At 61.0% G+C, this 44,189-nt stretch carries 40 protein-coding genes; 22 read left to right on the top strand and 18 right to left on the bottom strand.

Annotated elements, in window-relative coordinates; all coding sequences use genetic code 11:
- Nucleotides 1-669 precede the first annotated feature (669 nt).
- On the top strand, nucleotides 670-1,071 hold the full coding sequence (locus P3T40_RS41680) for a hypothetical protein (protein WP_429273499.1): 402 nt from the start codon (nucleotides 670-672) through the stop codon (nucleotides 1,069-1,071).
- A 337-nt stretch (nucleotides 1,072-1,408) separates the two neighbouring features.
- Here the strand turns inward: P3T40_RS41680 and P3T40_RS41675 are convergent, their stop codons facing one another.
- Nucleotides 1,409-2,299, bottom strand: coding sequence for a LysR substrate-binding domain-containing protein (locus tag P3T40_RS41675; protein ID WP_429273498.1), 891 nt, complete (start codon nucleotides 2,297-2,299; stop codon nucleotides 1,409-1,411).
- A 138-nt stretch (nucleotides 2,300-2,437) separates the two neighbouring features.
- Between P3T40_RS41675 and P3T40_RS41670 the strand changes: the two genes are divergently transcribed.
- From P3T40_RS41670 to P3T40_RS41660, 3 genes are read left to right on the top strand one after another with little or no spacing between them, the layout of a single operon-like run.
- Nucleotides 2,438-3,181 (top strand): SDR family oxidoreductase, encoded by a 744-nt coding sequence (locus P3T40_RS41670; protein ID WP_429273497.1) that lies wholly within the window; start codon nucleotides 2,438-2,440, stop codon nucleotides 3,179-3,181.
- A 48-nt stretch (nucleotides 3,182-3,229) separates the two neighbouring features.
- On the top strand, nucleotides 3,230-4,123 hold the full coding sequence (locus P3T40_RS41665; protein WP_429273496.1) for an SDR family oxidoreductase: 894 nt from the start codon (nucleotides 3,230-3,232) through the stop codon (nucleotides 4,121-4,123).
- Complete coding sequence (locus P3T40_RS41660; protein ID WP_429273495.1) at nucleotides 4,123-4,656, top strand: hypothetical protein; 534 nt, start codon at nucleotides 4,123-4,125, stop codon at nucleotides 4,654-4,656. Before P3T40_RS41665 ends, P3T40_RS41660 begins: the two co-directional genes overlap by 1 nt.
- Nucleotides 4,657-4,661: 5 nt before the next feature.
- On the opposite strand, the gene P3T40_RS41655 is transcribed toward P3T40_RS41660, so the two are convergent.
- Both P3T40_RS41655 and P3T40_RS41650 read right to left on the bottom strand, forming a co-directional pair.
- Complete coding sequence (locus P3T40_RS41655) at nucleotides 4,662-5,576, bottom strand: response regulator (RefSeq protein ID WP_429273494.1); 915 nt, start codon at nucleotides 5,574-5,576, stop codon at nucleotides 4,662-4,664.
- Complete coding sequence (locus P3T40_RS41650) at nucleotides 5,563-9,045, bottom strand: ATP-binding protein (protein ID WP_429273493.1); 3,483 nt, start codon at nucleotides 9,043-9,045, stop codon at nucleotides 5,563-5,565. The genes P3T40_RS41655 and P3T40_RS41650 overlap by 14 nt, the downstream gene beginning before the upstream one ends.
- A gap of 590 nt (nucleotides 9,046-9,635) precedes the next feature.
- On the opposite strand from P3T40_RS41650, the gene urtA reads away from it, so the two are divergent.
- From urtA to P3T40_RS41595, 11 genes are all read left to right on the top strand, one after another.
- Nucleotides 9,636-10,937 (top strand): urea ABC transporter substrate-binding protein, encoded by a 1,302-nt coding sequence (gene urtA / locus P3T40_RS41645; protein WP_429273492.1) that lies wholly within the window; start codon nucleotides 9,636-9,638, stop codon nucleotides 10,935-10,937.
- 122 nt (nucleotides 10,938-11,059) lie between these two features.
- Nucleotides 11,060-11,977 (top strand): urea ABC transporter permease subunit UrtB, encoded by a 918-nt coding sequence (gene urtB, locus P3T40_RS41640; RefSeq protein WP_429273491.1) that lies wholly within the window; start codon nucleotides 11,060-11,062, stop codon nucleotides 11,975-11,977.
- 23 nt (nucleotides 11,978-12,000) lie between these two features.
- Nucleotides 12,001-13,146 (top strand): urea ABC transporter permease subunit UrtC, encoded by a 1,146-nt coding sequence (gene urtC / locus P3T40_RS41635; RefSeq protein WP_429273490.1) that lies wholly within the window; start codon nucleotides 12,001-12,003, stop codon nucleotides 13,144-13,146.
- Nucleotides 13,147-13,176: 30 nt separating this feature from the next.
- Nucleotides 13,177-13,920 carry an urea ABC transporter ATP-binding protein UrtD gene (urtD, locus tag P3T40_RS41630; RefSeq protein WP_429273489.1) on the top strand — a complete coding sequence of 248 codons (744 nt, stop codon included), beginning with the start codon at nucleotides 13,177-13,179 and terminating at the stop codon, nucleotides 13,918-13,920.
- A gap of 54 nt (nucleotides 13,921-13,974) precedes the next feature.
- Nucleotides 13,975-14,664: an urea ABC transporter ATP-binding subunit UrtE gene (urtE, locus tag P3T40_RS41625; RefSeq protein WP_179742044.1), complete on the top strand. Its 690-nt coding sequence runs from the start codon at nucleotides 13,975-13,977 to the stop codon at nucleotides 14,662-14,664.
- Between the two features lie 67 nt (nucleotides 14,665-14,731).
- On the top strand, nucleotides 14,732-14,986 hold the full coding sequence (locus tag P3T40_RS41620; RefSeq protein ID WP_429273500.1) for a hypothetical protein: 255 nt from the start codon (nucleotides 14,732-14,734) through the stop codon (nucleotides 14,984-14,986).
- Between the two features lie 53 nt (nucleotides 14,987-15,039).
- Entirely contained in the window at nucleotides 15,040-16,218 is a 1,179-nt protein-coding gene (fmdA, locus tag P3T40_RS41615) for a formamidase (RefSeq protein WP_429273488.1), read from the top strand.
- Between the two features lie 102 nt (nucleotides 16,219-16,320).
- Nucleotides 16,321-16,614: an FmdB family zinc ribbon protein gene (locus P3T40_RS41610; RefSeq protein WP_429273487.1), complete on the top strand. Its 294-nt coding sequence runs from the start codon at nucleotides 16,321-16,323 to the stop codon at nucleotides 16,612-16,614.
- A gap of 145 nt (nucleotides 16,615-16,759) precedes the next feature.
- Nucleotides 16,760-17,797: an aliphatic amidase gene (locus P3T40_RS41605; RefSeq protein ID WP_429273486.1), complete on the top strand. Its 1,038-nt coding sequence runs from the start codon at nucleotides 16,760-16,762 to the stop codon at nucleotides 17,795-17,797.
- An 83-nt stretch (nucleotides 17,798-17,880) separates the two neighbouring features.
- The gene (locus P3T40_RS41600) at nucleotides 17,881-18,681 is read left to right on the top strand and encodes a CbbQ/NirQ/NorQ/GpvN family protein (RefSeq protein WP_429273485.1); all 801 of its coding nucleotides are present in this window, start codon (nucleotides 17,881-17,883) and stop codon (nucleotides 18,679-18,681) included.
- Nucleotides 18,682-18,684: 3 nt separating this feature from the next.
- Nucleotides 18,685-20,742, top strand: a complete 2,058-nt coding sequence (locus tag P3T40_RS41595) for a nitric oxide reductase activation protein NorD (RefSeq protein ID WP_429273484.1) — start codon at nucleotides 18,685-18,687, stop codon at nucleotides 20,740-20,742.
- 61 nt (nucleotides 20,743-20,803) lie between these two features.
- Here the strand turns inward: P3T40_RS41595 and argE are convergent, their stop codons facing one another.
- From argE to P3T40_RS41560, 7 genes are read right to left on the bottom strand one after another with little or no spacing between them, the layout of a single operon-like run.
- On the bottom strand, nucleotides 20,804-21,946 hold the full coding sequence (gene argE / locus P3T40_RS41590; protein WP_429273483.1) for an acetylornithine deacetylase: 1,143 nt from the start codon (nucleotides 21,944-21,946) through the stop codon (nucleotides 20,804-20,806).
- A 16-nt stretch (nucleotides 21,947-21,962) separates the two neighbouring features.
- Nucleotides 21,963-22,370 carry a RidA family protein gene (locus P3T40_RS41585; protein WP_429273482.1) on the bottom strand — a complete coding sequence of 136 codons (408 nt, stop codon included), beginning with the start codon at nucleotides 22,368-22,370 and terminating at the stop codon, nucleotides 21,963-21,965.
- 26 nt (nucleotides 22,371-22,396) lie between these two features.
- A complete protein-coding gene (locus tag P3T40_RS41580) occupies nucleotides 22,397-23,125 on the bottom strand; it encodes an amino acid ABC transporter ATP-binding protein (RefSeq protein ID WP_429273481.1) in 729 nt (242 codons plus the stop codon).
- Between the two features lie 19 nt (nucleotides 23,126-23,144).
- Nucleotides 23,145-24,113 carry an agmatinase gene (locus P3T40_RS41575; RefSeq protein WP_429273480.1) on the bottom strand — a complete coding sequence of 323 codons (969 nt, stop codon included), beginning with the start codon at nucleotides 24,111-24,113 and terminating at the stop codon, nucleotides 23,145-23,147.
- A 51-nt stretch (nucleotides 24,114-24,164) separates the two neighbouring features.
- Entirely contained in the window at nucleotides 24,165-24,827 is a 663-nt protein-coding gene (locus P3T40_RS41570; RefSeq protein ID WP_429273479.1) for an amino acid ABC transporter permease, read from the bottom strand.
- Nucleotides 24,817-25,500 carry an amino acid ABC transporter permease gene (locus P3T40_RS41565; protein ID WP_429273478.1) on the bottom strand — a complete coding sequence of 228 codons (684 nt, stop codon included), beginning with the start codon at nucleotides 25,498-25,500 and terminating at the stop codon, nucleotides 24,817-24,819. Before P3T40_RS41565 ends, P3T40_RS41570 begins: the two co-directional genes overlap by 11 nt.
- Before the next feature lie 13 nt (nucleotides 25,501-25,513).
- Complete coding sequence (locus tag P3T40_RS41560) at nucleotides 25,514-26,362, bottom strand: transporter substrate-binding domain-containing protein (RefSeq protein WP_429273477.1); 849 nt, start codon at nucleotides 26,360-26,362, stop codon at nucleotides 25,514-25,516.
- Nucleotides 26,363-26,487: 125 nt separating this feature from the next.
- On the opposite strand from P3T40_RS41560, the gene P3T40_RS41555 reads away from it, so the two are divergent.
- A complete protein-coding gene (locus P3T40_RS41555) occupies nucleotides 26,488-27,372 on the top strand; it encodes a LysR family transcriptional regulator (protein ID WP_429273476.1) in 885 nt (294 codons plus the stop codon).
- A 124-nt stretch (nucleotides 27,373-27,496) separates the two neighbouring features.
- Here the strand turns inward: P3T40_RS41555 and P3T40_RS41550 are convergent, their stop codons facing one another.
- From P3T40_RS41550 to P3T40_RS41535, 4 genes are read right to left on the bottom strand one after another with little or no spacing between them, the layout of a single operon-like run.
- The gene (locus P3T40_RS41550) at nucleotides 27,497-28,543 is read right to left on the bottom strand and encodes a LysR family transcriptional regulator (protein WP_429273475.1); all 1,047 of its coding nucleotides are present in this window, start codon (nucleotides 28,541-28,543) and stop codon (nucleotides 27,497-27,499) included.
- A gap of 47 nt (nucleotides 28,544-28,590) precedes the next feature.
- Nucleotides 28,591-30,024 carry an efflux transporter outer membrane subunit gene (locus P3T40_RS41545; protein ID WP_429273474.1) on the bottom strand — a complete coding sequence of 478 codons (1,434 nt, stop codon included), beginning with the start codon at nucleotides 30,022-30,024 and terminating at the stop codon, nucleotides 28,591-28,593.
- Complete coding sequence (locus P3T40_RS41540) at nucleotides 30,021-31,181, bottom strand: efflux RND transporter periplasmic adaptor subunit (RefSeq protein ID WP_429273473.1); 1,161 nt, start codon at nucleotides 31,179-31,181, stop codon at nucleotides 30,021-30,023. The genes P3T40_RS41545 and P3T40_RS41540 overlap by 4 nt, the downstream gene beginning before the upstream one ends.
- Nucleotides 31,174-34,377 carry an efflux RND transporter permease subunit gene (locus P3T40_RS41535; RefSeq protein ID WP_429273472.1) on the bottom strand — a complete coding sequence of 1,068 codons (3,204 nt, stop codon included), beginning with the start codon at nucleotides 34,375-34,377 and terminating at the stop codon, nucleotides 31,174-31,176. The genes P3T40_RS41540 and P3T40_RS41535 overlap by 8 nt, the downstream gene beginning before the upstream one ends.
- 250 nt (nucleotides 34,378-34,627) lie before the next feature.
- Here P3T40_RS41535 and P3T40_RS41530 point away from each other — a divergent pair, with 250 nt between their 5' ends.
- The 5 genes from P3T40_RS41530 (at nucleotide 34,628) to P3T40_RS41510 (ending at nucleotide 38,591) form a co-directional block, all read left to right on the top strand.
- The gene (locus P3T40_RS41530; protein ID WP_429273471.1) at nucleotides 34,628-35,119 is read left to right on the top strand and encodes a winged helix-turn-helix transcriptional regulator; all 492 of its coding nucleotides are present in this window, start codon (nucleotides 34,628-34,630) and stop codon (nucleotides 35,117-35,119) included.
- 189 nt (nucleotides 35,120-35,308) lie between these two features.
- On the top strand, nucleotides 35,309-36,571 hold the full coding sequence (locus P3T40_RS41525; protein WP_429273470.1) for a multidrug effflux MFS transporter: 1,263 nt from the start codon (nucleotides 35,309-35,311) through the stop codon (nucleotides 36,569-36,571).
- A gap of 121 nt (nucleotides 36,572-36,692) precedes the next feature.
- Nucleotides 36,693-37,565, top strand: coding sequence for a cation diffusion facilitator family transporter (locus tag P3T40_RS41520; RefSeq protein WP_429273469.1), 873 nt, complete (start codon nucleotides 36,693-36,695; stop codon nucleotides 37,563-37,565).
- A gap of 222 nt (nucleotides 37,566-37,787) precedes the next feature.
- On the top strand, nucleotides 37,788-37,958 hold the full coding sequence (locus P3T40_RS41515) for a hypothetical protein (protein ID WP_167379456.1): 171 nt from the start codon (nucleotides 37,788-37,790) through the stop codon (nucleotides 37,956-37,958).
- Between the two features lie 156 nt (nucleotides 37,959-38,114).
- Nucleotides 38,115-38,591 (top strand): PRC-barrel domain-containing protein, encoded by a 477-nt coding sequence (locus P3T40_RS41510; RefSeq protein ID WP_429273468.1) that lies wholly within the window; start codon nucleotides 38,115-38,117, stop codon nucleotides 38,589-38,591.
- Nucleotides 38,592-38,693: 102 nt separating this feature from the next.
- On the opposite strand, the gene P3T40_RS41505 is transcribed toward P3T40_RS41510, so the two are convergent.
- On the bottom strand, nucleotides 38,694-39,623 hold the full coding sequence (locus tag P3T40_RS41505; protein WP_429273467.1) for a LysR family transcriptional regulator: 930 nt from the start codon (nucleotides 39,621-39,623) through the stop codon (nucleotides 38,694-38,696).
- Between the two features lie 174 nt (nucleotides 39,624-39,797).
- Between P3T40_RS41505 and P3T40_RS41500 the strand changes: the two genes are divergently transcribed.
- Nucleotides 39,798-40,502, top strand: a complete 705-nt coding sequence (locus P3T40_RS41500; protein WP_429273466.1) for an SDR family NAD(P)-dependent oxidoreductase — start codon at nucleotides 39,798-39,800, stop codon at nucleotides 40,500-40,502.
- A 24-nt stretch (nucleotides 40,503-40,526) separates the two neighbouring features.
- Here the strand turns inward: P3T40_RS41500 and P3T40_RS41495 are convergent, their stop codons facing one another.
- The 3 genes from P3T40_RS41495 to traD form a co-directional block, all read right to left on the bottom strand.
- Nucleotides 40,527-41,639, bottom strand: coding sequence for a patatin-like phospholipase family protein (locus P3T40_RS41495; RefSeq protein WP_429273465.1), 1,113 nt, complete (start codon nucleotides 41,637-41,639; stop codon nucleotides 40,527-40,529).
- A 45-nt stretch (nucleotides 41,640-41,684) separates the two neighbouring features.
- Nucleotides 41,685-43,259, bottom strand: coding sequence for a methyl-accepting chemotaxis protein (locus P3T40_RS41490; protein WP_429273464.1), 1,575 nt, complete (start codon nucleotides 43,257-43,259; stop codon nucleotides 41,685-41,687).
- A 189-nt stretch (nucleotides 43,260-43,448) separates the two neighbouring features.
- Nucleotides 43,449-43,859 carry a conjugal transfer protein TraD gene (gene traD / locus P3T40_RS41485; protein ID WP_429273463.1) on the bottom strand — a complete coding sequence of 137 codons (411 nt, stop codon included), beginning with the start codon at nucleotides 43,857-43,859 and terminating at the stop codon, nucleotides 43,449-43,451.
- Nucleotides 43,860-44,189: the final 330 nt, after the last annotated feature.

Here is a 44,189-nt window from a genome sequence, read left to right as displayed (position 1 = left end):
CTGCCGGCACTGCGGCGCACCGATGATCGTCATCGACATCCTCGCGCGCAGCGCCCCGATCCGCGCACCGCCCATGCGCCGGGATCAGACATGAACCCCACGGTTCCTCGAACCGCCTGTCTAACGTTGGCTTTGCGGCAACGCGGCCCGCGAACGGACGTGTGCGCGCCCGCTTCATCATCCCGAATACACAACTGCACCGCGTCGCTATGGCGTTAGCGCCCGACCGGCTTCCCGCCAGACTGTGTCGCATCCGACATCACTGAGCATCCCGGGCTATCAATCGCCATAGCCGCGAACGCTCCAACCGCATTGTGGCACTCCGCGGTTTCCTCCATCGGGCTTATTCGACGCCTGCCGGCACGCGCCGAGGTACCGTCACGTTCCTGTGGCCGACGGCAGGCATCGAATAACCCTAAACGAACCCTGTCCGATGTCCTGCACGCGTGAACTCCTAGGCCGCGCATCGTGAATTGACGGCGATCCAATGCATGCCGCGACAACCAGTTTGGTTCTAGCGCACTTGGGGCACGCGGGCACAGTGGCCTTTAGTTTCAGGGTTTCAGGCATGCTAGAGTGACTTGCGTGCGGTCCTTATCGCCTGCGTCGTGTTCAATGTCACAACCCGCGGCGCGTTTGCAGGAACCCCCAGCGATTCAGGAAAAGGCAATGAGCGAAATACATGGCTTAAAGCGAGTGCTGTTCGTCGGCCAGGAGCCTGAGACGGTCGACTTCTCGGACCCCGCGTTACCGCCGGGGTTCGACGCCGCGAAGATCCATGCCGGTATCTCGGTCGGCATGCAGCAAATAGAGGCACATGGATGGCGTGCCGATCTCTGCCTGGTAAAACCAGATGAAACCGCGCCCATCGCGCTTGAGCGCCAATTGACAACGTCAACTTACGATTGTGTTGTGATCGGCGGCGGGATACGAATTCCCCCAAAAAGCTTGCTGCTCTTTGAGGTACTCGTCAATACTGCTCACAAATGCGCTCCCAATGCGTCCATCGCGTTCAATACTCGCCCCGAAGACACGGCAGAGGCTGCAGCTCGCTGGCTTAATCGTAAGTGACAGCGCCCTGGCGATCCGCTCAGTAGGCGCGCCTGCAAATCGGAAGAGCAGGTAGATTAGGGGCTGCTTTTCGGAGTCTCTTGATATCGACGGTGGACATCTAGCTCGAACGCTTATGAACGTTCAGAGTTCTTCGGCGCCAGCTTTAGTTTGTTCACTATTTTCACGAGCTCTGGGAGCGACGCGCACGATTGCCGCATGCGAAACGCACGCGTTTTCCCAACCGGCGGACCAAGAGCCTGCGCACATGGCTGGTCAGTTTCAACCTTGGTTTAGCAGAGACTAGTATTCAGGCGTGCCCGTGGGTCACGCGTCCGCGCTCGCCGAGCGCCCGCATTCAGGCTGCCGCTTCGAAGATGTCCCGCAGCCATTGCGCGAATACCCTCACCCGTGACGAAAGCTGACGGTTTTGCGGATACAGCACCGACACGGGCATTGGCGGCGGCGGAAAATCGCCGAGTACAACCTTCAGCGTTCCGGCCGACAATTCGCCCGCCACCCGGTAGCGGGGAACCTGAACCATGCCGAGACCCGCGACCGCGGAGCCCGTGTATAAATCCGCCCCGGTGACCGACACGATCGACGGAAGCTGCATCTCGATCACTTCTCCGTCGACGGTGAATTCCATCGGCAACGCCCGCCCCGAGCCACTTGAGATGTAGTTCACCGCGCGATGGGACTCGAGTGCTTGCAGTGTTGCCGGTTCGCCGAATTGCGCGAGATAGGCGGGACTGGCTACGGTGACCTGGGGCAGCGAAGCGACGCGCCGCCCGACCATCGACGAGTCCTGCAGTGTCCCCGCGCGCAGCACGCAATCGATGCCCTCACGCACCAGGTCGACTAGGCGATCATCCTCGCCGATATGAAGCTCGATGCCGGGATACTGCGCAACAAAATCCGGCAAGGCGGGCATTACAAAGTGCTTCGCCAGCGTCCCCTGCACATTCACGCGCAGCAGTCCCTTCGGGGCGACGTCGTGGAACGAACCCTCCGCTTCCTCCATATCGGCTACGAGGCGCACGCAGCGGCGATAGAACGCTTCACCGTCATGGGTGAGGCGCACCGTGCGGGTGGTGCGCTCCAGTAAGCGCGCGCCGAGCCGCTCCTCCATCCGCTTCATCAGATTGGTAACCGTGGCGCGGGGAATCTGCAGATCGTCGGCCGCACGGGTAAAGCTGCCGCGCTCGGCGATCCGGATAAACACCTGCATCTCCTGGAAACGGTCCATTGGTTCGTTCCGGCCTATTGTTAAAGTAAATGGAATTATGATAGCAGTTTTCCCCTAATTATCTTTGCCGTCGAATGGTCGAATATTTGTTTCACCCACTCACCACCTGAATCACCGATCGATAAGGAGCAGCATTTCATGACCATCACCAAAAACAGCCAGGTCGCCATCGTCACAGGCGCATCGCGCGGAATCGGCGCCGAGGTTGCGCGGCGTCTCGCCAGCGACGGATTCGCTGTCGCCATCAACTACGCGTCGAGCTCGAAAGAAGCCGAGGCGCTGGTCGCCGAACTCTCGGCGCAGGGCGCGAAAGCGATTGCCGTCAAGGCCAATGTCGCGGATGCCGGCGAAGTCCGCGCGATGTTCGAGATCACTGAACAGCAGCTCGGCAAGATCGACGTGCTGGTAAACAACGCTGGCGTGCTGAAAACGGTGCCGCTCGCCGATACGTCCGACGCGCTGTACGACCAGACCTTCGACATCAACGTACGCGGCACTTTCAACACGCTGCGTGAAGCCGCCGCGCGGATGAACGAAGGCGGCCGCATTGTGAACTTCTCGAGCACGACGCTCGCGCTGAACATGCCGGGCTACGCGATCTACAACGCGACCAAGGGCGCTGTCGAGGCATTCACGCACGTCTTCGCGAAGGAACTGCGCGGGCGCCACATCACGGTGAACGCGGTTGCGCCGGGCCCGATCGCGACGTCGCTGTTTCTTGACGGCAAGACGGAAGAGCAGATCAAGACATTCGCAAACATGCCGCCCCTGCAACGCCTCGGTCAGCCCGAAGACATTGCCGCGGTGGTCTCGTTCCTCGTCGGCACCGACGCCGGCTGGGTCAATGGCCAGATTCTGCGTGCGAATGGCGGCGTGGCCTGAAGCGCAAGGCTCCGTTCAACGAACCTGAAAAGAAATCGGAGAAACAACATGAAATCAGTCATCCTGCTCACAGGCGCGGGAACGGGCATCGGCAAGTTGAGCGCGCAGGCGCTGGCCGAGGCGGGGCACATCGTGTACGCGACGATGCGCGACGTCAAAGGGCGCAACAAGGCACGCGCCGACGCGCTGCGCACACTCGCCGAACAAAAGGGCATCCAGCTGCATCCGCTCGAACTGGATATCCTCTCGCAGGAATCCGCTGACGCCGCCGCTGCGACGATCGTTCGTGAACAAGGCCGTATCGACGTCGTCATGCAGAACGCGGGGCACCTAGTCGTCGGTCCGTCGGAGGCGTTCACTCCTGAAGAAATGATGAAGGTGTTCGACACCAATCTGTTCGGTGCGCAGCGCGTCAACCGGGCGGTGCTTCCCTACATGCGTAGTCAGCAGTCCGGGCTCGTACTGTGGATCAGCAGTACGACGACCAAGGGCGGCTTTCCTCCGTTCATGGGTCCGTATGGCGCGGCCAAGGCCGCGTTGGATTCGCTGGCGGTGACGTTGTCATACGAACTGGCGCGCTTCGGCGTGGAGACTTCGATCGTCGTGCCGGGTGCGTTCACGAGCGGCACGGATCACTTCCCGAGTGCCGGCAAGCCTGCAGACGTCGCCACGACCACTCAGTACAGCCGCTACGATGGCGTGATGGATCAGACCGGCGCGCGTCTGACTGAACTCACTCCGCCTGGCGCAGATCCTCAGGCCGTCGCGGATGAGGTGGTGCGGATTGTCGGGCTGGAACAAGGCTCGCGTCCGATGCGCTCGGTGATCGACTTTGTCGGCGACGGCGCGAAGGAAGTGCTGGAAGTGTCGGAGCGCGTGCGCATCGAGTTCGCGAAACGGATCGGCATGGGCGATCTGCTCACGGCCAAAGTGAGCGTGTGATGAACGCCAGGCGCATGGTTCGTAGCGCCTGGCTCGCGTTGCTGATGCTGGCCGCCGGATGCGGCCAGCCGCGGCACGTAGGAGATGAGGGCAACATCATGAAAGCATCGACGACTTACCTGTATCTGCTCAGGAAGACTCCGTTTTTCACGAGCCTGGGCACGCAGCAGTTGCGCTGGACGATTGAGCACTCGCGCGAGTGGGAAGCGCAGGCAGGCACCGTGGTAGCGCAATGCGCGCCTGGACTGCAGGAGCAGGAGGGGGACTTCTGGATTCTGCTTGATGGCCGCTGGCAAGTCGAACATGACGGCGAGGCTTATCCGTCGGGTCACGCGGATCCAGGCAAATGGTTCAGCGCTTCAGAGGCATACGGTGATTGCCGGCTCGTCGTGACGGAGCATAGCTACGTGATGAAGATCACGCGAGCCGACATGGACGATATGTTGTCCCAGGGTTTTCCGTTCGAAACGCATTTGCAGCAGGGACGTGCGTACTACCGGACGATGTTCGCCGCGGCTACGACGAGTCATTAAGCGCCTCACTGCGTGGTGTGCCGGGTCACCACATTCAAAGCCATGCGTGCGGCCGAGGTACGGGTTTCCACACCCAGCTTTTCGAAGACGTGTTCCAGATGCTTATTGGCGGTGCGTGGGCTCATGCCGAGGATATCGGCGATATCGCGATTGGTCTTGCCCAGCGCGACCCAATACAGCACATCGGCTTCACGAGGGGTTAGCCGGAACGCCTGCATCAACGCGGCGGGTCCAGGCGAACCGGCCTTGCACTGGATCAGCAGCAGTTCCTCGCCCTGCGCGCCGCGACGCAGCCGGCTGACGATCAGTTGTTCGCTCGCGGCCAGCAACTCGAACGGCCTGGCCTCGGGAGCCTCGAGCGCGTCACGAAGCCAACTGCACAACGCGGCCGGCAGGCGACCGTGGGCATCGAGCGAGCTGCGCAGCCACGACAGGGCAAGCGGCGTCATCCACAGCACTTCGCCGCCAGGGTCCACGGCGACCACAGCCTGGCCAGCAGCATCCATGGCCGCGCGGGTCTGCACGACCAGGCGCGAATTGCGCAGGTGCGAAGCGATGCGCACCATTACCTCGGCCGGACGAATCGGCTTGGTGATGTAGTCGACCCCGCCAGCCTGGAAGCCCTGCAGAATATGCTCGGTCTCCGTCAGGCCGGTCATGAACACCACCGGAATCGTACGGGTCTGGAGGTCTTCCTTGAGCTGTCGGCAGGTCTCAAAACCATCTATGCCGGGCATCACCGCATCGAGCAGGATCAGATCCGGCGGCAAGCGGCGGGCGCGGTCCAATGCCCCTGCGCCATCGGTTGCGACCAGCACCGTGTAGCCCGATTTGTCTAGCAGGGTATGCAGGATAGAGAGGTTTTCGGGGGCGTCGTCAACAATCAGGACGACATCGCGAAGCGGATCAGGACGTTGCATCGGGGTTCGCCTGCATGGTTCGGTCAAGGTATCGCAAATATTCAGGAAGGTCGAAGCGCTCGACGTGTGTGCGCAAGATTCCCGTGAAAACGCCATAGGACGGCTCCAGCTGCTCGATCTCGCTAAGCTTGTCGAGGATACCGCGCACGTATCCGAGGCTGCCGACCTCGTGCAGGCTGCGCAACAGTTCCGGTTCAGGTAACGCGACTTCGTTTGGCGGAATGGCGCGTGCCGCGTGGGGGGGCGGGTCGGCTGGCGCTATCTGCGCCGCAACAGCTGGTGTTGCCGGCACCCACTGCAGACTCAGGCGCTCGCGGATCAACTCCAGCAGTTCGACAACATTGACAGGCTTGACGAGGAAATCCTCGTTGCGAATGCCCGCTGCGTTTTTCCGGCCCTTGTCGAATGCATTGGCTGAGACCACGATAATCGGTGCATTGCTCAACAGATTCGCGCGAAGCAAGCGCGCGGTTTCCCAACCGTCCAGGTGCGGCATGCCGATATCGAGCAGGATCAGATCGGGTGCGAACGAAGCGACGGCGCGCAGCGCCTCGATTCCGGAAGCGACTTCCTGAACCTCGAAGCCCAGCGGCTCAAGCAGCTTGACGTGCAACTCGCGGTCAACCCGCTCGTTATCTACCACCAGCACACGGCGAGTCGGACCGGCATAGCCGCCGATCGGCAGTTTGGGAACAGCTTGAACCGGCTTCGGGTCGCGCACTTCCGGCAAGAACAGCTGGACGCGAAATGTGCTGCCGCGGCCGGTCTCGCTCGTTACGGTCAGGGTGCCTCCCATCACGTCCGTGAGCATTTTGGCGATGGTCAGGCCTAGTCCCGTGCCGCTTTCCGAGCCGCCAGGGACATTGGCGCCGCGCTCGAACGGCAGGAAGATGCGAGTCAGGTCATCCGCATCAATGCCCACGCCGGAATCGATGATTTCGAAGACGGCCATCTCCCGGCGGTATTGCAAACGCAGCGTGACATCGCCGCGATCGGTGAACTTCACCGCGTTGCCCAGGATATTGATGAGGACCTGGCCCACGCACTTCTTATCGGCACGCACGGCGCAGGGCAAATTGGGCGGCGCCTCGTAATGGAAGGTGATGCCCTTGGCGCGCGCCTGCAAGCTCACCATATCGGCTAACTGCGCGACGAATTCGGGAAAGCGCACTTCCTCGAATTCGAGCGTCATCTTGCCGGTCTCGATCTTGGCGATATCGAGCAGGCCGTCGATCAACGAAACGAGATGCTCCCCGCTGCGGCGAATCACCGCCAGTGCGAGATGGCGGTGCGGAGGAATGGACGTATCCTGTTCGAGCATCTGCGCATAGCCGAGAATGCTGTTGAGCGGTGTACGCAATTCGTGGCTGATGCCGGTGACATAGCGGCTCTTCGCCAAATTGGCTTTTTCGGCTGCCTGCTTTGCACGTTGCAACTGAGCATCGGTGCGTTGGTGGGCGTCGATTTCCTCGAGCAGCAAATGGGTCTGCCGGTTCGATTCCTCTTGCGCAACGCGCCGGCTTTCGGCCGTCAGCACACTCCACCAGCAACCAATCCCGCCGGCGAGCGCCAGCACCGCAAACAGTTTCAGGAATGCCGCACGTAGCAGCACGTCGACGGCCGGTGAGAGTTCGTTGACTAGCACCGACTCCTGCGTATAGATCAAACTGAGAATGGCGGCCAGAATCATGGTCACCAGCACGAACAGCAGCAGGTACTGGCCAATGCGCGTATTGAAACGGGTCGACAGCGCCTTGGGCAAAAGCCAGCGTATCACCGCATTGGTTTGCTCGGATAGGCGTGCGCCCGGCTTACACATGTCATGACAGCGCGCATCCAGTGTGCAGCAAAGAGAGCAGATCGGTCCTTCATACGCCGGGCAATGCGCCATGTCCTCGGTTTCATACTCCTTGTCGCAAATGCAGCAACGAATCGACTGATAGCCTTTTCCCAGCGGAACCCCGACAAACGCGGCCGGCTGACGCGCGATGTAGTATTTGCCGCCGGTCGCCCAGGCGATCGCAGGCGCAGCAATCAGAGCGGTTGCGAGCGCAATGAGCGCCGAGAATGCATGGGCCGTCTCGCCCAGCACGTGAGTAAACGCCAGCACCGACACTGACGAAGCGATCAGCGTCGCGCCGACCCCTACCGGATTGATCGCGTACAAATGAGCGCGCCTGAATTCGATGCCCTCGGGGCTCAGGCCAAGCGGCTTGTTGATCACCAGATCGGCCACGACTGCGCCGACCCAACTGATCGCGATATTCGAATAAAGCCCGAGGACCTGTTCCAGCGCGCGGAAAACCCCAAGCTCCATCAGCATGAACGCAATCAGCACATTGAACACGAGCCACACCACGCGGCCCGGATGACTATGGGTCAGCCGCGCGAAGAAGTTAGACCACGCAAGCGATCCCGCATAGGCGTTGGTCACATTGATCTTGAGTTGCGACAGGATAATGAAGAAGGTAGTGACCAGTAGCGCCATTTCAGGCGAACCGAACACATATTTGTACGCGACGAGGTACATCTGGGTCGGTTCGACCGCGCGGTCGGGCAGCACCTCATGCTGTATTGCGAGGAAGGCGAGGAAAGAGCCGCCTAGCAGCTTGGCCACACCAAGAATGATCCAGCCCGGGCCGGCACTTAGCATGCACAACGTCCAGCGGCGCTTGTTGAGCGCGGTCCGCTCGGGCAGAAAGCGAAGGAAGTCGACCTGTTCTCCGACTTGCGCAATCATGGAAATGAGCACGGTGGTGGCGGCGCCGAACATCAGCAGATCGAAGTGGCCGTCGCTGCCGGCGTTGCCGAGAAAGCTCGGCAATTCACGCAGCAGGCCCGGGTCTTTCCAGATCACGGCCGCATAGGGTAGCAGCAGCAACACGAGCCAGAGCGGCTGGGTGAATGCCTGCAAGCGGCTGATCAATGTAATGCCGTGCGTGACGAGCGGGATGACGATCACCGCGCAGATCAAATAGCTTAGAGAGACGGGGATCTTGAAGTACAACTGCAGCGCGAGCGCCATGATGGCGGCTTCCAGCGCGAAGAAAATGAAAGTAAAGGACGCATAGATCAGCGATGTGATCGTGGAGCCGATATAACCGAACCCGGCGCCCCTGGTCAGCAGATCCATATCGACGCCGAATTTCGCCGCGTAGTAGCTGATCGGAAGGCTCGCCAGAAAAATGATCACGCCGACAAACAGGATCGCCCAGAGCGCATTGGTGAAGCCGTAACTGACGGTAATCGATCCGCCAATTGCTTCCAGGGCGAGGAATGAAATCGCGCCGAACGCAGTATTGGCCACCCGGAACTCGGACCACTTGCGAAATGTGCGTGGTGTGAAACGCAGCGCATAGTCTTCGATGGTTTCGTCGGCGACCCAGGTGTTGTAGTCACGCCGTACCTTGATGATGCGCTGGACGGGTATCGGGTGTGGCTGCGCTGATTCGGGGGAGTGGTTCACCAAAATTATTCGGGATCGGGCTGTGGACGGAACGAAGCGCCCAACAGATGCAAGCAGCATGCCACGTGCTTACGGTCCGCATGAAGCCGGCAAGAGCGTGCAGAAGCCCGCGGCGCTGGATATGCGCTGCGCAGGTGCAGGGTGACGCACGGCGCGCCCCTAATGTGACATTGCCGCACCGGGACAGTGCGATGGCGTTTTGTTCGCCGATATGCCAACGCCGCTGTTCTTTGCTAACGGCGGCTTTTCCCCGTGCCGACTCGCGTGACAACTTCCGCTTATGCGCGTCGAGCATAGCGCCGCCTCCCAGGCCGGCCGATACGTCATTTGACGTAGGACCGCGCACTCTCCACGCAGCGACGCGATTGCAGTTGCCGCAAACCCGCTCGTGCCAGCGCATCGCGGCGCTCGTGCGTTAGCGCCGCGCGTTGGTAAGTCAAATGACGTATATCGACGCGGAATTCGGATACCTATTCTGCACCCGCCGTTCAACGACAAACAAGCCAATGTGTCGACGCCGTGCAGGCTGGCGCGTGCGCTTCGCGTCACACCTGGCTCGTCGGCCAGACCTGAAAACTACGCAGAAAGGGACTTTGAACATGACACAACGCTTCGACGACAACGGCGGCGACCACGCTAACGAGTCATCCGCCCACGCTGCCGAACCTGCCTCTCCGGCTCGCCGCAAAATTGCACTTGGACTCGCTTCGCTGCCGTTTGCGATGATGGCCAAGCCGTCATTCGCCGCCGCTCCGCCGACTTCGCAAGTCAACACGACGGGCAGGGCGGTCACGGATACGACAGTGACGGTTGGTCAGTTGCACTCATCAACCGGCACGATGGCGATCAGCGAGACCGGGTCGATTCGTGCCGAACGTCTCGCGATCGAACAGATCAACGCGATGGGCGGGATCCTCGGACGCCAGATCAAGGTGATCCAGGAAGACGGCGCCAGCGACTGGCCGACGTTTGCGGAGAAGGCGACCAAGCTGCTCGAGAGCGACAAGGTCGCCACGGTGTTCGGCTGCTGGACATCCGCGTCGCGCAAAGCCGTGTTGCCGGTGTTCGAAAAAGACAATGGCCTGCTCTACTACCCGACCTTCTATGAAGGCCTGGAACAGTCGAAGAATGTTTTCTATACCGGCCAGGAAGCAACCCAGCAAGTGCTGGCCAGCCTGAGCTGGTTCGCCAAGGAGAAGAAGGCGAAGACCTTTTATCTGGTCGGCTCCGACTACATCTGGCCGCGCACCTCCAACAAGATCGCCCGCAAGCACATTGAAAACGTGCTTCACGGCGAAGTGGTTGGCGAAGAGTACTACCCGCTTGGCAACACCGAGTTCGGTTCGCTCATCAACAAGATGAAGTTCAAGAAGCCGGATGTGATTTTCGCGGACGTGGTGGGCGGCAGCAACGTGGCGTTCTACAAACAGCTGAAGGCCGCCGGCGTGACAGGCGACAAGCAGCTGTTGCTGACGATCTCGGTGACCGAGGATGAGTTGTTGGGGATCGGCGGCGAGAATTTCCAGGGCTTCTACTCGTGCATGAAGTATTTCCAAAGCCTGGACAACCCCGCCAACAAGAAATTCGTTGCGGCATTCAAGGCCAAATACGGCAATGACGCGGTGATCGGCGACGTGACCCAGGCCGCGTACCTCGGCCCGTGGTTGTGGAAGATGGCCTGCGAGAAAGCCGGCAGCTTCGATGTCGATAAGGTGGTGGCGGCTTCGCCAGGCCTGGAGTTCAAGGACGCGCCGGAAGGCTACGTCAAGGTTCACCAGAATCACCACCTCTGGAGCAACACGTTGATCGGTCAGGGTCAGCGCGATGGTCAATTCAAGGTGGTCTACAAATCGGACCTGATTGAGCCGAATCCGTTTCCGAAGGGCTATCAGTAAAAACCGCGAGAGTCGCACAGGCGGCCGCTATCACGGCCGCCTGTGGGAAATCGCAAGTAGCTACCGCACTTTTCGATGTTCAAGGCAGCCTGCTCGAATGCGGGCCGCGCAGGGGATTAACCATGGCTTGGTTCTCGCAGTTCGGCGCGATCGTCGCGATGCAGGGCTTCAACGGCCTCTCGGTATTCAGCGTCTTGCTGCTGATGGCGCTTGGTCTGGCTATCATTTTTGGCCAGATGGGCGTGATCAATATGGCGCACGGCGAGTTTCTGACGATCGGCGCCTACACCACTTATGTGTTGTCGGTGTTGACGCACAAATATGCACCGGCACTGCAACCTGTCTATTTCTTCGTCGCTATTCTGGTGGCGTTTGCGGTTGCTTTTGCGTTCGGCTACCTGGTGGAATGGCTGCTCATTCGCCACCTCTACCGGCGTCCTCTTGACACGCTGCTGGCGACGTGGGGTTTGTCGCTTGCAATGCAGCAAACCTTCCGCTCGGTGTTCGGCTCCGAAGAAGTCAGTCCGGATCTTCCGCAGTGGCTGATGGGCTCGCTCACGCCCTATCAGGGCCTCGATATTCCGATCAACGGCCTGATGGTGATGGTCGTCACCATTGTGCTCACGGCGGTCCTGCTGCTGTTTTTGTACAAATCGCAGTGGGGCGTGAAAGTGCGGGCCACGACCCAGAACCGGGTCATGGCGGGCGCGGTCGGGATCAACACCGGCAAAGTCGACCGCCTGACCTTTGCGCTTGGATGCGGGATTGCCGGCATAGCGGGCGCGGCGTTTACGACCATCGGCTCGACCGGCCCGACAAGCGGCTCGCTCTATATCGTCGACACCTTCCTGACCGTGGTATTCGGCGGCGCGCAAAGCCTGTTCGGCACGATTGCATCCGCGTTCTCGATCGCTCAGACCCAGTCGACAACGGAGTTCTTTCTGTCCGGCTCGATGGCCAAAGTGCTGACCCTGTCAGCCGTGATCGTCATTCTGATGCTACGCCCGCAGGGCCTCTTCGCAACCAAAGTGCGGCGCTAATTGTTTGATCGCAGGAGAACGCAATGAATTCGGGATCTCTAAAGTGGCTGGGCGGACGCTCCGGTGTGATGGGGTTCATCTGCTTGGGACTTCTAATACTGGTGCTGTTGCCGCTGACGCTGGACATCTTCCGGCTGAACCTGGTGGGCAAATACCTGACCTACGGGTTCGTGGCGATCGGGCTTACGCTGTGCTGGGGATATGGCGGCATCCTTAGTCTGGGGCAGGGCGTGTTTTTCGGTCTGGGCGGATATTGCATGGCGATGTTCCTCAAGCTGGAAGCCTCGGACCCGATCAGTACCAAGATCCAGTCGACCCCGGGTATTCCAGACTTCATGGACTGGAACCAGATCACTCACCTGCCGCTGATGTGGGAGCCCTTCAGGCACATGTGGTTCGCTGTGGCGGCGGTGCTGGTGGTGCCGGCTCTGCTCGCATTCGTCATCGGTCTTGCCATGTTCAAGCGGCGCGTCGGCGACGTGTATTTCGCCATTGTGACCCAGGCGATTGCTGCCATTCTGTCGATCCTGATCATCGGGCAGCAGGGGCTTACTGGTGGCGTAAATGGCATTACCGATCTACGTACGATGCTCGGCTGGGATATCCGCACCACTTCGGCCCACTACATCCTTTACTTCGTCAACGCGGGCCTGCTGTTCCTGTGCATCGCGTTTGGCAAGTTTCTGCTTTCGAGCAAGCTCGGCAAGCTGCTGGTGGCGATGCGCGACAAGGAGGAACGCGTACGTTTCTCGGGCTATGACGTGGCCGCCCTGAAGATATTTGTGTTCTGCGTCGCGGCCGTGTTCTCGGCTATCGGCGGCGCGATGTTCACGCTGCAGGTGGGCTTCATGTCGCCGTCCTTCGTGGGCATTGTCCCGTCCATCGAAATGGTGATCCTCTGTGCAGTAGGCGGCCGTACATCCCTGTTCGGGGCCGTGTACGGCGCCTTGCTGGTGAACTTCGGCGAGTCGTATTTTTCGGAATCGTTCCCGCAGCTCTGGCTGTTCCTGATGGGCGCGCTCTTCATTGGCGTGGTGATGTTCTTCCCGAATGGATTGGCGGGTCTTTATGAAAGTCACGGCAAGAAGCTGCTGGCGCGCTTGCCGGTTGGCGGCTATCTGCGACGTCGCGGGCTGGTCGCGACTTCGGCTTCCGAACCTAAGGCCTGACGCCAATTTACCGCAAAGACAGGGAACATCATGGCTCAAAAAGATTTCGTTTTATCGGTCGAGGACCTGACGGTTTCATTCGATGGCTTCAAGGCGGTGGACGGCCTGAACCTCTATGTGGACCGCAATGAAGTGCGGGTCGTGATCGGTCCGAACGGCGCGGGCAAGACCACCGTGCTCGACCTGATCAGCGGGAAGACGCGCGCCACCGGCGGCAGCATCAAATTCAAAGGGCTGGAGTTGACGAAGATGAGCGAGCACATGATTGTGCGCGTCGGAATAGGCCGCAAGTTCCAGACTCCTTCGATCTACGAAAACCTTACCACGTACGAAAACCTCGAAGTGTCCTTTCCCCGAGGACGCAGCGTGTTCGGTGCCATCGCTTTCCGCCGCACGGCTGATGTCGACGAACGCGTGCGCCAGATTGCGGAGGAAGTATTCCTCACCGAGATGCTGGATCACACCGCCGAGTTGCTTAGCCACGGCCAGAAGCAGTGGCTCGAAATCGGCATGTTGCTGATGCAGGACCCCGAACTGATGCTCCTGGACGAACCGGTTGCGGGCATGAGCGTGTCTGAGCGTGAAAAGACCGCCGAACTGCTGGCGCGAGTGGCAAAAAATCGTTCGGTCGTGGTGATCGAGCACGACATGGAGTTCGTCAAGAACATCGCGCACCGCGTCACTGTATTGCATCAGGGAAAGGTGCTGGCCGAAGGCAGCATGGAAGCGGTGCAGTCCAACCCGAAAGTCATCGAAGTGTATCTCGGGCATTGAAGCTCGATCCTGCAGCGCCAGAACGGCAACTTTGCATATCAAAAGGAACAGCTTATGTTCAACGTTAGCGGACTGGTCTCGGGCTACGGTCAGAGCGAAGTGATCCATCAGCTCGACTTGAGCGCCGCCGCCGGCGAAATCGTCGCAGTGATGGGGCGCAACGGCATGGGTAAGACCACCTTTTTCAAATCGTTGATGGGGATCCTGCCGTGCCGTGCGGGAAAGGTCGAAGTGGCCGGCGTCGACGTCGCAAAACTGCAACCGTTCGAGCGAGTCGCGCATGGGATCGCCTATGTGCCGCAAGGCAGAATGATTTTTTCGACCCTCACCGTGCTCGAAAACATCAAGGCGGGTCTGCCGAACTCGGCGCGCGGCAAGGTGCCAGCGGAGGTATTCGATCTGTTCCCGGTTCTCTACGACATGCGCGATCGCCGCGGCGGCAATCTGTCGGGCGGACAGCAGCAGCAACTCGCCATTGCACGCGCGCTTGTCACCAATCCGAAGGTACTGTTGCTCGATGAGCCTACGGAAGGAATCCAGCCGTCCATCATCAAGGACATTGCCCGCTCCCTCAAAGAGATCCGCACGCTCAAGCAACTCACCATCATCGTTTCCGAGCAGGTGCTCAGTTTCACGATGGACATTGCGGACCGTCTGCTGGTGATCGAGAAGGGTCGCTTCGTTCATGAGAACCGTCGCGACGAAGTCGATATCGCGAAGATCAGCAGTTACCTGTCAGTTTGAAGTCCGAAATTATGCAATGCGACGCGGGCATTTAGCGCGCGCTGCTTACTGGAGAGGAGTGAGCAAGATGATTGGCTACATGTACTACAACCGCTTCGGCCATGCCGGCTTTACCGACCGGCATAAAGGCCGTACCGCTGCGTCGGCGCAGACCTGCCCCGTTTGCCTGCTGCGCGTCGACGCACGCGGCGGCACGTTGCCTGACGGCACCGTGCTGGAAAAATCCGAATGGACTGCCAAGGTCTGCACGCAGATCAAGGATGACACCGTCAACGGCGGCTATCAGGCCGGCTGCACCGCATGTGTTTATCCGGCCGCTTGAGTCGGGACAGTAGGCCGCAGGGCAATTGCAACGTGATACCACGGAGAGAATAGATGCAACATTTCACCATCAAACCTGGCGTGCCGCTTGCCGAGCAAGCCGAACTCGGCCATAACCGCTGGCACCCGGATATTCCGTTTCTGTCGACGGTCAAGCCCGGCGAAGAAATCATCATCGAATCGCTCGATTTTCTCGATGCGCAAATCAAGGACGATGACGGCACCGACGACGTGCGCGACATCGACCTTACCCGTGCGCACCCGCTGACCGGTCCGTTCCATATCGAAGGGGCGGAGCCCGGCGACTTGCTGGTTGTCGATCTGCTCGATATCAAACCGATCACGCCCGTAGGATTTTCCGGTGTATTCGCGAAGAGCAACGGTGGCGGCTTTCTCGGCGACTATTTCCCCGATCCCGCCAAGGCGATTTGGGACCTCAAGGGTTTGTACGCGACCTCGCGCCATATTCCGGGCGTGCGCATCGCCGGGTTGACGCATCCTGGCCTGATGGGCTGTCTGCCGTCCGCCGAATTGCTGGGCGAATGGAATCGGCGCGAGGCGCCGCTGGCGGCGCTAGGTCTTGCCAAACCGCCCGAGCCGTCTACCGCCGTTCTGCGCGGCGTGAGCGGAGCTGCGTTCGACCGGATGGCGAAAGAGGCGGCGCGCACGGTTCCGCCGCGTGAACATGGCGGTAACACCGACATCAAGGACCTTTCCAGCGGCACCAGGATTTTCTTCCCGGTCTACGTCAAAGGCGCGGGGTTCTCGATGGGCGATCTGCATTTTTCTCAAGGCGACGGCGAGATCAGCTTTTGCGGCGCGATTGAAATGGACGGCGCCACCCACGTCGGCTTTGACCTGATCAAAGGCGGCATGGCCAAGTACAACCTGAGCGCGCCGGTCTTCATGCCTAGCCCGGTCAGGCCGCACTACGACCAATGGCTGACCTTTGAAGGCATCAGCGTCGAGAACGGCAAGAACTACTACATGGATGCGACGGTTGCTTACCGCCAGGCTTGCCTGAAGGCAATCGACTATCTGACGCACCATGGATTTACCGGACCGCAGGCATACATGCTGCTCACCGCGGCGCCGGTCGAAGGGCGCATCGGCGGCATTGTCGATATTCCGAATTGCTCGGCCACCGTCTCGTTGCCGCTCGCCATCTTCGAGAAGAATATCGCCCCGACCGGAATGCTCAACGATCGCGCCTTCTGGGGCCACGGGAAGTAACGGGGAGCTCGACGGACCCGAAGCGGCGGGCATAGTCGTCCCGCCGCGACACCCGGCGCATTGCGCGCCGGCCTTTTTGACGATCGAATCGGGATGCTTGCCATGCCTCTTTACGATATGCGTTGTCCCTCATGTGAGGGCATCTTCGAAAAACTGCTCGCCGTATCCAGGCGCGACGATCCCGTCGAGTGTCCCTATTGCGAGCAAAGCGTCGAGCCGGAAACCATGATTACCGCCCGCAACGTGCAGGTCAGCGTCACCGAACAATGGAGGCCGCGCAGCCAGGCCGAACAGTTGACCGGAGCGGGCGTGACAGGGCCCGGGACGCGCGCCGGGGCGGGACGCTCGAGCGTCCTGCATGTCTGCAAAGGCGGCAATTGCAGCCTGTGCGGCTAAGGGCGTAACGGCACGTTTCAGTGCGAAGCCCACATGCAGTTCATCTGCTGTGGGCCTTGTGTTTCCAGGGTGCCGGCCATGGGCGGCACGTGATCGATCGGTACATGGACAGAAGTGATGGGCGAGCTTGCCCGGGAGATGAGGTATGCGACACGGCGATATATCGAGCAGCAACGATTGTTTGGGCGTAGCGGTGGTCAACTACAAGATGCCCAGCCTGCACACGAAGGCAGAGGTTCTCGACAATGCGCGCAAGATCGGCGAGATGCTGGTCGGCATGAAGCGCGGTCTACCGGGCATGGATCTCGTGGTGTTTCCTGAATATTCGACCCACGGCATCATGTACGACGCCAAGGAGATGTACGAAACGGCGTCGACCATTCCCGGCGAAGAGACTGAAATCTTCGCCGCCGCCTGTCGCAAAGCCAACGTATGGGGCATTTTTTCGCTGACGGGCGAGCGCCACGAAGAACACCCGAACAAGGCGCCCTATAACACGCTGATCCTGATGAACAACCACGGCGAGATCGTGCAGAAATATCGCAAGATCATGCCGTGGGTGCCCATCGAAGGCTGGTATCCGGGCGATTGCACCTATGTTTCGGATGGTCCCAAGGGCATGAAGATCAGCCTGATCATCTGCGACGACGGCAATTTCCCGGAGATCTGGCGTGACTGTGCGATGCAGGGCGCGGAATTGATTGTGCGCTGTCAGGGCTATATGTACCCAGCCAAAGAGCAGCAGGTGATGGTGGCCAAGACCATGGCGTGGATGAACAACGTGTATGTCGCGGTGGCCAATGCTACCGGCTTCGACGGCGTTTATTCCTATTTCGGCCATTCGGCAATCGTCGGCTTCGACGGCCGGACGCTTGGCGAGTGCGGCGAGGAGGAGATGGGCATTCAATACGCGGAACTGTCGATCAGTCTGATTCGCGACGCGCGCAAGAACATGCAGTCGCAAAACCACTTGTTCAAGCTGCTGCACCGCGGCTATACGGGAACCATCAATTCGGGCGACGACGTCAAAGGCGTCGCCGCCTGTCCGTATAACTTCTATTCCCGATGGATCAACGACCCGGAAGGAACCCGCAAAACGGTCGAATCGTTTACGCGCAGCACGGTGGGCACACCGGAGTGTCCGATCGAGGGCATTCCCAATCAGGAACCCAGCCACCGCTAAAGCCCGGGCACATGGCGTCGTCGTATGCCATGTGTCTGCAAGATTGTTCTTTGGCGTGCTTTCACGACGCAATACGACTCACCATGTCCATAACGCCTTATCTGCTGACTGAAGAGCCGTACTATCAACCGGTCGATAGCGAAATCGCCGTATACGAATCGGCCTACCGCCTGCGCTTGCCGCTGATGCTCAAAGGCCCGACCGGCTGCGGCAAGACACGTTTCGTCGAGCACATGGCATGGCGCCTGAAGCGTCCTTTGATCACGCTCGCCTGTAACGAGGACATGACCGCGGCCGACCTGGTCGGCCGCTACCTGCTCGGCCCCGAGGGCACCTTCTGGCAAGACGGTCCGCTAACACTGGCCGTGCGCCACGGCGCGATCTGCTACCTCGATGAAGTTGTGGAGATGCGCCAGGATTCAATGGTCGTGATCCATCCTCTCACCGACACGCGGCGCCTGCTGCCGCTCGACAAGAAGGGCGAAGCCGTCCACGCGCATCCGGATTTCCAGTTGGTGGTCTCATACAATCCCGACTATCAAAGCATTTCAAAGGACCTCAAGCAATCGACGAGGCAGCGGTTTTGTTCGCTCGACTTCGATTATCCGCGGGCCGAACACGAAGCGACGATCGTGGCCCATGAAAGCGGCGCACCGCTCGCTTTATGCGAGCAACTGGTCGGCATAGCGGCCTGCTCGCGGGCATTGCGAGGCAGAGGGCTGGACGAAGGTATTTCGACCCGCATGTTGATCCATGCCGCGCGTCTGATCGGCGACGGCCAGCCAGTGCGGTTGGCTTGCCGGGTGGCGCTCAGTCTTCCGCTGACGGACGACCCCGATATGCTCGAAGCGCTCGACGGATTTGTCGAGGCACACTTCGGCTAGACAATGCCGTCAACCCTCGCCAGTCAAGCCGCCGACGCGCCAGCGCGTTGGGACGGCGTAAGCTCCGCGCCCGCTGTTCCGGATCGGTCTGCCGCATTCGATGCGGCGCGTCTTGCACCCTATCGGCAGGCGCTAGGTCGCATGCTGGACGAGGCTTCGCAGGTAGCGCTGATCGAAGTGCTCGGCGAACTCGAGCGGGCCGCGCCTGATTGCGTGCCGCCCGTGCTGGGCCAAATTGAATTCCTGCTGGCAAGGGCCGGGGTTGCCGGCCTCTATGGATGGGCGCTTGCCGGTCTGCGCGCCTATGCCGGCGAGCGTGCCGCGCGGTTGCGCTATTTCACATGCAGCGACGCCCTGTCGGTACAGATTCTGAACTGGGAAGCTGCAGGGCGTCCTGAACAGCCCGCGCCCGCGGCATTGGAAGCTTACCTGTTCGGCCTGAGCGGTCTCACAGTCGCTATCGGTACCCGTCGACAAGGGTTACTGAACGGGCCGCCGGCACGTCCGGTGCTGACGCGCGGAATGCTCGCGTTGCCGGATTCGTACACCTTCCTCGACTGCCCGGATCGAAGCGGCCTGATGCGAGCGGCGAGCGCCCACGCGGTTGCCCATCTGTTGTTCTCACCCGCGGCTCAACCCGCCGCGGCGCGCAAGCCGCTCGCGTTGACGGTGATTTCCTTGCTCGAGGATGCACGGGCCGAAGCGCTGCTGGCGCGCCGCTATCCGGGTGTGGAAATCCTTTGGCGCAGCCTGCATGGCGCGTCTCCGGCCGACGGCCTCGGCTGCGCCGCATTGCTTGCGCGCCTGAGTCGCGCGCTGATCGATCCGCACTACCGGGACGACAACTTCTGGGTGAATAAAGGCCGGCGTCTGTTCGACGCGCAGCGCGCCTGCCTGGAAGATGCCGCTGCGTTCAACAGCATGGGCGCCGTGCTGGCTAACGACCTCGGGCAGATGCGCGTGCAGTTCGACTTGCCCGGCTACGCCGCCGCTCCGGCGTACCGCGATGACCATAGCTATTTGTGGGACTACGGTGAGCAGGCGGCATCCGATCATGCGGCGCTAGAGCAACCCGTCTCGCTGCAATTGCTGCCTGAAGACATATCGGCCGACGCGGCCAGCGGGGATGGTGCGTTGAACCCGCCAGACGCGTCGCCCGCCGAAGCATTGACCTGGGGGGCGCAGCGCAGCGTGAACTACCCGGAATGGGACGAGCGGATCGAAACGTTGCGAGACAACTGGTGCACGCTGTACGAAAAGTCCGGGCGGGAGCCCGGCTCAACGATTGCGCAAATGCGCAGGGCGCGCTTGCGCGGCCTCGCGGGCGGAGGCGAACTCGACCGCTCGGTGCGGCTAAAGCGCCAGCCACAGGGGGAACGCTTCGATCTGGATGCATTGGTCGATGCGATTTCAAGCCGGCGACAAGGCGGCAATATCGATGAGCGTGTATTCGAGAATCCCGGAAGACGCGTGCGTGAAGCGTCGGCATTGTTCCTGCTGGACGTTTCCGCATCGAGTGCGAGTCGGTTAGGTTCGCATTCGGTCAGCGTGCTGGAAACCGAGAAAGCCCTTGCTCTGCACGCAGTCGCGCTGGCCCGGCAGGGCGGCCACCGGGCTGCCATTCACGGTTTTGCCTCCAGCACACGCAAACACGTGCACTATGAACGCTATCTGGATTTCGACATGCCGTTTTGCGAGGTTGCACGCGAACGCCTCGCCAGCGCGACGGCCGCCTGGTCAACCCGCTTTGGCGCGGCAGTGCGCCATGCGACCGCGCTGATCGAGGACCAGCCGGAGGACATCCGCGCCATTCTGATGGTGACGGACGGCGCACCGGCGGACATCGACGTGACACGCGACGCCTATCTGGTCGAAGATGCCCGGGTAGCCGTCCAGCATGCGAGGCGAGCTGGAATCCGCTGCTTCTGCATGGCTTTGGACACGCAGGCCGACTCGTATGTGCGTCGAATTTTCGGAGCGGGGAATTATCTGATCTCGGTGGATCCGGATTTCTTGCAGCTGCGCTTGAAGTCCGTCCTGGCGAAACTGGTCCGCCCCTAAGCGGCGGGTTGCAATTCAAGGCTTGCGTCGACATCGACTGGGCCGAGACGGGCCGTAGGATCTAGACAAGACGCTCGAGAAACGAAACGCACGCATGTAACTCGCTCACGGTGATGTACTCGTCCGCTTTGTGGGCGCGCGTTATAGAACCGGGGCCGCATACGACAGCCGGGATGCCAATCGACTGGAACAGGCCACCCTCTGTACCGAACGAGAGTGTGGTCACACTGCTATCGTCAAGCAAACGGCCGCAAAGCGCCTTGAGTGCGGCCGACGATGCATCGTCGCTGAGGCCCGGGTACTCGACGAGCGGCTGCAACTCGATTGCCGCGTCGGCAGCAACGCGCTTCATCTCCGGCAGCAGCGTACCGCTCGCAAAACGCGTCAGCTCACCGACGATTCGTTCGCCGTCTGCGCCGGGCAATTCCCGGATCTCGAACTCGAACTCGCAGCGATCGGGCACCACGTTGACCGCGACGCCGCCGCCGATCGTGCCGGTCTGCACTGTGGAGAACGGTGGGTCGTAGCGCGCATCGCGGGCGCCGTCGGTTTGCAGCGCGCGGCCGCGGTTGCGTACGAACGCCACGAGGTCGGCAGCATATTCGACCGCATTGACAGCAAGGTGAGGTTGCGCGGAGTGGCCGGCCAGGCCCCTCACGCAGCATCGATACGCGCTTTTGCCTTTGTGCGCCGATGCCAGTCGCATTTCGGTCGGCTCGCCGATAATGCAGCCTGTTGGTCTTGCGACATCCTTCGCCAGTTCATCGAGCAGGCCACGCACGCCGACGCAGCCGATTTCCTCGTCGTAGCTGATCGCGATATGGATAGGTGTGTCGGTCACGTGCTCGACGAAATACGGCACCGTCGCAAGCACGCACGCGATGAAGCCCTTCATGTCAGACGTGCCTCGACCATAGAGATATCCGTCGTCCCGTTCGAGCAGCACGAACGGGTCGGAGCTCCAGGGCTGTCCCTCGACCGGAACGACATCCGAATGTCCCGACAGGCAGATGCCGCCTCGCTCCGCCGGTCCGATCGTCGCGTAGAGATTGGAGCGCTGGCCATCGGCGCTGTAGACCCGGCGTGAGCGCACGCCGTGGCTGGCGAGATAGTCTTCCACGAACGCTATCAGGTCGAGATTCGATTGTCGGCTAATCGATTTGAAGCTGACGAGCTTCGAGAGCAGGTCGACGACGGTTTTCATGGCAGATAAAGATAAGTTATGACTTCACGGCGATCACGTCGATTTCGACGACCCATTCCGGACGTGCGAGTGCCGTCACAGTCAAGCCGGTCGAAACCGCGTGCACACCTTTCAGCCAGCGTCCGACCACACGATAGACGGCCTCGCGATAACGCACGTCGGTGAGATAGATTGTCACCTTGCAGATATCTTCGAGCTTGCTACCGGCTTCTTCCAGCAGCATCTTGACGTTTGCCATTGCCTGTTCCGTCTGCGCAGCGGCATCGCCGATACCGACCGATTCATGCGTATCCAGATTCTGTCCAATCTGGCCGCGCAGAAAAACCATGTTGCCCGCTACGACGGCCTGCGCGAGATCATTGTTGAGCGACTGTTCCGGATAGGTATCCTTGGTGTTGAACGGACGAATACGGGTATGTTCCATGGTGCTGTCTATCTCTGGTTAATTGTTCAATGGGTCAGAATGCGGGAAAGAAACTGGCGCGCCCGTGCGGACTGAGCACCCTCGAAAAACGCCGCAGCCGGAGAGTCCTCGACGATTGCGCCGCCCTCCATAAAAACGATGCGGTCCGCAACCTTGCGCGCGAAGCCCATCTCGTGCGTGACGACCATCATGGTCATGCCGTCACGGGCGAGATCGATCATCACGTCGAGAACTTCGTTGATCATTTCGGGGTCGAGCGCCGAGGTGGGCTCGTCGAACAACATTGCGATGGGATCCATCGAAAGTGCCCGCACGATCGCAACGCGCTGCTGCTGGCCACCCGACAACTTGCCCGGATATTTCTCCGCATGCTCGCGCAGGCCGACGCGTTCGAGCAAACCGAGCGCCTTTGCCACCGCTTCCTCGCGGTCCCTCCCGAGCACCTTGATCTGCGCAAGCGTCAGATTGCCAAGCACGCTCATGTGTGGAAAGAGTTCGAAGTGCTGAAACACCATACCGACGCGCGCACGAAGCGCCGATAAGCGCGTCGTCCGATCTCCGACCGATACACCGTCTACGATGATCTCGCCCGCCTGGAATGGCTCCAGGCCGTTCACACATTTGATCAATGTGCTCTTGCCCGAACCGGACGGCCCGCAAACGACAACGACTTCGCCTTTCGTCACCTGGGTCGTGCAGCCGTCGAGCACCTTGAACGCACCGTAGTGCTTGCTGACCCGCCTGATCTCGATCATGAGTGAGCCTTCGCGATGGTCAGCGCCGGTGGTCAAAATAGCCTGCGCGGATCGCGCTGCCGATCAGGTTCAGGATCAGCCGCCCGGCGGTTACGCACGAGATCTGGTTGAGATCGTCCTTGGCGGGTTGGATTTCGACGATATCCATGCCGACCACGCGCCCTTTGCGCACGAGGCCGTGAATCAGCTTGCGCGCCTGGAGGAAGGTGACGCCGCCCGGCGCGGGACCGGCGACGGCGGGCATCACTGAGGGATCGAGCCCGTCCGCGTCGATCGTCAGGTAGTAGTTTCCGCCGTCGGGAATCCGCTCCAACACCGCATCCATGCCGATATCGTGAAGCTCGTACGCGGTGATGAGCTCCGATCCGTACGCTTTCGCCGCGCGCAGTTCTTCCGGCCGCGCGCTGCCTTGCGCGCGCAAGCCGATCTGGACGATCTTTGTCACGTGCTTCATTTCAGAGGCGCGGCGGATCGGACTCGATAGGCCTTCGCGCACGCCGTTGACTTCGTCGCGCCAGTCCAGGTGGGCATCGACGTGGACGATCGTAATAGGACCGAGCGAATCGAATGCACGCAGCACAGGCGTCGTAATGCCGTGGTCGCCGCCCAGTACAATGGGCAGCGCGCCTGCCGCGAGGATCTTGCGCACGGCCGCCTCGACACGCTCATAGTGGCTGCCTGGCGCCGCGAGATCAGCGATCACATCGCCGCAATCGACGAAGCGGATATCGTCACGCTCTTGCAGCAGAGGGCCGTCGATGTCGAAATCATAGTGGCCGGGCGAACGCACGACGCGGTCGGTCGCCTGACGGATCGCCGTTGGTGCGTTCGTCTGATCATTGGTGAAATCGGCGGCCGAATAGGCGGCGCCATACGGCATGCCGAGCACGGCGATATCGGCTTCGAGGTTGTCGAGGTCCATCGCGAGTTCGGCATAGAGCAGCGTCTTATGTCCGGTCTTCGGTGGCACCGTGAGCGGTTTCGTCATGATTTGGATTCCTGATTACAAAGAGTTGTGGAAAGAATGCCGTACGCCGGTTCATACCCGCCGATAACGGGTCGCATAGCGCTCCGACCATCGGCCAGTCACGTCCAGCAGCACGCTGCACAACCAGTAGAACAGTGCGGTGGTGCCGAGAACTTCGACGTACGCGAACGTATCGGCAGTCAGCAGGTTGCTTTGGTACGTGAGTTCGGCAAGGCTCATCACCGAGAAGATCGACGAATCCTTGAACATCATGATCGTGAGGCTCGTCGTCGCGGGGGCGAGATAGCCGAAGATCTGCGGTAGAACGACTTGCCGCTGCACGTGCCATTCCGATAAGCCGAGTGACCGGGCCGCTTGCAGTTGTCCACGTGGCAGACTGCCGAATGCACCGCGCAGGATCTCGCAGAAATAGCCCCCGGTGTAGAACGCCGTTGCTACGACGCCGATCGCGAACGCAGGCAAATCGATACCGAGTTTCGGGAGGCCGAAGAAGCTCAGGTACACGAGAATCAGGTATGGCACGTTGCGTACGACTTCGACATAGGCGAGCGCAACCACACGCGCGATTCGCCACGCCGACCCATACAGATACGCGGCGACTGTCCCCGTCAGGATGCCGAGCGGGATGCCGAGCACGCAAACCTGTACGGTTACTTTCAGCCCCTGCAGCAAGGGACCAATCGATTGGGCGACGATGGACAGATCAATGGACATTCGGCAATACCTTCGCCACCCGGCGCTCGAGCCCACGCGACGCTGACGAGGCGACGAACAGGATCGCAAAATAGACGACCGCGGTCGCGGAAAAGACCTGCAGGGGCAAATTGGTCTGCAGTGTGGCGTCGCGTGCAACGGTCGCGAGGTCATGGACCGCGATGACCGACATGAGCGACGACGCCTTCAGCAGCATCGTGAATTCGTTGGTCAACGGCGGAATCGAGCGATAGAACAACTGCGGAAAAATGATGTGGCGCCAGGCCTGCGTCGTACGCATGCCGAGGGTGAGCGCGGCTGGTAACTGTCCGCGTCCCAGCGAGTTGAACGAGCCCCGCAGGATCTCGGATACGTAAGCGGCGGTATTCATCGCGAGCGCGAGAATGCCGGCTTGTAGCGGGGACAGCGGCAGGTTCAGTATCGAAGGCAACACATAGTAAGCGACCAGCATCTGGATGAGCGCGGGCGTGCCGCGGATCACGCTAACGTAGGCCAGCACCAGCGAGGCCAGCACGCGGCCGCCGTGCAGGCGCGCCAACAGCAGGATCGAACCCAGCACGATCCCGATAGCGAACGCCACGATACTCGCGACGATCGTGATGGCGGCACCGCCGAGCACGTCATGGAAAAATGGGCCGAGCGTCGCGATCTGCGCGCTCACGAAGGATGGCATGCTGTGTTCCGCTTCAGACTGCGCCTTCTGGCAGATAGCCGTTGGAAGGCAGGTTCATCGTGTAGCCGAACCACTGCTTCTGCAGATCCGCCAGCTTGCCGCTCTTTGCCAGTTCGTCGAGCGAGGTGTTGATAAACGCACGGATCTCCAGGTCTTGCGGATTCGCGACCCACGCGAGGTATTTCGGCTCGCCGATCTTGCCGACCACGCGATATTGGCCCGGTTCCCGCTTCATCAGCACCGCGACGATGTTCGACGGCATGATGCCCACGTCCAGCGTTTTGTTCGACAACGCGACCATGACGTCGGGATACGCCTGAAAGAGTTTCATGTCCGAATAGCCGGCACCCTTCGCTTTCAATTGCGTATCGAAAGCTTGTGCGATTGGCTGCGACGACGAGCCCATTTGTGTCCCGACGACGTGGCCAGCGACGTCGTCGGGCTTGGCGATGCGGTTGTCGTCTGCGCGCACGACCAATTGCGTGTCGACAACGCCGACCGGTTGCGAAAACGCAAAGCGCCGTGCCCGTTCAGGATTGATGCCGACGCTCGTCGCGACAAAATCGAACTTGTGCGTCATCAGGCCAGGCAGCAATCCCTGGAACGGCAGGTTGACCTGGTTGAGCGTAACGCCAAGTTTGCTTGCCATGTATTCGAGAATGTCGTGGCCGTAACCCACCACCTTGCCGTTTTCGACGAATTCGAAAGGCTCGTAAGCGGCTTCGGTACCGACCGTAAGCTTGCCGCGCTTACGAATGTCAGCAAGCGATCCGCCTTCGGCAAATGCGAAGGAAGGGACTGTCAAGGCAAGCGAAACACCGCCTGCCAGCGTGATGAATTTGCGTCGGTTAAGCGTGATCATGATGTTTTCCGGCAAGTGGTTAAGCGTTTGCTGACATGCAATGTAGGCGGTCAATAAAGTTTTGAATAACTATTTTTGTGCTGATATGGTTCCGAAATTCAAGACCTTTTGGCGGCGCTCCTTCGATGAAAAAGATGCCTCTGGACGAGCGCGACCTTCGTTCGCTGCGGGTGTTCTGCGCTGCGGCGCAAGCGAGTGGTTTTGCGGCCGCGGAACGCACGCTGTTCATGTCGAAAGCGTCGATCAGCCGGCACATCAATGAGGTCGAGGCGCGTCTTGGAATCAAGCTCTGTGAGCGTGGACCGGGAGGCTTTCAGCTTACGGAGGGCGGTGAGGTGGCATTGCGCGTGTCACTTCAGGCGCTCGAAGCGCTCGAGCGGATCAAGCCGGAAGTCGATGCGGTGCGTGGTGTGCTTTCCGGCCCGCTGGTGCTGGGTGTCTCCGAGCACGTGTTGACGAACGAGGGTTGCCACGTCGCCCACGCACTCGCGGAACTGAGCCGGGTCGCGCCGCTTGTGACGCCAACGGTGAAGGTGATGACCACCGGCGATCTCGGCACGGCTCTGGTGGAGCGCCGGGTGCAGATTGCGATTCGTGGAGCCTATAGGCGCCTCAGGACCTTTCGCCACTATCCGTTGTTCACAGAGACGCATCGCGTGTTCTATCGTCCGGGAGTGGCCGGCGGGATTGCCGGGGATTCCGATACACGGGAGCTGCCGCTCGTCTATCGCGCGCACCCTTTCGTGGAAGACGCGCTTACGACGCATGGGTTCCGGCAGGGTCCGGAGGTCAGCGGGCTCGAAGCTGTCGCGACGATGGTTGCGACGGGCCGCTGTGTCGGCCTGCTGCCCGAGCACTATGTGGCACAGTTGTCGCCTCGTTACGAATTCGCTGTGCTGCCCCAATCGCCGCACTATCTGATGCCGTTCTGTGCGATTGTCGAGGAGGCGCGGCCGCTCTCGCGCAGTGCCGAAGCGTTCCTCAACCTGTTGCTTGAGGCACACGGCTGATCCAGCCTACGCGATGCCACATCGGCACTTTCATTCCATGGTCGAGCGCGAAGGTGCCGAAGACCACCCGCATAATCACGCGATCGCCTGGAGACTGTTCTATCGCGAGGCTTGACCGTGCGTGTCAATTTTTGACAAATTCCGCTCTCATGGTCGAAACGGGCCGCGCGAAGTCCGCCGAGTTGCCATTCCACGCGCTTGCCATGTTTCGCGGCAATCTCGGCTCAACGTCTTTCCCAGGCGTACCGGCAATGCCTACGTCGTCGGCGCGTATCGCCTCAGTTATCCATTCCCGGGCGAACTGGACCCACGTCCTGATCTTCGCATCGAGATATTGCCGGGATGCGTAAACCGCGTAGACACTGAGCTCGTGCAGATGATAGTCGGGCAGCACCCTGACCAGCGATCCTGTTCGCAAAGCGGAACGGATGGCAAGCGTCGGAAGGGTCCCGATGCCCATGCCTTCGTGCAATGCCACGGCCATCGCGTCGGACATGTTCACCTTGAAGCGGCTGTCGGGAAGCTTGAATTCGCGTTCTCCGTCCGGGCCCATGAGTAGCCATCGGTCCGATGGAAACATGGGCAGCGACAATTGTAGACACGCATGGCTCGCGAGATCTTTCACGGTGCGGGGCATGCCATGAACCTCCAGATAGTGCGGCGCGGCGCACAGGACCGTGCGGATGGCCCCCAGACGATGGGAAACGAAGTTCGAATCCGGCAGCGCTTCGCGCGACAACCGGATTGCCACGTCGTAACCTTCTTCCAGAAGGTCCGGCACGCTCTGCGATAACGTCAGGTCGACGGTGACTTCCGGATAGCGCGCCTGATAGGCGGCAATCGCAGGGATGACGTAGTGCTGGCCGATGCTCGACATCGCATGAATCCTGAGGGTCCCGGCCGCAACGGCACGGGCGTCCGAAGCCTCCGCCTCGGCTGCGGCGACTAATGTCAGAATCTCGCGGCAATGCTTTAAATACCGCTGGCCGGCTTCGGTCAGTGCGACACGGCGCGTCGTGCGGTTCAAGACCCGCGTGCGCAGATGGCTTTCAAGCTCGGCGATCCAGCGGGATATCATCGGCAGCGTCGCTGACAGTTGATGCGCCGCTTTCGTAAAGCTGCCCGTTTCCGCCACCGCCACAAAGGCCTTCATGTTTCGGATGGTATCCATACTCGGCTCCCGCCTGCAAAGAGGGATCGTTTCAGCGCTTAGGAAACCTAACCGGCAGCGGTGCCGGGCGTCAGCCCGTCCTTGCGCTGCCAGCCGCCGCCAAGCGCCTTGATGAGCGAGACGTCGGCGGTCAGCCGGCGCGTCGCGATGTCGACCTGCGTCAGCCGTGCGGTGAGCTCGATGTTCTGCGCCACGATGACGTTGTAGTAGTTGGCGAGCCCCCCGGAATAGAGATGCGTCGCCTGGGTCGTCGAATCCGCGGCGGCGGTCACGGCTGCCTGCTGGCTAACTGCTTCGCGAGCGAGGAGGTGCAGCGACGCGAGACTGTCCTCGACCTCGCCGTACGCATCGAGCACGGTCTGGCGGTACTGCGCCGCCGCCTCGTCATAGGAGGCGCGCGCGCGCTCATTGAGCGCACGTCGCTTGCCGCCGTCGAACAGATTCACGACGGCGGAAGGGCCCAGCGACCACGCCTCCGCAGGTGCCGTGAAGAGGTGGTTCGGCATGGCTGCCTCGACACCGAGCAGCGCGTTCAGGTTGAAGGCCGGGTAATAGGCGGCCTTGGCAACGCCAATGTCCGCATTGGCGGCCGCGACCCGGCGTTCCGCCGCCGCGATGTCGGGACGCCGCTCGAGCAGGGCGGCGGGCAGTACCGGCGCGATGTCGGGCGGCGTTGCATCGAGCTTGTTTGCAGGCAGCGCGAAGCCTGCCGGCGGTTGTCCGGTGAGGATCGCAATGGCGTGTTCGAGGTTCGTGCGCTTCAGCCGGATTTCGGTGGCCTGCGTCGTGGCGCTTTCGAACTGCGCCTCGGCAGCGGAGACGTCCGGCTTGGCCGCGTACCCGATATTGAACCTCGCCTGGGTGAGTTCCAGCGCCTTGCGATAGTTCTCGACTGTCCGGTCGAGCACGTCCTGTTCGGCATCGTCGCCGCGCAGGATGAAGTAGTCGCTGGCGAGCTCGGCGTGGAGGCTCAGATCCACCGTTGCGAGATCGCCGGCGCTGGCCTGCTCCCGATCCGCGCCGGCCTTCGCCTGGTTGCGCACGCGTCCCCAGACGTCGATTTCGTAATCAAAGTCGAGTCCGAGGCTGTAGTTCTTGAACGATCGGTTCGGCAACGGATTCGCCGCCTCGCGCGACAAGCCCTGGCGCGAGGCGGACCCGCCGGCGTCGAGCGTGGGGTAATAGTCGGCCTGCGCCGTACTGGCATCGGCGCGTGCTTCGTCGTACTGAGCGACGGCAATCTTCAGGTTCTGGTTCGCAGCCGTCACCTGGTCTTCCAGCCGGTCGAGCGCGGGGTCCTGGAAGATCTGCCACCATGGCCCGCGTGGCGCCGAATCCCTAGGCGTCGCCGGCGTCCAGTCCGCGGACTCCTTAAAGTCGGTCGGCGTCGCAACGGGTGGCGGCACGTAGGTCGGCGCGAAATCGCAGGCGCTGAGCAGGCATGCGACGAGCGGTACGCCGCATTTCAGAAATCGCTTCATGACCGGCCTCCTCGCGCCGGATTGCGATCGCTCTGCACCCGCACGCGCTCGCCGTCAGCGAGCGACGCAGGCGGGTTGAGAATGATCTTCTCGCCCGGCGCCAGCCCGGTCGTGACCTCGACTGTCGGACCGAAGTCGCGGCCCAGCGTGACCGTATGCAGCGTGACGAGGCCGTTACTTGCGAGGCTCGCCACGCGCACCCCTTCGGCCCGAAACAGCAGTGTGTTGGCCGGAATGTTCACGCCGCGCTGCGCGACCGGCACCTTGAAGTGAACATCGGTATAGCCGCCTGGAAACAGCTCACCGCTCGCGTTGTCGGCTTCGAGCTCGACGAGCAGGGTCCGCGCGCTCGGATTGATCGCGTCCGCGGAGTGCGTGAAATTCGCCGGGAAGGTCCGTCCCGGATATTCCGGGAACTGCAGCACGGCCGTGACGCCGGGCTTCACGAGCGCCGCGTAGCTCTGCGGCACCTGCACATAGATCCTGAGCTTGCTGGTATCGGCGACGCGGAACAGCTCCGGTCCGCTGCCGCTGCCGGCATTGATCAGGTTGCCGACATCGGTTTCGCGCGCCGTGACGACCCCGTCATAGGGCGCCACGACCCGCTCGAACCCGACCAGTTGGGTCAGACGCTCGACATTCGCCTCGGCGGCGGCCACGAGCGCCGCCTTGGCGGCGGCATCGCTGGTTGCCTGATCGTCCTGCTCGGCCGAGACCGATTGCGTTGGCAGCAACGCGTGGACGCGTTTCGCCGTTTGCTGTGCAATGAGGTTGTTCGCGTTTGCTGTTGCCAGGTCGGCCCTGGCCTGACGGAGCTGCTGGTCGACTTCGGGCGAGTCGATCTCGGCCAGGAGCGTCCCGGCCTTCACGCGCGTGCCGATGTCGGTGTACCAGTGCTTCACATAGCCGCTGGTGCGCGCGTAGATCGGCGTCTCGTATTCGGCCTGCACTGTGCCGGGTAGCACGAGTGCTTCGTCCGCGGGGCCGGCGGCGGCCGTGATCACGGAGACGGTCGGCAACGCCTCGTCGTCGGTCACCTTGACGAGCGCCGCCTCGGCACTGTTACGCGACCAGATGCCCCAGGCGACCGCGCCGATCACCAGCACCACGCCGCACAGCGGGAGCAGCTTGCGCCCCTGCAGTCGATTTTCACTCATGTTCAAACTCCGTATCCAGTTCTCGTCGTTGCGTGGGGCCGGGTACCGGCGGCTTCTTCTCACTGCCATGGGTCAGGCTGAACACGGCGGGCACGAAGAGCAGGGTGGCGACGGTGGCGAAGGCAAGGCCGCCGATGACGGCGCGGCCGAGCGGCGCGTTCTGTTCGCCGCCGTCGCCGAGGCCCAGCGCCATCGGCACCATGCCGATGACCATCGCGAGTGCCGTCATCAGCACGGGGCGAAAGCGGGCGAAGCCGGCGTCCGTCGCAGCCTTCGACGCGTCGCCGCTCACCTCGAGCAGGCGATCGCGGGCGAAGCTCACCACCAGGATGCTGTTCGCGGTCGCGACGCCGACGCTCATGATTGCGCCGGTGAGCGCCGGCACGGAGAGCGGCGTGCGGGTCAGGAACAGCATCCAGACGATGCCGGCCAGCGCAGCGGGCAGCGCGGTGATGATGATGAAAGCGTCGGTCCACGACTGGAAATTGATGACGATCAGTAGATAGACGAGCAGGATCGCGAAAGCGAGACCGCCGTAGAGACCGGTGAAGGACGCCTTCATCGTCTGCACCTGGCCGCGCACCACGATGGACGAGCCGCGCGGCAGATTCTTTTTCGCCGCATTGACGATCTTGTAGACGTCGGTTGCAACGGCACCGAGATCGCGGTCCTGCACGGCGGCGTAGATGTCGATGGTCGGCTTCACGTTGTAGTGCGAGACCACAGCCGGTCCCACGCTGCGCGTGATCGTGCTGACTGCCCCGAGGATTTGCGCCTGGCCGCCAGCGGCCGTGAGCGTCACGTTGCGAAGCGCGTCCAGCGAATCGAGCTGCGGCTGCGGCGTCTGAGTGACGAGCGGATAGGAGACGCCGTTTTTCGTGTCGAGCCAGAACGTCGGGTTGGTCTGGAAGCTGCCCGTCAGCGTGAACAGCAGGTCGTTGGCCACCTCGCGCTGGGACAGGCCCACATCCTGCGCGCGACTGCGGTCGACCTTGACGTCGAACTCAGGATAGTCGAGGTCCTGCTGGATGCGCACATCGGCAATGCCCGACACGTGCCGCACCTGCGACTGTAGTTGCTGCGTGAAAGCGTTGTTGGCCGCGACGTTGAATCCGCTGACCTGGATATCGATAGGCGCCGGGGCGCCGAAATTCAGGATCTGGCTGACGATGTCGGCGGGCAGGAAAGCGAAGCTCACGCCGGGATACGCCTCTGGCAACGATGCCCGCAACTGACGCACATAGTCCGCGGTCGGGCGATGGTCTTCTTTCAGCGTGATGAGAATGTCGGCATCGGCGGCCGTGGTCGGGGCGGAGTTGCTGTACGAGAGATTGATGCCGCTGACTGGTAGGCCGATATTGTCGACCACGCTAGATATTTCGGAACCCGGAATGGTTTTCCGCACAGTCGCCTCGACCTCGTCGGTGAGCCGCGCGGTTTCCTCGACCCGCAGGCCGGCATGGCCGCGCAGGTGTAGCTTGATCTGACCGCTGTCGACCGACGGAAAGAAGTTGCTGCCGAGCCACGGAACGAGCGCAAGCGACGCCAGCATGCAGCCAAGGAACACCGGGATGAAGACGCGGCGCCGTGTAATCATTCGCGCCAGAACCTGGTGGTAGCGTAGACGCAGTGCCTCGAAGCCGCGCTGGAAGGCACCCTGCAGTCCGACGAGCGGATTGCGCGAGCCGCGCTCCGCGTCGTGCCCCTTGTGTCCCTCGTGCATCCGCAACCAGTACTTGGCGAGGGTGGGGATCAGCGTGCGGGACAGCACATACGAGGCGAGCATGGCGAAGACGATCGCCTCCGCCAGCGGCACGAAGAGATAGCGCGCGACGCCCGACAGGAAGAACATCGGCACGAAAACTATACATATGCACAGCGTAGCGACCAACGCCGGCACGGCGATTTCCTGAGCGCCTGCGAGGATGGCCGCCTCGACTTCGGCGCCCCGTTCGAGATGGGAATTGATACTTTCGATGGCAACCGTGGCATCGTCGACCAGAATCCCGACGGCGAGCGCCAGTCCTCCCAGCGTCATGATGTTGATCGTCTCGCCCAGAAGCGACAGCCCGATCAGCGAGCAGAGCACCGAGAGCGGGATCGAAATGGTGATGATGAGCGTCGAGCGCCAGCTTCCGAGGAAGAGCAGGATCATGAGCGCGGTCAACGCGGCGGCGATGAGGCCTTCGCGCACCACGCCGCTGATGGCCCCTTTGACGAACACCGATTGATCGCCGATTGGCTGGATGTCGAGCGCGGGCGGTGAGGCGTCGCGCACCGATGGCAGGAGCGCCTTGATCTGGCCGATGATATCGAGCGTCGACGCGGTGCCGGTCTTCTGGATGGTCATCAGCGACGCGTGTTGGCCGTCGACGCGCACGATGTTGGTCTGTGGCGCCGAGCCGTCGCGCACATGCGCCACGTCGTGGACGTAGACGACCGTGCCGTTGACTGTCTTGATCGGCAGGTCGTTGAGGTCCTGCACGGCAACCGGGCTGCCGTTCAATTTAATGTTGTACTCGAACTCTCCTACCTTCTGCGTGCCGGCCGGGATGATCAGATTCTGCGCATTGATCGCGTTGACGACGTCGTCGGCCGAAACGCCGCGCGCCTGCAGCAGCCGCTGGTCGAGATCGACCTGCACCTGGCGCGTACGTCCCCCGTACGGAAACGGAATCGACGCGCCCGCAACGCCGGCGAGCTGTGTTCTGACGAAATTATTGGCGAGGTCGTAGAGACCCTGCTCCGGAATGGTCTTGCTGGAAAGCGCCAGCTGAATGATAGGGACGCTGGAGGCGTTATAGGCGAGGATGAGCGGCGGCGTGCTGCCTGGCGGCAATTGCTTCAGCCACGATTGCGCACCCGCCGTCAGCTGACTCATCGAGAGGTCAACGTTCGTGCCCGGGTGAAAGAAGTACTTGATAACCGAAACACCCGAGAGCGACTGTGACTCGATGTGCTCGATATTGTTGACCGTGGCAAGCGTAAAACGCTCGAAGTTCCCGGTGATGCGGTCGCTCATCTCGTTCGGCGGCAGGCCGCTATAGGTCCAGATGACGCTGACGACCGGAATGTTGATATTGGGGAAGATATCCGTTGGCGTGCGCAGCACCGCGAGCGGCCCGATGATGCCGAGCAGCAGCGCGAGGACGATAAAAGTGTAGGGCCTTCTGAGTGCTACCCTGACGATCCACATTGCGGCACTCCTATTGCGTGCATATGCACTAATTTGCGAACTCCGCTACCAACGGACGCACTACCGGTCGACCCACGGCGGTTTAATCATGCTACCAAGCCGCAAATCTAACACACGCCGGTTTAATCATGCAACCAGTCGCGTTATACTTGACTGCAAGAAGGGTCGCATCGCGGGCCCGAAGCTTACGAACCATGCTTCGACAACCCGCCTGTAAAGGCGGAACGAAACGCAAGAAGAAGGGGAAACGATGCGACGCACATGCATGAAGACCGCCAAATGCCCGGTCGCGCGAACCTTGGACGTGGTCGGCGATTGGTGGACGCTGCTGATTGTCCGCGACGCGTTGAAGGGCGTTCGGCGTTTTGGCGAGTTTCAGAAGAATCTCGGCATGGCGAAGAACATCCTTAGCACTCGCCTGCGCGACATGGTCGCCGCCGGCATCATGGAGATACGGCCGGCCGAGGACGGCAGCGCGCATAGCGAATATCATCTGACACAAGCCGGGGAGCGTCTGCAGACCGTGCTCGTGGCGCTGCGGCAGTGGGGCGAGCAATACCTGTTCACTCCCGGCGAGCCCATGATGATCGCGGTCGACAAGGTCAACGAAGAACCGCTCCGGCGCATCGAACTCGCGGCTCAGGATGGACGGGCGCTGACGGCAGCCGACATCACGTCCAAGGAAGGACGTGCTCCTGCACCGGCAAAACCCTCCCGGCGGGTGAGTCAGCGCGCCCGATGATATGTTCCCAGGGGCCCGATAGCTCGGGCCGCCACACCAAAGTCCGGGCAGTAACCCCAGTGGTGATCGGGACGTACACGACATCGATTCGATAACAGGCACAATACGTGTTGATGGCGCCAAATAAACGCTGCGGTCACTCGCACCGCATAATGTCGCGCCCCCGGAATCCGCCCCTTCGATGCTGTCATGAACCACACTATCCCCGAGCGCACGGTCACTCCCACGCGCCCACCGAATTCGCCGCGCTTCCTGCTGTTCCTGATCTGCCTGTTTGCCTCTGCCGGGCAGCTCGCGATCGACATTTACGTGCCCGCGCTACCGGCAATGGCACGTTTCTTCGCGACGTCGCCTCAGGCGATCCAGTCGAGCGTTTCCGGCTACATGGCGGCCTATGCGTTGGGCCAGCTCGTATTCGGGCCCGTAGCGGACGCATACGGTCGCAAGCCCGTACTGGCGTTCGGCCTCGTCATCTTTACGATCGGCTGCGTGCTGTCACTCGCCGCGCCGAATCTGGAGATGTTCCTCCTCGCCCGCTGTCTGCAGGGCTTCGGTATCGCCGCCACCAACCTGCTCGCGAAGGCGATCATCACCGATTCGTTCTCCGGACAGGCGCTGATACATGCGTTCACGTACATGGCGATCGCGTGGGGGCTCGCGCCGATTGTCGCGCCGGTGATCGGTGCCCATTTGCAAACGTTGTTTGGCTGGAAGTCTTGCCTGGTCTTCCTGCTCGTTTATTCGCTTGTGATGTGGGCTTTGGTTTGGCGCTATCGCGAGACTTTGCCGCGGCCGGTGCATCTTGAGCCGCGCACGCTATTGACGAACGCGGGCAAGGTGCTCTCGAGCCCGGTGTTCCAGAGCTGCTTTCTCGCGCAAGGGCTGTGCTACAGCATCCTGCTGGTGTTCAACATCGTCGGGCCGTTCATGGTGCAGAACACATTGCACAAGCCGCCGACCTACTTCGCCTATCTCGCGCTCGGCATCGGGATGATGTACTTCCTCGGCGGCCTGTCGAATCGCGTGCACGGCCCGCGTCTGCCGAGCGCAGAGCAGCGGCTGCGTATCGGTGCGCGCACGATGGCGGCAGCGTCGATCGCGATGCTGGTGCTTGCGCTGACGGCCGGCCTGCGCGTCTGGACGCTCGCCACGCCCGTGCTCGTGATGGGGTTCTGCGCCGGCGCGATGTATCCCACGCTGATGGCCAAGGGCAATTCGCTGTTCCCGCATATCGCTGGCCTGACGAGTGCGATCCTCGGGTGTGCGCTGCTGCTTGTATCGTCGGCGATGATGGGGCTCGCCGGCTTCGTGTCGGTGCAAGTCCTGACGCCGCTCGCGGTGTTCTTCGTGATCCTCGCGCTCATTGTCGTCGGGATGGTGACGAAGCTGCTGCGGCATCTGGCGCAACTGCAGTCCGAGGCTGTCGTGTGCCGCGGCAGCGAACTGGTCTAAGAGCGTAACCTGCGGCGGACCGCGGCGATCGGGTAGACCGTAGCGAGACCGGCTCCACGCAAATATCGACAGAGAGATCGAACCGATGTCCGAAACTATGTCCGATGGAGCGCTTCGGCGCATGGCCTCGATTGTTGCTCTCGTGGTCGCACTTGGGTTGGTCGTTATCAAAGTCTGGGCCTGGATCACAACAGGCTCGATTTCGTTGCTGACCTCCGCTGCTGATGGCCTCGTCGATGTCGTCGCCTCTACCGTGACTTTCGCTGGGGTGCGCTACGCGGCACGACCAGTCGATCAGGGTCATCGATATGGGCATGGCAAGGCCGAGGCTGTCGCGGCCTTCGTTCAGGCATTGCTTCTGGCGGCTGCCGCAATCGGGCTCGGTGTCGAATCGGTTCAGCGTCTGTTTGTTCCTCAACCACTGAATCAGACGGGATTCGGCATCTGGGTGATCGTGGGCAGCTCACTCGCCGCTGCCGGACTCGTTGGCATGCAAACCCTTGTGGTTAACCGCACGGGTTCGACCGCGATTGCCGCAGATCGGGCCCACTACGTTACGGATGTGGCCGTCAACATAGCGGTCCTGATAGCGCTGCTGCTCGAAAATTTTCTTGGCTGGACACGGGCCGACGCGATCGGCGCGCTAGCAATCTCGGTCTACATGCTGTGGAACGCGCGGGGAATGGCAATGGACGCGTTAATTCAACTGCTCGACCGTGAACTGGACGCAACAGATCGTGCGCGTATCGAATCCGCCGTGCGCGGGTGCGACGGGGTGCAATCTGTGCACGACATCCGGACGCGCAACGGCGGCGACCGGGTCTTCGTTGAGTTCCATGTGGAAGTTGACGGCGCGCTCACTGTGGCGGAGGGCCACGCAATCGGCGATCGGGCGGAAAAAACAGTGCAACGGTTGTTCGAAGCCGCCGATGTAACGGCCCACCTGGAGCCTGCGGGCATCGACGACGAACGCCTTGACGACCTTGTCAAATAGCGAATTGGCAGGTCATTCATGGCCCATGAGAGAGATTTTTCTCGCCCGTCTCTACTTCTATCGATCAGCGTATTCTTGAACCACCCCGGCTCAGGCGCGAATTCTGCTACTCCACAGACCGGCTGGTAACTCGCGCCAGACCATCGCTCGACGGCGGCACCGGGATGAAGCGTGACATGGCAGGCAACCCGTCGCATCCGTCGACTACCCAAGGAGAAAACGATGACCCTGGTCATTTATCTTGTCGGCTGGATTGTTCTGATAGGCGGCGTGTGCTGGGCGCTCATCGCTATGCACGTCTCCCAGCACACCATCGAAATCGTCGCGGTCATCATGCTTGGCGTTGCGATCATCACCGGCGCTACACGTACACGCAACCGGGACCGCTCGTAGCGATCGCGCGCCACCTTGCCGCATCGCTCATCCGCAAACATTGGACGAATATGCACGCCCGGTAAGGATTATTTTGCGCCGCCACGCGTACGTGGCTGTCGCCCCAGGTATGCCCCTTGCGCGCCCTTTGTTGCACCATTTTCCAAGGAGGCAATGATGGGCTCAATCAATCCTCAAGGCGGCACCCGCGGCGGCGCGAATGTCATTGGCGGCGGTATGGGCGAAGGTCCGGGGCCGGAAATCATGGCTGCGGCAACCCTCGACGGCAATAAGGTGATGTCGTCGGATGGCGAGCATGTAGGCAAGATCTCCGACATCATGCTGGACGTGCGCAGCGGACGGATCGCCTACGCCGTACTGGCTGAAGGTGGATTTCTAGGCATGGGCGCAAACCTGCACGCCATCCCCTGGAACGCACTGACTCTCGATACGGACGAGAAGTGCTTCCACGTCGATATCACCGCGCAACGTTTGAAGGACGACCCGGGCTTCGACAAGGATCACTGGCCGACGATGGCGGACGCGAAGTGGGGCGCGACGACGCATAGCTATTACAACCGCCAACCGTACTGGCTCGCGATGCAAGACGTCGTCGAAGACGATCCGGACATGCGGCCACCTCTCGAGCACTGAGAGGTGCATCTGCTTAATCGCGAAGCGCTATCCGCGAAGCGTCGGCTGCGCGTAGACGCTTCGCTCGGAGTGCCGTTTGTGCGGCCGGCGCCGCACAAACGGTCACAGGTGCAGCCGCTCCCGACATACTGTTAGCGTCAGTTGCCGGAGCCAACGATGCACAGGATCGATCTCTAAACGCGGATGCCACATCTGCGAGATAGTAATTTCCTCGGTGGTCACGGGAAGCTCGAAGGCGTAAGTGGTGGCGGATGCCGGCAATTCCTGCTGTGCCGGCTGATTGCTCAGAAGAGACGCAGGCACGAGTGCAATCAGGTCGGACGCTCGCGCCACAGCGAGCGCGGCGGGAAAACTCGGAACGACGGCGACGATCGTTCGTTCCAGCCCTAAAGTGGCCAGCGCCTCATCAACCGGTCCGCTCGTGCGGCCGTGTCGTGAGGCGACGACATGACCGAATGCGGTGTACTGTGCGGCCGTCACCTCGCGCTCCATCGCGAGCGGATGGCCCCGTCTGACGACACCAAGAAAGTGATCGCGGAATAGTGCCTGCACGCGGACCTCTGGTCCCATTTCGCCCAAAACACCGATCTCAAGATCAGCGGAACCGTCTCGCAGATACGTCGCCGTCTTCTCAAGCTTGGGTGCGAAACGCAAACGCACGAGCGGTGCCGTCGCGGTCGCCGCGGCAATCAGTGAAGCGCCGAAGGCCTCGACAAAACCGTCGTTGGCACGAATGGTAAAGGTTCGCTGCAACGTTGAAAAATCCGCTTCCGTCGCTGAGGGACGCAGTACGGCACGTGCCTCATGAACCGCATTCTGAGTGCGTTGACGCAGTGCCTCCGCATGGGGTGTCAATACCATGCGGCGCCCGGCGCGAACCAATAGCGGATCACCGGTCGCCTCGCGAAGCCGGGTCAAGGTTCGACTCATCGCCGAGGCACTCAAACCCAGTCGACGGGCAGCACCGGCCACGCTGCCATCGCCAAGCAATACGTCGAGCGCAACGAGTAAATTCAAGTCGGGTTCTGCCATGCCTGATCGTAGCATCATCCGTCGAGACATGGCGTTTGGTGCACGTTATAAGTGCAACTGCTGCGTCTTCCGCCATGTCTCTCTCCTCGATATATTCGAAGTACTGACTCATGACCGAACGCGTGCTGGTTCGAAGCCGCGTTCTATCGCGGTCTCACTTACAGGGAGCTCCCCATGCAAGACAACTCTCCGCAGAAAACCGTCCTCCTCATCGGTGCATCCCGCGGCCTCGGATTCGCAATGGTCGAGGAATACCTCAAGCGTGGCTGGCGAGTGATTGCCACCGGGAGGGTGGGCTCAACAGAAAAGCTGCGCCAACTCTCGGAAAGCACCCAAGGCGCGCTGGAAGTTGAGGCAGTCGATATCACGATTCCCGACCAGGTCGCCGCGTTACATAGTCGTCTTAAAGATCGACGGCTGGATTTGCTTTTCGTAAATGCTGGCGTCAAAAACGACGATCGTGAAACGATTGCCGATGTCTCGACGGAGGAATTTGTGCGCGTCATGGTGACGAACTCGTTGAGTCCAATGAGGATCATCGAGGCGTTTCAGGACATCGTGCAGCCGGCGGGAACCATCGGTGTCATGTCGTCGGGGCAGGGTAGCCTCACCAACAACACTAACGGCAATTATGAGGTCTACCGAGGCAGTAAGGCTGCTCTCAACATGCTTATGCGTAGCTTTGCGGCGCGCCACCAGAACGACGCGAAAACCCTGCTATTGATGGCGCCCGGATGGGTCAGGACGGACATGGGCGGTCGTGACGCGCGTCTGAGCATCGAGGAAAGTATTCCCAACTTGCTAAATACGATAGAGGCTTACGAAGGGCGCTCCGGATTGCATTATCTGGACTACCTGGGAAGAGTCGTTCCCTGGTGAGTGGCGACGCACGCCTATCCGCAATCACGACTTTTTGCGCTCTGCCTCCTGGACCATATGAATCGCTGAGGGTGATCCTTCCAGGCGGCTCTTCACCAACTTATTCAGGTCGAAGGTGGAGGTCTTGCCGACGCTCGGAAGACATTCGTGCACCCAACCATCTGCCGCGGTCCATCCTGCCTTCCGCAAGGCAAGAAAAAGCTCGATGCAGGGCGTGTCCTTCGATGCGGCGCCGATCTCTTCCATGAGGTGCTCCGCCTGGATCACGTGAAAGCGCTTGGTCGTGTAAGCCTTTCCGTGGTGGACGACTGTGGTGTTTTCCGCGACGAGTTCGTTCATCAGTTCGATCTGCCGCACTTCCGTGACCCAGGATGCGCCGAAGCTCAGTTCGTTGATCCGGTTCACAATCTGCCGCGGGAGCGTGGGAGGTCCACGCTTGACGACTAGCGGATCAATGAGCACGCTAAGAATATCGTCGACGTGGTCAACTAGCGGATTGAGCGCGGGATTGGCCATATATCCACCGTCCCAATAGAACTCGCCGTCGATTTCAACCGCCTCGAAGAGCGTAGGCAGGCACGCCGACGCCATCAGCACCTTGGCTGTGATCTCAGTTGGACCGAAGATGCGCAGCGCGGTCAGGTCGACATTCGTCGCGGCGATATAGAGTTCGGGTGCACTCTCGTTGTGCTGGTTTATGGCCCCGAAGTCAGGAATGACCTTCTCCATGATGGGGCCGATGGGATTGACCGCCCATGGTGTCGCATAGGGCGAGCTGATCTGCTGGAGCATGCCTTGCGCGATCACAAACGGATTGAGATCCACATTCCAGCGGTAGGGCGAGTTCAGCCATTCGGTGGGCCAGTTGTAAAACGGGTGCCAGTATGAACTTGCGCCGACCAACGTCCACAACCGCTCGAGTGCCCGCTTTGCCTCAGCCACACTCTCGTTCAGGCCGTACGCGCATGCCGCGGCGTTTAGCGCTCCGCCGCTCGTGCCGCTGATCGCACGAATGAAGAGCTTCCCTTGTGCGACCTCGTCCAGGAGGCGGTCGAGTACGCCCCACGTGAACGCCGTGTGTGCGCCGCCGCCTTGGAGCGCCAGACCTACTGTCGGTGGAGTTTGCGTCGCGGGCATGCTGTTCCCCTTGTTCAAGTCAGCATGCCATCCTACTCCGACTAGTCAGCCGGTGAGGACCTCGGCGTGATGCGATTCGTTCAGCCTGAACATCGAAACGGAGGTTTTCAGATCGGCCGCCTGTGACTCGAGGGAGCTGGCGGCGGCCGCCGCCTGTTCGACCAGCGCTGCGTTCTGCTGCGTGACTTCGTCCATCTGTGTGACAGCCAGGTTGACCTGGCCGATGCCCTTGCTCTGTTCCTGCGAGGCAGCGGTGATTTCACCCATGATGTCGGTCACCCGTCTGATTTCGTGAGTGATCTCGCGCATCTTCGTGCCGGCTTCCTGCACATGGTCCGCGCCTGCCCGGACCCGCTCCACGGAATCGTTGATCAGCTCCTTGATTTCCTTGGATGCCGCCGAGGAGCGCTGCGCCAACGATCGCACTTCCGAGGCCACCACGGCAAAACCCCGCCCCTGTTCACCGGCCCGCGCCGCTTCGACGGCGGCATTCAGCGCCAGAATATTGGTCTGGAAGGCGATGCCCTCGATGATGCCAACAATGTTGGCAATCCTGTCCGAGCTGGCGTTGATGCCCTCCATGGTTTCGACCACGCGTGAGACCACAGCGCCCCCTTGCTCAGCGACCTCAGCAGCCTGTGCAGCGAGCTGGTTGGCCTGACTGGCGTTGTCGGCGTTCTGGGTGACCGTGGAGGTCAACTGCTCCATGCTGGCTGCGGTTTCCTGGAGTGAGGCGGCCTGCTCTTCGGTGCGCTGCGACAGATCCTGATTGCCCGCCGCAATCTGCTGCGTGGCGGTGGCGATCGTGTCGGCCGAAATCTTGATCGTGCCGATCGTCCGCGTAAGTTGCTCCTGCATGCGCTTCATCGAAAACAGCAGGCTCGAGCGGTCGTCGGGCGCCGTCTTCACCATGGCGGTCAGATCGTTACTGGCAATCTGGTTGGCAATTTCGGCGGCGTAAGAGGGCTCGCCGCCCAATGAGCGGAGAATGCCGCGGTTGAGCAGTACCACCAGGGCTGACAGCGCACCGGCCAGCACCGCCAGGACGCCGAGGCTCTGGAACAACGCAGAGCGGAATGCCGCATTGATGTCGTCGACGTAAATCCCCGTCTGGAGAATCCAGTCCCACGGCTGATAGGACACGCTGTAGGAGATTTTTGGCGTGGATTCTGTGGCACCGGGCTTCGGGAACGCATACGAGATATAACCCTGACCGTCACGCTTGATGAGATCCACCGTGTCTTTGTAGAAGCGAACACCGTTGGAATCCTCGTAATCGCCGACGTCCTTGCCATTCATATCTGGATGCGTCGGATGCATCAGGATTGTTGGCTGGGAATTGAAGATCGTGAAATAGCCGCTTGCGCCATAGCGCATGTTGCGGATGCTCTCCATGGCCCGCTTCTGGGCTTCCGCCACGGGCATGGCTCCGGCGGCTGCCTGATCGCCAAAAGTCTTGACGACACTTAGCGCAATCTCCGATGCGTGCTTCAGGTCTTCCTTGCGCTCGTCCAGCCGCACTTCTTTCCCGTGATACGCGCTATAGACTGAGATTCCAGCGAGACACAGCAGGCTCAGGATCAGAGGCAGCCATAGCTTCTGGACAAAGGATAGCTTCATATACTCGTGTGCCTCTTATATCGAGTGTGCCGATCAGAAGAAAGCGCCAGCCGCAGAGTGAGTGCGAACCGGCGGGATACTTGCAGATAACGGCTTAATATCGGCTAACAGGAGGGTTGAAAGAGAAACTCTGTATTCCTGTTATTGCAAACGAGGGGCTGCGGGTTGCTTGTCCGGTTGCCTGATTGCTCACGAAGCACGCTGGCGTTTGGCCAACATTGCCTCGCCGTGCTGCTTCCACCTTGAGCGATCGTCTGCTGTTCCGTTCTCGGTGAACTCGAGCAACGCGCCCAGTAGTTCGCCCAGGTCCTTGCCTTCCAGGACGGTCAAATCGATTAGCGCGCTCTTCAGTACCGCCTGGTTATTCCGCGTCTCGCGTTCAGCCAGCTTCTCCGCATCGATGATGCGCGAGGCATTGTTGCGCGCCTTCTCAGCCCGCTCTGCGGCTTTCTCGGCTTTGACTAGCGCCTCGAACTTGCGCTCGTCATGGGTTGTACGTGGCCACTTGTCGGCGAGCATTAGCAGCAGGCGCTGATGCTCGCTTAGTGTCTTGAGACTGCGCAGAAGCATCAGTCGTTCGTTGATCCACTGATCGGTCATATTTCGTGCTCACGGCGGTATAAGGGGTATCTCATCCTTGCGGGACTGGCTTGCTCCAAGGATGCGATCTATCCCGAAGGAGAGTACTCACACTGGCGCAGTCGTGAAGGAACAGTTGATACCGTCGAACGAGATTACAGTTGCCGGCCAACGGCCCGGGGCCCTTTTTCTACGCATCCAGCGTAGTCGCTAATTGTCTGTGTCAAACGGCCGCAGACATCCCATCTTCCGCTAAGGCTACGCTGAAAAAGGTCAACGCCACTGAGCCTTCAATCGTTAGATGCGCATGAAACAACAGACCCTTGCGATGGCGGCCGATCAAGGCGCCGG

This window comes from Paraburkholderia sp. EB58 (assembly GCF_050436665.1).
In the GTDB taxonomy this organism is placed as follows: domain Bacteria; phylum Pseudomonadota; class Gammaproteobacteria; order Burkholderiales; family Burkholderiaceae; genus Paraburkholderia.
This window is presented reverse-complemented; position numbering and strand designations above follow the sequence as displayed.

What these genes read in the sequence shown, in the direction of transcription:
- P3T40_RS41680 (WP_429273499.1), top strand. Translation starts at nt 670, where the DNA reads ATGAGCGAAATACATGGCTTAAAGCGAGTGCTGTTCGTCGGCCAGGAG.
- P3T40_RS41675 (WP_429273498.1), bottom strand. Translation starts at nt 2,299, where the DNA reads ATGGACCGTTTCCAGGAGATGCAGGTGTTTATCCGGATCGCCGAGCGC.
- P3T40_RS41670 (WP_429273497.1), top strand. Translation starts at nt 2,438, where the DNA reads ATGACCATCACCAAAAACAGCCAGGTCGCCATCGTCACAGGCGCATCG.
- P3T40_RS41665 (WP_429273496.1), top strand. Translation starts at nt 3,230, where the DNA reads ATGAAATCAGTCATCCTGCTCACAGGCGCGGGAACGGGCATCGGCAAG.
- P3T40_RS41660 (WP_429273495.1), top strand. Translation starts at nt 4,123, where the DNA reads ATGAACGCCAGGCGCATGGTTCGTAGCGCCTGGCTCGCGTTGCTGATG.
- P3T40_RS41655 (WP_429273494.1), bottom strand. Translation starts at nt 5,576, where the DNA reads ATGCAACGTCCTGATCCGCTTCGCGATGTCGTCCTGATTGTTGACGAC.
- urtB (WP_429273491.1), top strand. Translation starts at nt 11,060, where the DNA reads ATGGCTTGGTTCTCGCAGTTCGGCGCGATCGTCGCGATGCAGGGCTTC.
- urtC (WP_429273490.1), top strand. Translation starts at nt 12,001, where the DNA reads ATGAATTCGGGATCTCTAAAGTGGCTGGGCGGACGCTCCGGTGTGATG.
- urtD (WP_429273489.1), top strand. Translation starts at nt 13,177, where the DNA reads ATGGCTCAAAAAGATTTCGTTTTATCGGTCGAGGACCTGACGGTTTCA.
- urtE (WP_179742044.1), top strand. Translation starts at nt 13,975, where the DNA reads ATGTTCAACGTTAGCGGACTGGTCTCGGGCTACGGTCAGAGCGAAGTG.
- P3T40_RS41620 (WP_429273500.1), top strand. Translation starts at nt 14,732, where the DNA reads ATGATTGGCTACATGTACTACAACCGCTTCGGCCATGCCGGCTTTACC.
- fmdA (WP_429273488.1), top strand. Translation starts at nt 15,040, where the DNA reads ATGCAACATTTCACCATCAAACCTGGCGTGCCGCTTGCCGAGCAAGCC.
- P3T40_RS41610 (WP_429273487.1), top strand. Translation starts at nt 16,321, where the DNA reads ATGCCTCTTTACGATATGCGTTGTCCCTCATGTGAGGGCATCTTCGAA.
- P3T40_RS41605 (WP_429273486.1), top strand. Translation starts at nt 16,760, where the DNA reads ATGCGACACGGCGATATATCGAGCAGCAACGATTGTTTGGGCGTAGCG.
- P3T40_RS41600 (WP_429273485.1), top strand. Translation starts at nt 17,881, where the DNA reads ATGTCCATAACGCCTTATCTGCTGACTGAAGAGCCGTACTATCAACCG.
- P3T40_RS41595 (WP_429273484.1), top strand. Translation starts at nt 18,685, where the DNA reads ATGCCGTCAACCCTCGCCAGTCAAGCCGCCGACGCGCCAGCGCGTTGG.
- argE (WP_429273483.1), bottom strand. Translation starts at nt 21,946, where the DNA reads ATGAAAACCGTCGTCGACCTGCTCTCGAAGCTCGTCAGCTTCAAATCG.
- P3T40_RS41585 (WP_429273482.1), bottom strand. Translation starts at nt 22,370, where the DNA reads ATGGAACATACCCGTATTCGTCCGTTCAACACCAAGGATACCTATCCG.
- P3T40_RS41580 (WP_429273481.1), bottom strand. Translation starts at nt 23,125, where the DNA reads ATGATCGAGATCAGGCGGGTCAGCAAGCACTACGGTGCGTTCAAGGTG.
- P3T40_RS41575 (WP_429273480.1), bottom strand. Translation starts at nt 24,113, where the DNA reads ATGACGAAACCGCTCACGGTGCCACCGAAGACCGGACATAAGACGCTG.
- P3T40_RS41570 (WP_429273479.1), bottom strand. Translation starts at nt 24,827, where the DNA reads ATGTCCATTGATCTGTCCATCGTCGCCCAATCGATTGGTCCCTTGCTG.
- P3T40_RS41565 (WP_429273478.1), bottom strand. Translation starts at nt 25,500, where the DNA reads ATGCCATCCTTCGTGAGCGCGCAGATCGCGACGCTCGGCCCATTTTTC.
- P3T40_RS41560 (WP_429273477.1), bottom strand. Translation starts at nt 26,362, where the DNA reads ATGATCACGCTTAACCGACGCAAATTCATCACGCTGGCAGGCGGTGTT.
- P3T40_RS41555 (WP_429273476.1), top strand. Translation starts at nt 26,488, where the DNA reads ATGAAAAAGATGCCTCTGGACGAGCGCGACCTTCGTTCGCTGCGGGTG.
- P3T40_RS41550 (WP_429273475.1), bottom strand. Translation starts at nt 28,543, where the DNA reads ATGGATACCATCCGAAACATGAAGGCCTTTGTGGCGGTGGCGGAAACG.
- P3T40_RS41545 (WP_429273474.1), bottom strand. Translation starts at nt 30,024, where the DNA reads ATGAAGCGATTTCTGAAATGCGGCGTACCGCTCGTCGCATGCCTGCTC.
- P3T40_RS41540 (WP_429273473.1), bottom strand. Translation starts at nt 31,181, where the DNA reads ATGAGTGAAAATCGACTGCAGGGGCGCAAGCTGCTCCCGCTGTGCGGC.
- P3T40_RS41535 (WP_429273472.1), bottom strand. Translation starts at nt 34,377, where the DNA reads ATGTGGATCGTCAGGGTAGCACTCAGAAGGCCCTACACTTTTATCGTC.
- P3T40_RS41530 (WP_429273471.1), top strand. Translation starts at nt 34,628, where the DNA reads ATGCGACGCACATGCATGAAGACCGCCAAATGCCCGGTCGCGCGAACC.
- P3T40_RS41525 (WP_429273470.1), top strand. Translation starts at nt 35,309, where the DNA reads ATGAACCACACTATCCCCGAGCGCACGGTCACTCCCACGCGCCCACCG.
- P3T40_RS41520 (WP_429273469.1), top strand. Translation starts at nt 36,693, where the DNA reads ATGGCCTCGATTGTTGCTCTCGTGGTCGCACTTGGGTTGGTCGTTATC.
- P3T40_RS41515 (WP_167379456.1), top strand. Translation starts at nt 37,788, where the DNA reads ATGACCCTGGTCATTTATCTTGTCGGCTGGATTGTTCTGATAGGCGGC.
- P3T40_RS41510 (WP_429273468.1), top strand. Translation starts at nt 38,115, where the DNA reads ATGGGCTCAATCAATCCTCAAGGCGGCACCCGCGGCGGCGCGAATGTC.
- P3T40_RS41505 (WP_429273467.1), bottom strand. Translation starts at nt 39,623, where the DNA reads ATGGCAGAACCCGACTTGAATTTACTCGTTGCGCTCGACGTATTGCTT.
- P3T40_RS41500 (WP_429273466.1), top strand. Translation starts at nt 39,798, where the DNA reads ATGCAAGACAACTCTCCGCAGAAAACCGTCCTCCTCATCGGTGCATCC.
- P3T40_RS41495 (WP_429273465.1), bottom strand. Translation starts at nt 41,639, where the DNA reads ATGCCCGCGACGCAAACTCCACCGACAGTAGGTCTGGCGCTCCAAGGC.
- P3T40_RS41490 (WP_429273464.1), bottom strand. Translation starts at nt 43,259, where the DNA reads ATGAAGCTATCCTTTGTCCAGAAGCTATGGCTGCCTCTGATCCTGAGC.
- traD (WP_429273463.1), bottom strand. Translation starts at nt 43,859, where the DNA reads ATGACCGATCAGTGGATCAACGAACGACTGATGCTTCTGCGCAGTCTC.